Annotated in this window: 51 protein-coding genes (1 of these 51 running past the window's edge); 35 read left to right on the top strand and 16 right to left on the bottom strand. The window is 62.6% G+C overall.

Annotated elements, in window-relative coordinates; genetic code table 11:
• A protein-coding gene (locus NKJ94_RS09655) for a LysR family transcriptional regulator (protein ID WP_352524546.1) crosses the window boundary here: on the bottom strand, positions 1–257 show its beginning. Its footprint begins 649 nt before the window's first position; 257 of the gene's 906 nt are visible here — the first part of the coding sequence; its start codon is at positions 255–257; its stop codon lies off the left edge, out of view.
• 110 nt (positions 258–367) lie between these two features.
• Between NKJ94_RS09655 and NKJ94_RS09650 the strand changes: the two genes are divergently transcribed.
• From NKJ94_RS09650 to amaB, 8 genes are all read left to right on the top strand, one after another.
• Positions 368–1558 carry an acyl-CoA dehydrogenase gene (locus tag NKJ94_RS09650; protein ID WP_352524544.1) on the top strand — a complete coding sequence of 397 codons (1191 nt, stop codon included), beginning with the start codon at positions 368–370 and terminating at the stop codon, positions 1556–1558.
• Positions 1559–1668: 110 nt separating this feature from the next.
• On the top strand, positions 1669–5046 hold the full coding sequence (locus tag NKJ94_RS09645) for a transglutaminase family protein (protein WP_352524542.1): 3378 nt from the start codon (positions 1669–1671) through the stop codon (positions 5044–5046).
• Between the two features lie 6 nt (positions 5047–5052).
• Entirely contained in the window at positions 5053–7464 is a 2412-nt protein-coding gene (locus NKJ94_RS09640) for a circularly permuted type 2 ATP-grasp protein (protein WP_352524541.1), read from the top strand.
• 7 nt (positions 7465–7471) lie between these two features.
• A complete protein-coding gene (locus NKJ94_RS09635; protein WP_352524540.1) occupies positions 7472–8356 on the top strand; it encodes a transglutaminase family protein in 885 nt (294 codons plus the stop codon).
• Between the two features lie 111 nt (positions 8357–8467).
• Positions 8468–9589 carry a DNA topoisomerase IB gene (locus tag NKJ94_RS09630; RefSeq protein WP_352524539.1) on the top strand — a complete coding sequence of 374 codons (1122 nt, stop codon included), beginning with the start codon at positions 8468–8470 and terminating at the stop codon, positions 9587–9589.
• An 82-nt stretch (positions 9590–9671) separates the two neighbouring features.
• Positions 9672–10046, top strand: coding sequence for a YciI family protein (locus NKJ94_RS09625; protein ID WP_352524538.1), 375 nt, complete (start codon positions 9672–9674; stop codon positions 10044–10046).
• Positions 10043–11305, top strand: a complete 1263-nt coding sequence (locus NKJ94_RS09620) for an RNA polymerase sigma factor (protein WP_352524537.1) — start codon at positions 10043–10045, stop codon at positions 11303–11305. The genes NKJ94_RS09625 and NKJ94_RS09620 overlap by 4 nt, the downstream gene beginning before the upstream one ends.
• 242 nt (positions 11306–11547) lie before the next feature.
• Entirely contained in the window at positions 11548–13059 is a 1512-nt protein-coding gene (gene amaB / locus NKJ94_RS09615) for an L-piperidine-6-carboxylate dehydrogenase (protein WP_352524536.1), read from the top strand.
• Between the two features lie 54 nt (positions 13060–13113).
• Here the strand turns inward: amaB and NKJ94_RS09610 are convergent, their stop codons facing one another.
• Complete coding sequence (locus NKJ94_RS09610) at positions 13114–13977, bottom strand: hypothetical protein (RefSeq protein ID WP_352524535.1); 864 nt, start codon at positions 13975–13977, stop codon at positions 13114–13116.
• Positions 13978–14753: 776 nt separating this feature from the next.
• Here NKJ94_RS09610 and NKJ94_RS09605 point away from each other — a divergent pair.
• Positions 14754–15566 (top strand): hypothetical protein, encoded by an 813-nt coding sequence (locus NKJ94_RS09605; protein WP_352524534.1) that lies wholly within the window; start codon positions 14754–14756, stop codon positions 15564–15566.
• Positions 15559–16311: a metallophosphoesterase family protein gene (locus tag NKJ94_RS09600; protein ID WP_352524533.1), complete on the top strand. Its 753-nt coding sequence runs from the start codon at positions 15559–15561 to the stop codon at positions 16309–16311. Before NKJ94_RS09605 ends, NKJ94_RS09600 begins: the two co-directional genes overlap by 8 nt.
• 49 nt (positions 16312–16360) lie before the next feature.
• Here the strand turns inward: NKJ94_RS09600 and NKJ94_RS09595 are convergent, their stop codons facing one another.
• The 3 genes from NKJ94_RS09595 to NKJ94_RS09585 form a co-directional block, all read right to left on the bottom strand.
• Complete coding sequence (locus tag NKJ94_RS09595; protein WP_352524531.1) at positions 16361–16540, bottom strand: hypothetical protein; 180 nt, start codon at positions 16538–16540, stop codon at positions 16361–16363.
• Between the two features lie 92 nt (positions 16541–16632).
• Positions 16633–18246: a DHA2 family efflux MFS transporter permease subunit gene (locus NKJ94_RS09590; protein WP_352524530.1), complete on the bottom strand. Its 1614-nt coding sequence runs from the start codon at positions 18244–18246 to the stop codon at positions 16633–16635.
• Complete coding sequence (locus NKJ94_RS09585) at positions 18243–19418, bottom strand: HlyD family secretion protein (protein ID WP_352524529.1); 1176 nt, start codon at positions 19416–19418, stop codon at positions 18243–18245. The genes NKJ94_RS09590 and NKJ94_RS09585 overlap by 4 nt, the downstream gene beginning before the upstream one ends.
• A gap of 260 nt (positions 19419–19678) precedes the next feature.
• On the opposite strand from NKJ94_RS09585, the gene NKJ94_RS09580 reads away from it, so the two are divergent.
• Complete coding sequence (locus tag NKJ94_RS09580; RefSeq protein ID WP_352465792.1) at positions 19679–20110, top strand: hypothetical protein; 432 nt, start codon at positions 19679–19681, stop codon at positions 20108–20110.
• Positions 20111–20389: 279 nt separating this feature from the next.
• Here NKJ94_RS09580 and NKJ94_RS09575 read toward each other — a convergent pair whose 3' ends face one another.
• The 3 genes from NKJ94_RS09575 to NKJ94_RS09565 form a co-directional block, all read right to left on the bottom strand.
• Positions 20390–21580, bottom strand: coding sequence for an NADH-quinone oxidoreductase subunit D (locus tag NKJ94_RS09575; protein WP_352524528.1), 1191 nt, complete (start codon positions 21578–21580; stop codon positions 20390–20392).
• 43 nt (positions 21581–21623) lie between these two features.
• Complete coding sequence (locus NKJ94_RS09570) at positions 21624–22049, bottom strand: hypothetical protein (RefSeq protein ID WP_352524527.1); 426 nt, start codon at positions 22047–22049, stop codon at positions 21624–21626.
• A 149-nt stretch (positions 22050–22198) separates the two neighbouring features.
• A complete protein-coding gene (locus tag NKJ94_RS09565) occupies positions 22199–22873 on the bottom strand; it encodes a DUF2161 domain-containing phosphodiesterase (RefSeq protein WP_352524525.1) in 675 nt (224 codons plus the stop codon).
• Between the two features lie 254 nt (positions 22874–23127).
• On the opposite strand from NKJ94_RS09565, the gene NKJ94_RS09560 reads away from it, so the two are divergent.
• The 10 genes from NKJ94_RS09560 to apnL all read left to right on the top strand — a co-directional run bounded on the left by NKJ94_RS09560 (position 23128) and on the right by apnL (position 36168).
• Positions 23128–24153 carry an ABC transporter substrate-binding protein gene (locus NKJ94_RS09560; RefSeq protein WP_352524523.1) on the top strand — a complete coding sequence of 342 codons (1026 nt, stop codon included), beginning with the start codon at positions 23128–23130 and terminating at the stop codon, positions 24151–24153.
• Positions 24154–24233: 80 nt separating this feature from the next.
• Complete coding sequence (locus NKJ94_RS09555; RefSeq protein ID WP_352524522.1) at positions 24234–26717, top strand: ATP-binding cassette domain-containing protein; 2484 nt, start codon at positions 24234–24236, stop codon at positions 26715–26717.
• Complete coding sequence (locus tag NKJ94_RS09550) at positions 26714–27733, top strand: ABC transporter permease (RefSeq protein WP_352524521.1); 1020 nt, start codon at positions 26714–26716, stop codon at positions 27731–27733. Before NKJ94_RS09555 ends, NKJ94_RS09550 begins: the two co-directional genes overlap by 4 nt.
• Positions 27734–27839: 106 nt before the next feature.
• Positions 27840–28667 carry a phosphogluconate dehydrogenase C-terminal domain-containing protein gene (locus tag NKJ94_RS09545; RefSeq protein ID WP_352524519.1) on the top strand — a complete coding sequence of 276 codons (828 nt, stop codon included), beginning with the start codon at positions 27840–27842 and terminating at the stop codon, positions 28665–28667.
• Positions 28668–28933: 266 nt separating this feature from the next.
• Positions 28934–29875 (top strand): D-ribose ABC transporter substrate-binding protein, encoded by a 942-nt coding sequence (locus tag NKJ94_RS09540; protein WP_352524517.1) that lies wholly within the window; start codon positions 28934–28936, stop codon positions 29873–29875.
• A gap of 96 nt (positions 29876–29971) precedes the next feature.
• The gene (locus NKJ94_RS09535; RefSeq protein ID WP_352524516.1) at positions 29972–30625 is read left to right on the top strand and encodes a DUF2291 family protein; all 654 of its coding nucleotides are present in this window, start codon (positions 29972–29974) and stop codon (positions 30623–30625) included.
• Positions 30622–32166: a sugar ABC transporter ATP-binding protein gene (locus tag NKJ94_RS09530; RefSeq protein ID WP_352524515.1), complete on the top strand. Its 1545-nt coding sequence runs from the start codon at positions 30622–30624 to the stop codon at positions 32164–32166. Before NKJ94_RS09535 ends, NKJ94_RS09530 begins: the two co-directional genes overlap by 4 nt.
• Positions 32163–33227, top strand: coding sequence for an ABC transporter permease (locus NKJ94_RS09525; RefSeq protein WP_352524514.1), 1065 nt, complete (start codon positions 32163–32165; stop codon positions 33225–33227). The genes NKJ94_RS09530 and NKJ94_RS09525 overlap by 4 nt, the downstream gene beginning before the upstream one ends.
• A gap of 2 nt (positions 33228–33229) precedes the next feature.
• Complete coding sequence (locus NKJ94_RS09520; protein ID WP_352524513.1) at positions 33230–34264, top strand: Gfo/Idh/MocA family protein; 1035 nt, start codon at positions 33230–33232, stop codon at positions 34262–34264.
• Positions 34261–36168, top strand: a complete 1908-nt coding sequence (gene apnL / locus NKJ94_RS09515; protein WP_352524512.1) for a D-apionate lactonase — start codon at positions 34261–34263, stop codon at positions 36166–36168. Before NKJ94_RS09520 ends, apnL begins: the two co-directional genes overlap by 4 nt.
• Before the next feature lie 78 nt (positions 36169–36246).
• Here the strand turns inward: apnL and NKJ94_RS09510 are convergent, their stop codons facing one another.
• Complete coding sequence (locus NKJ94_RS09510; protein WP_352524510.1) at positions 36247–37455, bottom strand: GlxA family transcriptional regulator; 1209 nt, start codon at positions 37453–37455, stop codon at positions 36247–36249.
• Here NKJ94_RS09510 and NKJ94_RS09505 point away from each other — a divergent pair.
• Positions 37439–37660 carry a hypothetical protein gene (locus tag NKJ94_RS09505; RefSeq protein WP_352524509.1) on the top strand — a complete coding sequence of 74 codons (222 nt, stop codon included), beginning with the start codon at positions 37439–37441 and terminating at the stop codon, positions 37658–37660. The genes NKJ94_RS09510 and NKJ94_RS09505 overlap by 17 nt on opposite strands.
• Positions 37661–37730: 70 nt before the next feature.
• On the opposite strand, the gene NKJ94_RS09500 is transcribed toward NKJ94_RS09505, so the two are convergent.
• Positions 37731–38444 (bottom strand): transcriptional regulator NanR, encoded by a 714-nt coding sequence (locus NKJ94_RS09500; protein WP_352524507.1) that lies wholly within the window; start codon positions 38442–38444, stop codon positions 37731–37733.
• A gap of 184 nt (positions 38445–38628) precedes the next feature.
• Here NKJ94_RS09500 and oiaX point away from each other — a divergent pair, with 184 nt between their 5' ends.
• A complete protein-coding gene (gene oiaX / locus NKJ94_RS09495; protein ID WP_352524506.1) occupies positions 38629–39879 on the top strand; it encodes a 3-oxo-isoapionate-4-phosphate decarboxylase OiaX in 1251 nt (416 codons plus the stop codon).
• Positions 39880–39883: 4 nt separating this feature from the next.
• Positions 39884–41218: a four-carbon acid sugar kinase family protein gene (locus NKJ94_RS09490; protein ID WP_352524505.1), complete on the top strand. Its 1335-nt coding sequence runs from the start codon at positions 39884–39886 to the stop codon at positions 41216–41218.
• A gap of 96 nt (positions 41219–41314) precedes the next feature.
• On the opposite strand, the gene NKJ94_RS09485 is transcribed toward NKJ94_RS09490, so the two are convergent.
• The gene (locus NKJ94_RS09485; RefSeq protein ID WP_352524504.1) at positions 41315–41818 is read right to left on the bottom strand and encodes a hypothetical protein; all 504 of its coding nucleotides are present in this window, start codon (positions 41816–41818) and stop codon (positions 41315–41317) included.
• A 269-nt stretch (positions 41819–42087) separates the two neighbouring features.
• Here NKJ94_RS09485 and NKJ94_RS09480 point away from each other — a divergent pair, with 269 nt between their 5' ends.
• The 3 genes from NKJ94_RS09480 (at position 42088) to NKJ94_RS09470 (ending at position 45863) form a co-directional block, all read left to right on the top strand.
• Positions 42088–43602 (top strand): S10 family peptidase, encoded by a 1515-nt coding sequence (locus NKJ94_RS09480; protein ID WP_352524503.1) that lies wholly within the window; start codon positions 42088–42090, stop codon positions 43600–43602.
• A 237-nt stretch (positions 43603–43839) separates the two neighbouring features.
• Positions 43840–45192 (top strand): sensor histidine kinase, encoded by a 1353-nt coding sequence (locus NKJ94_RS09475; protein WP_352524697.1) that lies wholly within the window; start codon positions 43840–43842, stop codon positions 45190–45192.
• A complete protein-coding gene (locus NKJ94_RS09470) occupies positions 45189–45863 on the top strand; it encodes a LuxR C-terminal-related transcriptional regulator (RefSeq protein WP_352524501.1) in 675 nt (224 codons plus the stop codon). Before NKJ94_RS09475 ends, NKJ94_RS09470 begins: the two co-directional genes overlap by 4 nt.
• A 39-nt stretch (positions 45864–45902) precedes the next feature.
• On the opposite strand, the gene NKJ94_RS09465 is transcribed toward NKJ94_RS09470, so the two are convergent.
• On the bottom strand, positions 45903–46352 hold the full coding sequence (locus NKJ94_RS09465; RefSeq protein WP_352524500.1) for a hypothetical protein: 450 nt from the start codon (positions 46350–46352) through the stop codon (positions 45903–45905).
• A 907-nt stretch (positions 46353–47259) separates the two neighbouring features.
• Here NKJ94_RS09465 and NKJ94_RS09460 point away from each other — a divergent pair.
• From NKJ94_RS09460 to NKJ94_RS09440, 5 genes are all read left to right on the top strand, one after another.
• On the top strand, positions 47260–48264 hold the full coding sequence (locus tag NKJ94_RS09460; protein WP_352524498.1) for a LacI family DNA-binding transcriptional regulator: 1005 nt from the start codon (positions 47260–47262) through the stop codon (positions 48262–48264).
• Positions 48265–48337: 73 nt separating this feature from the next.
• On the top strand, positions 48338–49693 hold the full coding sequence (locus tag NKJ94_RS09455) for an ABC transporter substrate-binding protein (RefSeq protein ID WP_352524696.1): 1356 nt from the start codon (positions 48338–48340) through the stop codon (positions 49691–49693).
• Positions 49694–49712: 19 nt separating this feature from the next.
• On the top strand, positions 49713–50648 hold the full coding sequence (locus NKJ94_RS09450; protein WP_352524497.1) for a carbohydrate ABC transporter permease: 936 nt from the start codon (positions 49713–49715) through the stop codon (positions 50646–50648).
• A gap of 52 nt (positions 50649–50700) precedes the next feature.
• A complete protein-coding gene (locus NKJ94_RS09445; RefSeq protein ID WP_352524496.1) occupies positions 50701–51483 on the top strand; it encodes a carbohydrate ABC transporter permease in 783 nt (260 codons plus the stop codon).
• 24 nt (positions 51484–51507) lie between these two features.
• Positions 51508–52704: a glycoside hydrolase family 172 protein gene (locus tag NKJ94_RS09440; RefSeq protein WP_352524494.1), complete on the top strand. Its 1197-nt coding sequence runs from the start codon at positions 51508–51510 to the stop codon at positions 52702–52704.
• Positions 52705–52780: 76 nt separating this feature from the next.
• Here NKJ94_RS09440 and NKJ94_RS09435 read toward each other — a convergent pair whose 3' ends face one another.
• On the bottom strand, positions 52781–53152 hold the full coding sequence (locus NKJ94_RS09435) for a VOC family protein (protein WP_352524493.1): 372 nt from the start codon (positions 53150–53152) through the stop codon (positions 52781–52783).
• Positions 53153–53390: 238 nt separating this feature from the next.
• Between NKJ94_RS09435 and NKJ94_RS09430 the strand changes: the two genes are divergently transcribed.
• The 3 genes from NKJ94_RS09430 (at position 53391) to NKJ94_RS09420 (ending at position 54390) form a co-directional block, all read left to right on the top strand.
• The gene (locus tag NKJ94_RS09430) at positions 53391–53549 is read left to right on the top strand and encodes a hypothetical protein (protein ID WP_352524491.1); all 159 of its coding nucleotides are present in this window, start codon (positions 53391–53393) and stop codon (positions 53547–53549) included.
• Positions 53550–53578: 29 nt separating this feature from the next.
• Positions 53579–53713, top strand: a complete 135-nt coding sequence (locus tag NKJ94_RS09425; protein WP_352524490.1) for a hypothetical protein — start codon at positions 53579–53581, stop codon at positions 53711–53713.
• A 236-nt stretch (positions 53714–53949) separates the two neighbouring features.
• Positions 53950–54390, top strand: coding sequence for a DUF2267 domain-containing protein (locus NKJ94_RS09420; RefSeq protein ID WP_352524488.1), 441 nt, complete (start codon positions 53950–53952; stop codon positions 54388–54390).
• A gap of 12 nt (positions 54391–54402) precedes the next feature.
• Here NKJ94_RS09420 and NKJ94_RS09415 read toward each other — a convergent pair whose 3' ends face one another.
• From NKJ94_RS09415 to NKJ94_RS09405, 3 genes are all read right to left on the bottom strand, one after another.
• A complete protein-coding gene (locus NKJ94_RS09415; RefSeq protein WP_352524487.1) occupies positions 54403–55398 on the bottom strand; it encodes a LacI family DNA-binding transcriptional regulator in 996 nt (331 codons plus the stop codon).
• A 68-nt stretch (positions 55399–55466) separates the two neighbouring features.
• Entirely contained in the window at positions 55467–56801 is a 1335-nt protein-coding gene (locus NKJ94_RS09410) for a sulfatase family protein (protein ID WP_352524486.1), read from the bottom strand.
• Between the two features lie 22 nt (positions 56802–56823).
• Positions 56824–57585 (bottom strand): carbohydrate ABC transporter permease, encoded by a 762-nt coding sequence (locus NKJ94_RS09405; RefSeq protein ID WP_352524485.1) that lies wholly within the window; start codon positions 57583–57585, stop codon positions 56824–56826.
• Between the last annotated feature and the right edge of the window lie 86 nt (positions 57586–57671).

The following is a 57671-nucleotide window of genomic DNA, read 5'->3' as shown; positions in this document are numbered from 1 at the left end:
GCGTCGCGCAATTGGCCAAGCGCTGAGCGCACCGCCTCGGCATAGAGTTCGCCTGCCGCCGACAGCCGGACATTGCGGCTGTCGCGCTCGAACAGCCGGCGGCCGAACTGATCTTCCAACAGTTTGATCTGCCGGCTGACGGCGCCCTGGGTCAGATCGAGTTCCTGCGCGGCAGCGGTAAAGCTGCCCAGCCGGGCCACCGCCTCGAAGGCGGCAAGGGCGCTGATACCAGGTAGAAGGCGGCGCTGGACATTCATGATCCATTACTAACGGTCATTGGTCGGTGAAGCAATTTCGTTTGATTTTTTCGGGCCAGGAGCCGATAAGCCGCGCACTTGAAGATTTTTGTTTTTGAGGACCGAGAGCCATGGCCGCCGACAAGAACGCATTCGTCTGGGATGATCCTTTCCTGATCGAGGATCAGCTTTCGGAAGACGAGCGTATGGTGCGAGATGGCGCGGCGGCATTTGCCGCCGATAAGCTCGCTCCGAAGATCGAGGAAGCCTATCTCGAGGAAAAGACCGATGCCGGCATCTTCCGCGAGATGGGCGAAGCCGGGCTGCTCGGCATCACCATTCCGGAAGAATATGGTGGGCTCGGCGCCAATTATGTCACCTACGGGCTGGTGGCGCGCGAGGTCGAGCGCATCGATTCCGGCTATCGCTCGATGATGAGCGTGCAGTCGTCGCTGGTGATGTATCCGATCCATGCCTACGGCTCGGAAGAGCAGCGCAGGAAATACCTGCCGAAGCTGGCGTCGGGCGAATGGATCGGTTGTTTCGGCCTGACCGAGTCGGATGCCGGTTCCGACCCGGGCGGCATGAAGACGCGGGCCGAGAAGACCGCGAGCGGCTACAAGCTCTCCGGCTCGAAAATGTGGATTTCCAACGCGCCGATCGCCGACGTTTTCGTCGTCTGGGCAAAATCGGCCGCGCATGACAACGAGATTCGCGGCTTCGTGCTGGAAAATGGCATGAAGGGACTGTCGGCGCCGAAAATCGGCGGCAAGCTGTCGCTGCGCGCGTCGATCACCGGCGAAGTGGTGATGGAAGGCGTCGAGGTCGGCGAAGACTCCTTGCTGCCCAATGTCTCGGGCCTCAAAGGTCCGTTCGGCTGCCTCAACCGGGCGCGCTACGGCATTTCCTGGGGTGCAATGGGCGCGGCGGAGGATTGCTGGCACCGCGCCCGCCAATATGGCCTCGATCGCAAGCAGTTCGGCAAGCCGCTGGCCGGCACGCAGCTGTTCCAGAAGAAGCTCGCCGATATGCAGACCGAGATCGCGCTCGGCCTGCAGGGCAGCCTGCGGGTCGGGCGGCTGATGGATGAAGGCAAGATGGCGCCGGAGATGATCTCGATCGTCAAGCGCAACAATTGCGGCAAGGCGCTCGACATCGCCCGCCAGGCCCGCGACATGCATGGCGGCAATGGCATCCAGATCGGCTATCACGTCATGCGCCACGCCCAGAACCTTGAAACCGTCAACACCTATGAGGGTACGCATGACGTGCATGCGTTGATCCTCGGACGCGCGCAGACGGGGATACAGGCGTTTTTCTGAGCCGCTAGCCGTCGCTTAAATTAGGTGCACCGCAACATCTGCTTGGAGAATGCCCGCCATTTGTGTCAGGGTTCGGCGAGTTCTTATGAAAAGCCGACTTTCGAGGCCCTATGGCAATTCTGGCAGCCGTCTACCACCTGACCCATTACAAATATGACCGGCCGGTCGTCCTCGGCCCTCAAATCGTCAGGCTGCAGCCGGCGCCGCATTCCCGCACCAAGGTGCTCAGCCATTCGCTGAGGGTCGGGCCGGCAAACCACTTCGTCAATCTGCAGCAGGATCCCTACGGCAATTTCCTGGCCCGCTTCGTCTTCCCCGAGCCGGTGACGGAATTGAAGATCGAGGTCGATCTCGTTGCCGACATGACGGTCTACAATCCATTCGATTTCTTCGTCGAGCCGTCGGCCGAAACGTTCCCATTCGAATACCCCGAAGAGATCAGGGACGATCTCACCATCTACCGGACGCCCGAGCCGGCAGGGGTGCTGTTGCAGGCGTTCCTGAAGAGCATCGACCGCAGCCCGACCAACACCGTCAACTTTGTCGTCGACCTCAATGCCAGGCTGCAGCGCGAAATCGCCTACATCGTGCGCATGGAAACCGGCGTGTTCTCGCCCGAGGAAACGCTGGCCGCCGGCAAGGGATCGTGCCGGGATTCAAGCTGGCTCCTGGTGCAGATCCTGAGGAACCTCGGCATCGCCGCGCGTTTCGTCTCCGGCTACCTGATCCAGCTCAAACCCGACCTTGTCGCGCTTGACGGGCCGCCCGGCACCGCGACCGATTTCACTGACCTCCATGCCTGGTGCGAGGTCTATCTGCCGGGCGCCGGCTGGATCGGTTTCGACCCTACCTCCGGCCTGCTCACCGGCGAAAGCCATGTGCCGCTCGCGGCGACGCCGCATTTCCGCAATGCAGCACCCATTTCCGGCATGGCGAGCTTCGCCAATGTCGAGTTCGGCTTCGACATGCGGGTCGACCGCATCGCCGAGCACCCACGCATCACCAAGCCGTTCTCCGACGAAAGCTGGCAAGCACTGGACGCGCTGGGCGTCGAGGTCGATGCCGCGCTCCAGGCCGGCGACGTGCGGCTGACCATGGGCGGTGAGCCGACCTTCGTCTCGATCGACGATTTTGAGGCGGCCGAGTGGAACACGGCAGCCGTCGGGCCGACCAAGCGGGGAAAGGCCGATGCGCTGATCCGCCGACTGCGCGAGCGCTTCGCGCCCGGCGGCTTCCTGCACTACGGCCAGGGCAAGTGGTACCCCGGCGAAAGCCTGCCGCGCTGGACGTTCTCGCTCTACTGGCGCACCGATGGCGAGCCGGTGTGGAGCGACCCGTCGCTGATCGCGCATGAAAAGAGCGAAGCGGATGTCGGACCGAAGCAGGCCGAAAGCCTGCTGACGGCGATTGCCGATGAACTCGGCATCGACAAGACCATGGTCAGCGAAGCCTATGAGGATCCGGCCGAATGGCTGCTCAAGGAAGGCAAGCTGCCGAAGAATGTCGATCCGTCCAACTCGAAGCTGGAGGACCCGGAGGAGCGCAGCCGCATGGCGCGGGTGTTCGAACGCGGGCTGACCAAGCCGTCGGGCTATGTGCTGCCCGTCCAGCGCTGGAACAGCCAGGCGTCCGAACCGCGCTGGCGCTCGGAGAAATGGAAGACGCGGCGCGGCAGGCTGTTCCTGGTGCCGGGCGATTCTCCGGTCGGCTATCGCCTGCCGCTCGGCACGCTGCCCTACGTGCCGCCGGCGCAGTTTCCCTATATCGTGCCGGTCGATCCATCGCTGCCGCGCGGACCGCTGCCGGCGCGCGAGGCTATTTTGCCTGAGGCCGCTCCTTTGTCAGAGGCGGCACCGGCCGAACTGGAAGGCGCCGACGAAATGGCGCGCCGCCAGCAGGCGGTCTCCTTCACGGCCGCCACCGGCCAGCAGGATCGTGTCGAACAGGAGATCACTGAGATCGGCGGCGCCGTGCGCACCGCGCTTTCGGTCGAGCCGCGCGACGGCCGACTTTGCGTGTTCATGCCGCCGGTCGAGGCGCTGGAGGATTATCTCGAACTGGTCGCGGCGGCGGAGAACGCTGCAAAGGCGATCGGCCTGCCGGTACATATCGAGGGCTACGGCCCGCCGCACGATCCGCGCCTCAACGTCATCCGTGTGGCTCCGGATCCCGGTGTCATCGAGGTGAACATCCATCCAGCCGCGAATTGGCAGGATTGCGTGGCGACGACAACGGCGATCTACGAAGAGGCGCGGCAGACGCGGCTTGGCGCCGACAAATTCATGATCGACGGCCGCCACACCGGCACCGGCGGCGGCAATCATGTCGTCGTCGGCGGCGCCACACCCAATGACAGTCCGTTCCTGCGCCGGCCCGACCTGTTGAAGAGCCTGGTGCTGCAGTGGCAGCGGCATCCGTCGCTCTCTTATCTGTTCTCCGGCCTGTTCATCGGCCCGACCAGCCAGGCGCCGCGCTTCGACGAGGCGCGCCACGATTCGCTCTATGAGCTCGAAATCGCGATGGCGCAGGTGCCGCATCCGGACAAGGGCGCGGCACCCCTGCCGTGGCTGATCGACCGGCTGTTCCGCAACCTCCTGACCGACGTAACGGGAAATACCCACCGCTCGGAAATCTGCATCGACAAGCTGTTTTCACCCGATGGCCCGACCGGCCGGCTAGGGCTGGTCGAATTCCGCGGCTTCGAGATGCCGCCCAACGCACGCATGAGCCTGGCGCAGCAATTGCTCGTGCGCGCCATCATCGCCCGGGCCTGGAAGAACCCGCTCGACGGCCGTTTCGTGCGCTGGGGCACGTCCCTGCACGATCGTTTCATGCTGCCGCATTACGTCTGGGCTGACTTTCTCGACGTGCTCGACGACCTCAAGCTGAACGGTTTTGCCTTCCGTCCGAAATGGTTCGACGCCCAACTCGAATTCCGCTTCCCGTTCTGCGGCGAGGTCCAGCATGCCGGCATCAAGCTGGAGCTCAGGCAGGCACTGGAGCCGTGGCATGTGATGGGCGAGCAAGGGGCGATCGGCGGCACGGTGCGCTTCGTCGATTCCTCCGTCGAGCGGCTGCAGGTGAAGACCGAAGGGCTCAACCCGGAGCGTCACGCCATCGTCTGCAATGGCCGCCTGGTGCCGATGAAGGTGACCGACAACCGCGAAATCGCGGTGGCGGGCGTTCGCTTCAAGGCCTGGCAGCCGGCTTCGGGCCTGCATCCGGCGCTACCGGTCAACACGCCGCTGGTTTTCGACATCTATGACCGCTGGTCGGGCCGCGCGGTCGGCGGTTGCGTCTATCATGTCGCGCATCCCGGCGGGCGCAGCTACGACACGTTCCCGGTCAATGGCAACGAAGCGGAGGCGCGACGGCTCGCCCGCTTCGAGCCGCGTGGCCACACGCCGTCCAGCTATGTGCTGCGCAACGAAGAAGCCTCTGAAGATTTCCCGATGACCCTTGACCTTCGGCGGCCGCAAAGACTCTGATCAGCAATGGCGAAGGGGAATCACAAGAAGCTGCGCAGCAAGCCGCAGACCCACAATCTGCTGGCGCACTACCAGCCAATCGACGGCGCCGTCGACGAGATGGTCGATGCGTCGGGCAATCCGCGGCCGGCCTGGCGTCACTTCATCGAGGCACTGGAGGAACTAGGGCCGGAAAAGCTTGCCCAGCGCTTCGCCCGCGCCGACCAGTATCTGCGCGATGCCGGTGTCTATTACCGCGTCTATGACAAGGCCGGCGCCAATGAACGGGAATGGCCGCTGGCGCATGTGCCGCTGCTGATCGAGGAGCAGGAATGGGCTGACATCAGCGCCGGCCTGGTCCAGCGCGCCGATCTGTTCGAGGAGACCATCGCCGACATTTATGGGCCCAACCGGCTGGTCGAGAAAGACATTCTGCCGGCTGGATTGATCGCGGCCAGCCCGGAATATTTGCGGCCCGTCGTCGGCACCAGGCCGGCCAGCGGCCATTTCCTGCACTTCTGCGCGTTCGAGCTCGGCCGTGGTCCGGACGGCCGCTGGTGGGTGCTTGGCGATCGCACGCAGGCGCCGTCGGGCGCCGGCTTTGCACTGGAGAACCGCGTCGCCACCACGCGCGCGCTGTCCGACATCTATGGCGAGATGCATGTGCACCGCTTGGCCGGCTTTTTCCGTCGCTTCCGCGACGCGCTGAACGGCATGGCCAAGGAGACCGGCGGCCGTGTCGCCATCCTGACGCCGGGACCGCTGAACGAAACCTATTACGAACATGCCTATATCGCGCGCTATCTCGGCATCATGCTGCTCGAGGGCGAGGACCTGACCGTCTCAGGCGGCAGGCTGATGGTGCGCACGGTTTCGGGGCTGATGCCGGTGAGCGTGCTGTGGCGGCGGCTCGACGCCGCCTTCGCTGATCCGCTTGAATTGCGGCCGGATTCCCAGATCGGCACGCCGGGGCTGGTCGAAGCGATCCGGCAAGGGGCGGTTTCGGCCGTCAACGCGTTGGGCTCCGGCCTGATGGAGACACGCGCGCTGCTCGCCTTCCTGCCGAAGATTTCGCGCGCCCTGCGCAACGAGGAGCTGCTGCTGCCGACCGTCGCGACATGGTGGTGCGGGCAGGAGACCGAACGTCGGCATGTGCTCGCCAATATCGATCGCATGGTGATCGGCCCGGCGTTGTCGACACGGCTTGCCTTCGAGGACGACGGCTCGACCAAGCTCGGTTCGGCGCTGTCGGCCGAGGAGCGGGCCGAACTCGTTGCCCGGATCGAGCGGGACGGCGGCGACTTCGTCGGCCAGGAAGCAGTGACGCTTTCGACCACCCCGGTCTATGTCGGCGGCTGGCTGGAGCCGCGGCCGGCAAGCCTGCGCGTCTATCTGGCGCGGACGCCGGAAGGCTGGACGGTGATGCCCGGCGGTTTCGCCCGTGTCGGTTTTTCGCTCGACCCGACGGCGATCGCCATGCAGCGCGGCGGCCAGGCGGCGGATGTATGGGTGGTCAGCGACAGGCCGGTGGAGCGCGAGACGCTGCTGCCGCAGGAGCATGATAGCTTCACGCGCACCTTGCCGGGCAGCCTGCCCAGCCGCGCGGCGGAGAACCTGACATGGCTCGGCCGCTATATCGAGCGATCGGAAGACACGGTGCGCATTCTGCGCGCCTACCACGTGCGGCTGGCCGAGACATCCGATCCCGAGATGCCGCTGCTCGCCGACATCAGAGACTATCTCGCGCCCTTCGGCATCGACGTCGAGACGGCAATCCCATTGGGGCTGATCGGCACGCTGGACAGCGCGGTTTACAGCGCCGGGCAGATCCGCGACCGCTTCTCGCCCGATGGATGGCTGGCATTGAAGGATCTGTCGAAGACCATCCATCAATTTGCCGCGACAGTGGCGCCGGGCGACGACGCGACAAGGGCAATGACGGTCATCCTGCGCAAGCTGGCCGGGTTTTCCGGCCTGCTGCATGAGAACATGTACCGCTTCACCGGCTGGCGTTTCCTGGAAATCGGCCGCAGGCTGGAACGTGGCATCCAGATCGCCCGCACGCTCGCCCGGCTGACCAGAGCCCAGGCGCCGGAAGGCGCGCTCGACATGATGCTGGAGATCGGCGACAGCGTCATGACCCACCGTCGGCAATATCCGGTGCAGGCGGGACGGCGCACGGTGGTCGACCTTCTGGCGCTCGATCCGCTCAACCCGCGCTCAATCCTTTTCCAGCTCGAACGGCTGAAGGCCGAAATCGCGCTGCTGCCCGCTGTCGGCGGTGAAGGCCATATGTCGCCGGCGGCCAAGGAAATCTTGCAGCTCAACACGTCGATCGCTATCAAGGAGCCCTCGGACATGACGACCAAGGCCCTCGGCGATCTCGCCAATGAAATCGGCGGCCTCTACAACAGCCTCTCCAAAGCCTATTTCGGGTAGAGACGGCATGCTCTACGACATCAGGCTTCACCTGCGTTCCGACTATGATGCGGCGGCCGGCGGCGGCCGCCATCAGGTGCGCGTGTTGCCGCCGACCATCCCTGGCGTGCAGCGCGTCATCGCCGCTTCACTGTCTTTTGTGCCGGCGCCCAGCGAACGCTCCGACTTTTCCGACTTTTTCGGCAACAGTGTCACCTCGATCGCCTTTCGTGACGCGCATGATGCGCTCGATATCAGGATGAGCGCGCGTGTTTCAGTGTCGCGGCCGGAGCCCGGGCTTGACGTATCGCCGGACATACGCCGGCTGAGGGAAGAACTCGGCGCGGTGCACTCGCTGGCGCCGGCTTCGCCGCATCATTTTCTGGCCGCCAGCGATCATGCCGGCATCGACGCGGCAATCACTGCCTATGCGAAAGACAGTGCCGGCAGTTCGACGGTCGGCACGGCCATGGCTCTGTGCAACCGCATTCACCGCGATTTCACCTATGATGGCGAGGCGACCACCGTGCAGACGCGGGCCAGCGACGCCTTCGGCCTGAAGCGCGGCGTCTGCCAGGATTTTTCCCACATCATGATCGCCGGCCTGCGCGGCCTCGGCATTCCTGCAGGCTATGTCAGCGGGTTCCTGCGTACCATCCCGCCACGCGGAAAGCCGCGGCTCGAAGGCGCCGACGCCATGCATGCCTGGGTCAAGGTGTGGTGCGGGCGCGATACCTGCTGGCAGGAATTCGATCCGACCAACGGCATGCGGGCAAGCAACGACCATATCACGGTCGGCTATGGCCGCGACTACTCGGACGTGGCGCCGATCGTCGGCGTGCTGAAAACCACGGGCGGGCAGGTTGGCGAGCAGGCAGTCGACGTCATACCGGTCGTGCTCGAAAAGGCGTGACGACGCACTTCCTCGTTGCACGGCGTCGTCGATAGGCTGTCCTGGCAATCGAGAGGCGGTGGAACCCGCAGCCAGCAAGCGGCTTATCTACGGAAATTCCGTGGAGAGGACATGCTCGACAAATCCGGGTCGTCGTCTGGCCGATCGGCTGTGAGGAAAGCTGCACCAAAGAACGGGGTGCCGCGGAACGGAGCGCTGGAGAACGGCGCGCAAGCCTCGGCTGTTAGGGCCTCGCTCAACTATGTCAGCGACATCGAACCCGGTATTCATCGGCTGCGTTCAGGCAAGGGGTTCTCGTACAAGGGACCGGACGGGCGTGCCGTCGATAAGGATGCGCTGACACGCATCAAGGCGCTCGCCATTCCACCGGCCTGGACGGATGTGTGGATCTCGCCGGATGCCGACGGTCACATTCAGGCGACCGGCCGGGACCAGCGCGGGCGCAAGCAATACCGCTATCATCCGCACTGGGCCGAGGAGCGGGACGGGGTCAAATATTCGAGCCTCATCGCCTTCGCCGAAAGCCTGCCTGAACTGCGACGGCAGATCGATGTCGATTTGCGCCGTCACGGGCTGCCGCTGGAACGGGTCGTGGCGGCTATCGTCTGGTTGCTCGACAACACGATGATCCGCGTCGGCAATGCCGCCTATGCGCGCGACAACCAGAGTTTTGGTCTGACCACGCTGCGCGATCGCCATGTCGACATCAAGGGCTCGAGCCTGCGTTTCGCCTTCAAGGGCAAGTCAGGCAAGGAATGGAGATTGAAGCTCGTCGATCGACGGATCGCCAAGATCGTGCGTGGAGCGCAGGACCTGCCGGGCCAAAAGCTGTTCCAGTATCTCGACGAGGATGGAAACAGGCATCCGGTGCGCTCAGACGACGTCAACCGCTATATCAGGGAGAACGCCGGCGTGGATTTCAGCTCCAAGCATTTCAGAACCTGGGGCGGTACCATTCATGCCGCCTCGCTGTTTGCTCAAACCGAACGTCCTGAAAGCCAGGCGCAGCAGAAGAGGGCGATGAACAGCGTCATCGACAAGGTTGCCGAGCGGCTCGGCAATACGCGCACAGTCTGTCGCCAATGCTACATCCATCCGGAAGTCTTCCGCGCCTGGTCCGAAGGGCGGCTGCTTAGCGAAATGGCGGACGCGAACAAAGGCAAGCGCCCGATCGCCGGGCTCGACGACGAGGAGGCGCTGGTCCTGAGATGGCTGAAGGCGAGGGAAGGCTGACGCCGGACGGGCGATTTTTTTGTCGACGCCATGTCGGCATCGGTCCTACTGTTTCGTCCTTTGATAGAGAAAAGGACGACCCATGCTCTACGCGATCCTCTGCTATGCCTCCGAAGACGTTGTCTGCTCCTGGAGCAAGGAACAGGACGATGCTGTCATGGAAAAACTCCTGGGCGTACAGGAAAGATATGCCCAGGCGGGCCGGCTTGGCCCGGTGGCGCGGCTGCTGCCGACGACCGCCGCGACAACGCTGAGAAAGGTCAAGGGCGAAGCGGTCGTCATCGATGGTCCGTTTGCCGAAACCAAGGAACAGTTCCTCGGTTTCTACACGCTCGAATGCGCCGACCTCGATGAGGCTGTCGACTTCGCGCGCGAGCTTTCCGAGGTCAACCCGAGCGGCGGCTCTTACGAGATCCGGCCGGTCTCCCTCTTCAATCCCGCCAAGGTTTCTGCATGACCGAACTTGCCTGGATCAGCACGGCAATCAGCACCGCTCGCCCGCAGGCGATGGGGGCATTGCTGCGCTACTTCCGCGACCTCGACGCGGCGGAGGAAGCATTCCAGGACGCCTGCCTGAGGGCACTGAACAACTGGCCGAAAAACGGCCCGCCGCGCGATCCGGCAGCCTGGCTGATCTTCGTCGGCCGCAACAGCGGCATCGATGCGGTGCGCAAGCGCGCCAAGCAGGCGCCGCTGCCGGAGGAGGACCAGATCTCCGATCTCGAAGATGCCGAGAGCGACATCGCCGAGCGGCTGGACGGCGCGCATTACCGCGACGATATTTTGCGGCTGCTGTTCATCTGCTGTCATCCCGACCTGCCGGCCACTCAGCAGATCGCGGTGGCGCTGCGCATCGTTTCCGGCCTGACGGTCAAGCAGATCGCCCGCGCCTTTCTCGTCGGGGAAAGCGCGATGGAGCAGCGTATCACTCGAGCCAAGGCTCGCATCGCCGATGCCGGCGTGCCGTTCGAGACGCCGGGAGCGGTCGAGCGCTCCGAACGGCTCGCCGCCGTCGCTGCCATGGTCTACCTGATCTTCAACGAAGGCTACTCCAGCAACAGCGGCGAGGCATCCGCCCGTGCGCCGCTTTGCGAAGAAGCGATCCGGCTGGCCCGGCTGCTGCTCAGGCTGTTCCAGACCGAGCCGGAGATCATGGGACTGACGGCGCTTTTGTTGCTCCAGCATGCACGTGCGCCGGCTCGCTTCGACGAGAACGGCGAGATCGTGCTGCTCGAAGACCAGGACCGCAGCCTGTGGAGCCGCAAGATGATCGATGAGGGCCTGGCGCTGGTCGATAAGGCGTTGCGCCATCGCAAGCCCGGTCCCTACCAGGTACAAGCGGCGATCGCCGCCTTGCATGCTCGGGCGGAAAAGCCCGAGGAGACGGACTGGAACGAGATCGACCTGCTCTACGGGCTGCTCGAGCAGATGCAGCCGTCGCCGGTGGTGACCCTCAATCGCGCCGTCGCGGTCTCCAAGGTGCGTGGACCGGAAGCGGCACTTGCCATGATCGAGCCGCTGGAAGGAAGGCTTTCCGGCTATTTCCACTTCTTCGGCCTCAAGGGCGGCCTGCTGATGCAGCTTGGCCGCGGCGAGGAGGCGCGCGTCGCTTTCGACCGCGCCATCGCGCTTGCCAACACGGCCGCCGAGGCAGCGCATATCCGCATGCATATCGACCGGCTGATGAAAGAAGGCGCTAAGCAAACGGCGCATTGATCCGACGCCTCCGCCTGGTTCAACGGTCTGATCTTTGGCTTAGACCATGCCGGGGTGGCGATTTTTCCCTGAAACGAGTAATGCCACGCCATGACAGCGCCCGATGTGCCGACCGGCACAGAGACGGCATGGCGCAAGGCTTGGACCGAAGTGCTTTTGTTTTATGCATGTCGTTGTCCCAAAACCGCTGCGCACTTTTGGGCGACATGCATTATGAGCGGCGGGATATGAAAGGGATAAAAATGACGATTGCGAAGGAAACGGCCGGGCTTCTGGCGAAACTGGGCGTTGCCGAGGGCGCGCTTACGGGCGGCGATCTTATCGTGCGCAGCCCGGTGACCGGCGAGCAGATCGCCGCGCTGAAGACCATCTCGCCGGCCGATGCGGCAACGACCATCGACAATGCCCACGAAGCTTTCCTGGCGTGGCGGCAGGTGCCAGCTCCCAAGCGTGGAGAGCTGGTGCGGCTGCTCGGCGAAGAGTTGCGCACACACAAGGCCGAGCTTGGCCGGTTGGTATCGATCGAAGTTGGCAAGATCCCATCCGAGGGTCTTGGCGAAGTGCAGGAAATGCTCGACATCTGCGATTTCGCCGTCGGTCTTTCTCGGCAATTGTACGGCCTGACCATCGCCACCGAGCGTCCCGGCCATCGCATGATGGAAACCTGGCATCCGCTCGGCGTGGTCGGCGTCATTTCGGCCTTCAACTTTCCGGTGGCGGTATGGTCGTGGAACGCGGCACTTGCGCTGGTCTGCGGCGACGCGGTTGTGTGGAAGCCGTCTGAGAAGACGCCGCTGACGGCGCTCGCCTGCGAAGCGATCTTCAAGCGCGCGGCAAAGCGTTTCGGCGATGCGCCGGAAGGGCTGGCGCCGGTGCTGATCGGTGATCGCGCCGTCGGAGAGATCATGGTGGACCATCCGAAGGTGCCGCTGGTTTCGGCCACCGGCTCGACCCGCATGGGCCGGGATGTCGGTCCGCGTCTGGCGAAACGCTTCGCGCGTGCCGTGCTGGAGCTCGGCGGCAACAATGCCGGCATCGTCTGCCCGACGGCCGATCTCGACATGGCGCTGCGTGCCATCGCCTTCGGCGCCATGGGCACGGCCGGTCAGCGCTGCACGACGCTCAGGCGCCTGTTCGTGCATGACAGCGTCTATGATGCCTTGGTTCCGCGCCTGAAGAAAGCCTATGAGAGCGTCTCGGTCGGCAATCCGCTGGAGACCAGTGCTCTCGTCGGCCCGCTGATCGACAAGGCTGCCTACGAGAACATGCAGAAGGCGCTGGAGGAGGCGGCTTCGAATGGCGGCACGACAACCGGCGGAATGCGGGTCGAGAACGGCCAGCCTGAGGCTTACTACGTGCGTCCGGCGCTGGTCGAAATGCCGCGGCAGGTTTCGCCGGTGACGGAGGAGACCTTCGCGCCGATCCTTTATGTGATGAAATATTCTGACTTCGACGCCGTGCTCGACGAGCACAATGCGGTGGGAGCGGGGCTGTCGTCGTCGATCTTCACCCGCGACCTGCAGGAATCCGAGCGCTTTCTCGGCGTCGACGGCTCGGATTGCGGCATCGCCAACGTCAATATCGGCACATCCGGGGCCGAGATCGGTGGCGCCTTCGGTGGCGAGAAGGAAACCGGCGGCGGCCGCGAGAGCGGTTCCGATGCCTGGAAGGCCTATATGCGGCGCGCCACCAATACGGTGAACTATTCCAAGGCGCTGCCGCTTGCGCAGGGCGTGTCGTTCGACATCGACTAAGAAGGCCTTGTCGTGGCGGCGCCAAAGCCGCCACGACGACTTTCAAGTCAGCGTTCAGCCGTCCCCGCAAGATACAAAACAGTTATCGAAGGCTGCATCGATGATGGCGAGCTTGACCGCCTGGGCGGTCATGTATTCCTGGTAGAACTCGCTCGACAACCACATGACCGAATGACCGCGCTGGCCCAGCCAGCCGATGCTGCCGAGTTCCTCGGCATCGCGCAATTTGCGTGACAAATGGGTCCGGGAAAGCTTGAGCCAGTTCGCGAAATCTCCGATCGAGACGACACCGGTCGGAATCCGGTCCAGGCCGGCATGATCGGGATCGACGCCGGATATCAGCCAATCCATGACGATGCCGCCATTGTCGAGCCAGGTGAACAACGAAAAGGTCTGTCTCGGCTCCCGCACGGCATGCGACGAAAGCAGGCCGTCGGCCACCAGCGGCTGCAGTTTGGCGAGCACGTCCGGATGTGCGACGAATGCAGCCAGTCGAGATCCATTGTCCAGGCTGTCCAGCGTTTTCAGATGAGCCATGAACCAGCCGGCGACCGTCTCCAGAGTGCCCGCGGTTGGCTCAAAGGGGCGGATGCGCCCGTATTTGATCGGCAGATGCCGGATGAAACCGTAATGCAGCATCTCCTTCAGGAAGGCGTCGGCGGTGTTGCGGCTGGCTACCGAATGCTGGTGGATGTCGCCCATGAACCGTGCAGACGTAAGTCCCTTGCGATGATCGTCCGGCTCTCGATCGAAATACAAGGCAAGGCCGATATGGGCCATCAGCCAACGCTGTTGCGTGGCGAACACGGAAGCCAGCCGCGGGTTCGCTTCATAGGTCTCGAGCAGCGTCCGGGATTGAGCCTGGACATGGCGACGCAATGCCGAATGGCCGGCAATGTTTTCAGAATCCAGCGCCATCCCCGCCGAGCCCAACCAAACTTTGCAACCGGAAATACCGGTCACAATTTCAGCCTTCGCCGGTCGTGTCCAGAGCCGCCGAACCGGGATACAAGCTGAATTCCGCCCGGCTAACTAGCTGAATTCCCCGAGATGGTCGCCGATGACCCCGCTCTCGCGAGGCGCTGATCTCGCTGCAGAAGGCTGGCCTGCTCGAACCCACCAATGGGGCTTCGCCTGTCCAGCCCGTGCTCCCGTCGATGGCCAAGCGGAACCAACACAAGTTTTGCTCGTTGATGAGCGCCGATTGGACTGAGACAGTGAGGAACTACAATATGGAGAATGGCCTTTTCGCCACGCCGCCTGCAGCTTTCCGGCAAACAGAGTCGGTCTGGCTACGGGCGCTCAAGTGGCTGTTGCGCCGAGTGCGCAGCGCCTCCGACAGCTCGGGAACCATGTTGAAGCCAATCCTTTCCGGACCCGAGGATGATAGCGGGCCCACTCCGCCTCGACGCGCTTGAGGCCGATCGCGCTGCGATCTTGACGCCAAAAATGACCGCTCACATATCTTTTTAGGGCCGGCGCCGACGGCCATGCGGTGGATGACCGCTGCGGAGGCCGGACGCGGCGGCGTGTCCGCCTGACCCAGCGAGGGCGGCATCATGCCGCTGCCGTCCGTCGTTGCGCCGACCCGGACCCGGACACAGCCGGTTGCGGCGCAACGCCGGGAACCATCGGGCATGCTTGGCTATTAGATACAGGCGGCTGCTGGTCTGCCGGGCCAGGAGCCATTGCTTATGATCATCGATCCTCCACCGAAAAGTGCTATCCCGGCATCCGTTCCGTCGGTCGATCCAAAAGCCGCCCCGACGCCTCGCAATGCCGAAGCGGAGGTCTTTTATATCGAAGCGATCCGCGAACTTGTCGCGACCGGCATCCCCTTTCTAGTCGCCGGCACCTATGCCGTAAGCGCCTATACCGGGATCACCCGCCTGACCAAGGATCTCGACATTTTCTGCAAGGCCGGCGACTGCCCGCGCATCCTCGCCCATTTCAAGCGCATCGGCTACGCCGTCGTGGTCGAGGACGACCGGTGGCTCGGCAAAGTGTTCAAGGGCACGCATTTTTTCGACGTCATTTTCGTCTCGATGAACGGCACAATGCCTGTCGACGACCAGTGGCTGGAGCACGCACGTCAGGGCGAATTGCTGGGCAGCCAGGTGCGGATTATCGGTCCCACCGAGCTTATCTGGTCCAAATGTTTCATCCAGGACCGGGGCCGCCACGATGGCGCCGACATCTCGCACACCATCCTCAAGGCGCACGACCAGATCGACTGGCAAAGGCTGCTTTCCTACATGGAAGTTCATTGGGAAGTTCTGCTGATGCATCTCTTGAACTTCCGATGGATCTATCCGTCGGAGCGGGGCCGCGTGCCCGCCTGGCTGCTCGACGAGCTGCTTGACCGGCTGGCCAAGCAGCGCGAATTGCCACCTTCCCGGATGAAAATCTGCCGTGGGCGCATGCTTTCACGAACCGACTATGAGATCGACGTCAAGGACTGGGGCTTTGCCGACGTCGGCGGTGAAGGAGAACATAGCAATGGCTGACGAGCTCGAAACTGCTTCGCCGAAGGCGGAAAACGGCAGCGCACTCAAAGTCGCCGCCATTGGCGATCTGCATGTCGGCAAGGAGGACCGGGCCTCGTACCGCGATCTTTTCGGCGAGATGTCGCGTGAAGCCCAGGTTCTCGTGCTGACGGGCGACCTTACCAATCTCGGCAAGCCTCGGGAGGCCGAAATCCTTGCCGAGGAACTGCGTGCCTGCACGATCCCGGTCGTCGCCGTACTTGGCAATCACGACTATGAGTCAGGCGCCGTCGAGCAGGTCTCCGACATTCTGCGCCAGGCGGGCGTTCACCTGCTCGACGGCGAGGCGACAGAGATTCACGAGGTCGGGTTCGTTGGGGTCAAGGGTTTCGTTGGCGGTTTTGGGTCGCGCATGCTCGGCTCCTTCGGCGAACCGGCGATCAAGTCAATGGTGGCGGAAAGCGTGAACGAAGCGATGCGGCTTGAAAACGCGATGCGGCAGGTCCGCGCCAAACGCACGCTTGTCGTTCTGCACTACGCGCCTGTCGTCGAGACGGTCGTAGGCGAGCCGCTGGAGATCTTCCCGTTTCTCGGTTCATCGCGCCTGGCCGAGACAATAGACCGGTTCCAGGTCAGCGCGGTGGTGCATGGTCATGCGCATCGCGGCGCCTACGAGGGCCGCACGCCGGGCGGGGCGCCGGTCTATAACGTTGCCATGCATGTCGCCAAGCCGACCGGCCGTCCCTACGCCATGCTCGAAATCTGACAGGCGCCGCCACTGGCGCAAGCAATCGCCAGTACACACTGCAGAACGATCACAGCAATTGCCGGCGGAAAGACGTCCGCTTCGGTGGAATGTCGTTTTCATCCGGATTGGGAACGGGGTCCTCGTCGGGGAGCCTGTCGGGATCCGGCTCACGCACGGGCTTGGGATCGGGGATAGGAGGCGGCGGCACCGGGGTCGGTATCGGCTCGGGTGTGGGAATAGTGGCCATCGTAATCATCTCCTCTTGGCGCAGAACAACGCAATGGGCCAGCTGGTTCCCGCCTTCCTCGTTTTTGGAAACCACACCGTCTTGCCTGCGGGTCAGCCCATCTCCGGATTCGCCTGGCTGCTGCCCGACTTGCGCGACCGCAGCAGCAGCGCAATCGGAACGAACAGGGCGGTTGCCACCGCGCAGTAACGGAAGACATCGACATAGGCGAGCAGCGTGGCCTGGCGGGCGATCAACTGGCCGAGCCAGCCAATCGCCTGCTGCTTCGCCTCGACCATCGCCGAACCATGGGCGACGAAATGCTCGGTCGCCTGCCGAAGCACCTGCTGATAGGCGGGCGACGATTGCACGGTGTGGCCGACCAGATTCGATTGATGGATTTGGGAGCTTTGCGCAATAACGGTGTTGGACAGCGACACGCCGATGCTGCCGCCGATATTGCGTGCAACGTTGATCAGCGCCGATGCCTGGTTGGTCTGTTGCGGGGGCAGGCCGACATAGGCCGCGGTTGAAATGGGAATGAACAGGAACGGCAGCCCGACCATCAGGAAGACACGGGCAAAGGCAAAGAAGCGGAAGCTGGCGTCCGGGGTAAGTGAGGTCATGTGCCAAAGGGCGACTGCGACCACCGACATGCCCATCATGATCAGGTATTTGGGCTGCACGATGCTGCCTACAAATCCGGACACCGGCATCAAGATCAGCATGGCGATGCCGCCCGGCATCATCGAAAGGCCCGAGAGCGTCGCGGTGTAGGCAAATGTCGTCTGCTGCAGCTGCGGCACGATCTGGGTGGTGCTGAACAGGATAGCACCGACCGCCATCATAACCAGGAAGGCCGTGCCGAACTGGCGAGTGAACAATAGGCGCATGTCGACGACCGGATCGCTGCGGCTGATTTCCCATGGGATGAGCAGCAGGAACGCGATCGCGGAAATCACTGCGAAAGTCGTAATGAAATTCGAGGCGAACCAGTCGTAGCGTTGGCCTCGGTCGAGGAAGATCTCCAGGCATCCCAATGCCGTCGCCACCAGGATGAACCCGACCCCGTCGATCTTCAGGCCGCCTTTCAGCCGTTCCTTGCGTTCGCGTTCGAGTACGTCCGGTTCGACCAACAGCCATTGCACCAGTGCCAGCGACAGGATGCCGAACGGCACGTTGATGAAGAAGATCCAGTGCCAGGAGAAATGGTCCGTCAGCCAGCCGCCGATCGTCGGCCCGACCGTCGGCGCGACGATGACGGCAATGCCGTAAAGCGCGAAGGCTTGCGAGCGCTTTTCCGGCGGAAAGGTGTCGGCAAGGATCGATTGCTCGCTTGGCGCCATGCCGCCGCCGCCGAGGCCCTGAAGGATCCTGAACAGGATAAGCAGTTCCAGGTTGGGCGCCAGTCCGCACAGCAGCGAGGCGACGGTGAAGATCGCCACGCAGAGCATGTAGTAGCGCTTGCGGCCGACAACGCTTGCCAGCCAGCCGCTGACCGGGATGATCACCGAGTTGGCAACGAGATAGGTGGTAATGACCCAGGTGCTTTCGTCCATTCCGGCCGCCAGGCTCCCGGCGATGTTGCGCAGGGCGACATTGGCGATCGAGGTGTCCAGCACCAACATGAAAGTGGCGATGGAAACGACGACGGCGATGAGCCAGGGATTGTGCGTCCCGGCGGCAGACCGGCTTTCGCCGTGATTTCTGGCGGCTTCGCCGCTCATCGCACCTTGACCGTCGGCACCACCGACAGACCTGGGCCAAGAAGCATATCGGGCGGCTTGTCGAAGACGATCTTGACCGGTACGCGCTGCACCACCTTGACGTAGTTGCCGGTGGCGTTTTCGGCCGGCAGGAGGCTGAAGGCGGTGCCGCTGCCGGCCTGGATGCTGTCGACGCGGCCATGGAAGGACTTGTCCGGGTAGGCGTCGATGTCGATGTCGACCGGCTGTCCGGGCCGCATCAGGTCGAGCTGCGTCTCCTTGAAGTTGGCCTTCACCCAGACCTCGTCGGGAACGAACATCATCAATACCTGGCCGGGTTGGGCGTAGGTGCCGTCAGCGGCCGAAATGCTCGTTGCACGCCCGGCGACCGGTGCTGTGATGGTCGTGCGCGACAGCGTCGTGCGGGCTTGATCCTGGCTGGCCTTGGCCTGCTCAAGCTGCGCCTCGGCGCTCCTGGCCTGTGCCTGCAAGACCGAAACCTGGCTTTTTGCCGAGGCGACATTGGCCTCGGCGCTGTCCAGCGCGGCCTGGTCCTGACGCAGCGTCGATGCCGCCTGCTGCGCCTGCTGCTGCGTTGCCGTGCCCCTGGCCAGGAGTTCGCGATTGCGCTGATCCTCGGCCTTAGCGAAATCCAGCGCTGCCTTGGCCTGTGCAACCTGCCTCTGCGCGGCGTTCACCTTTGCGTTTTGAGCCTCGATCTGGGCGGTGACATTGACGATTTCGGCCTCGGCCGCGGCGACGCCGGCATCGGCCTGCTTCAGGTTTGCCTGATAATCGCTGTCATCGATGCGCAGGAGGACATCGCCCGCCTGCACGTGCTGATTGTCGGTAACCGCCAGCTCGGTGATGCGGCCGGCGATTTGGGCGCCGATCGTCACCGTGCGGGCGTCGATGAAGGCGTCGTCGGTCGATTCGTACTGGCCGGCGTTCAGCCACCAGATCACGACGCCTGCCGCGACGAGCAACAGCGCAAGCGCGACCGCTGCCGTCGCATAGGGATGGCGCTTGGGAAAGCCGAGCAGACCGGCCTTTCGTTGCGAGGCATCCCCGTCGGGCTTTTCCTGCCGGGGCCCTGCCGATCGCTCACGAGATTCTCGAACCCGGGCCGGTTGCTCCCGAGTTTCATTTACAGGCTCGACGTCTTGTTCGACGCTTTGAGGCTTCGTGTCCAACGGAATGGCTTTCAAGATTGATATTGCAGCCGCCGGAGCGGACGCAAAGCCAAACGGCAAGCTTCCGCAAAAGTTCCTGTCCGGAATGGGTTCGGTTAACGGGTCGACATCGAACCCACCGAGCGGCGCGGGCGCGTTGGAACTCGAGCACCGCTTCACCGTATGCTTCATGTTGCGGCGGTCCGGCCTTGTCAGCGCTCCACGGCGCGATAATTGCTCATAAAGGCGTGGGCAATTTCACCTGTCGACAGGAGCCGACCATGAAACATCAAACACTCGACCAACTGCATGCCGTCGCGGAAGTTGAGTCCTTCGCGGCGTATCCGGCGATGACTCGAAACCAGCGGATTGAACGTTGGGCAGAACTTCTCGAGCAAAACCCGACGCGATGCCTTGGAGCGCTTCCGGGCACCGAATATATGAACAGGGAAGCGCGTGACAGATCGCGTGGCGCTGGGACGCCGCTCACTGTCGCTTTCGAGGATCCGGTTCTGCGTGCCATGGGCCTGAATGACGATACCTATGGTGAGGCAAAGCGCTTCTTCGAACTGAGCGACCGGCAGTTGCACCAAATCGTCTGCCATTGCCATGTCGGTGCTACGATGCAAGCGCGATGGGCCGCTGCCAGGGTGCGCGGGATAGTCCGCGGCAACAGATTTGTTGCCTGGATGAAGGGGTTGATCGTGCATTGACGCGGTACGAGGAACGGCGGAACACGCGTTCTTTCCGCGCCGTGGAGAGCGCTTCCGAATCTGGAAGGGCTCGTGCGCCGTCGGGCCGCACAGATTGTGAAACTCCTCGACGCTTGGCTGCGCTTTGTCGCGGCCATGCGTCTGTTTGCGATGTGAGAATTTGAGCTGACCCGCGGCAATTGAGCCTTCATCCGACGGGCTTTCGAGCGCCGTTCAGGCATGCGCGATCTGGCTAAGGACGAAACAATCCTGCGATCGCGGAAGATTCTTCGATCCGCTCTAGCGGTCGATCTCTCCAAACACAATGTCGAGCGAGCCGATGATCGCGGCAACATCGGCGATCATATGGCCTCGGGACAGGAAATCCATCGCCTGCAGGTGGGCGAAGGAAGGTGCGCGGATCTTGCATCGGTAGGGAATGTTGCCTCCGTCCGATACGAGATAGACGCCGAACTCGCCTTTCGGCGCCTCGACGGCGGCATAGACTTCACCGCGCGGCACGCGAATGCCTTCGGTATAAAGTTTGAAGTGATGGATCGTCGCTTCCATCGAGCGCTTCATTGTAGCACGCGGCGGCGGCGTGATCTTGCTGTTCGGGATCGCGACCGGCCCCTGGCCTTCGGGCGAGCGCAACTTTTCCAGGCATTGCCGCATGATCCGGACCGACTGGCGCATTTCCTCCATGCGTACGAGATAGCGGTCGTAGCAGTCGCCATGCTTGCCGACCGGTATATCGAAATCCATCTCCGAGTAGCATTCGTATGGCTGCGCCTTGCGCAGATCCCATGAGGCGCCCGATCCGCGCACCATCACGCCGGAAAAGCCCCAGGCCCAGGCATCATCGAGGCCGATCACGCCGACATCGACATTGCGCTGCTTGAAAATGCGGTTGTCGGTCAACAGCCCTTCGAGATTGTCGCAGACCTTGAGGAACGGATCGCAGAAATTCCAGATGTCGTCGAGGAGCTCCGGCGGCAGATCCTGATGCACGCCGCCGACCCTGAAATAATTCGCGTGCATGCGGGCGCCGGACGCGCGCTCATAAAAGACCATCAGCTTCTCGCGCTCGGCGAAACCCCAGAGCGGCGGCGTCAGCGCGCCGATGTCCATGGCCTGCGTGGTGACGTTGAGGAGGTGCGACAGGAGCCGGCCTATCTCGCAGAAAAGCACGCGGATGAGCTGCCCGCGTTTCGGAACCGATATTTCGAGGAGCTTCTCGGCGGCGAGACAGAATGCGTGCTCCTGGTTCATCGGCGCGACGTAGTCGAGCCGGTCGAAATAGGGCAGGGCCTGCAGGTAGTTCTTGTACTCGATGAGCTTTTCGGTGCCGCGATGCAGCAAGCCAATGTGAGGATCGGCGCGCTCCACGATTTCGCCGTCGAGTTCGAGCACCAGCCGCAGGACGCCGTGAGCAGAGGGATGTTGCGGCCCGAAATTAATGGTGAAGTTGCGAACCGCAGCCTCGGCCATGACAGTCCTCCGCAATTAGGCGGGTTTGTCCGCGTTCAGCCGCTCATGTCGTCGTCTGGATGATCAGCGTCAGCGTGCCGTCGCCGTCGATATTGGCCGCCACGACCTGCGTGGAATTAAGGCCGTTCGCCGCCAGTGCTGATGCTGCCTGCGGTGATGCGTCGATCGAACTTTGCAGGATACGCAAATCCTCGGCGCTGGTCTGGGTGACCACAGCCTCCGCCTGTGCCTTGATTTCAGGAGGCAGATCCTCCATCGCCACGATCGTCACAGCGGTGAAATTCTGGGCGGAGAAGGCTTGGTCCGGTGTAGCCTGGTCGGGCGTGGCCCCTTCGGGCGTGGCTTGCTCGGGCAGGGTTTGCGGGGCCGTCGGCGGGACAGGGGCAAGCTCTGGTCCCACGGATTGCGCGTAGACCGGCGAGGCAAGGGCCAGTGCCGAAAGTGTGGCAATTGTCGTCGATAGGCGCATGACCTTTCCTTCCGTTTTGCTCAGGGGATGATCATTTCGGTGACGACACAACCATCGTGCCGAAATATGGTTCCGTCACGGAGATGGCCGTCTTGCCGAAAAGCCGTGATTGTCGCGGAAGCAGAGCGCGAAATCCGGCGTTGGCTGTCTCAGGCGGCGGCGTGGCTGCGATGCGGCTGCGGCCAGCGCTGCAATGCTTCGCGGCCCAGATCGGTCAATTCGTAGACCCCGCGGTCGGCGCGCGCGAACCAGCGATACACGTTGTGCAGCAGGATCTTGGGCGCGTTCGGCAGGTTGGGCTTCAAGTCACGCGGCCGTTGTGGGCCATCGGCGAGTGCTGCGGCGCACGCGAGCGCCTGCTGGCGATAGGCGGTCATGATCGGCGCACGCGAGCCGCCGCCGGCGACAGGATCGCCCTGCCGGCGCCGATGTTCGTCGACCAGCTTCGAGCGACGCCGGGGATCCCGACGCGGAGCCAATGCCGTCGGGCTGAGCAGCACCTGAACCTCGCCGTTCGCGTGCACGCCAAGCAGGCCAAAGCCGAGGCGACGGCAGAGATTCCGGTACCTCACATCGCTCTCACGGCCCTTGCCGCGGACCGACATGCGGGCTGCGAGCCAGACCTCGTCGCTCGCCGCCATACGGTCGACGCCCTGGAGCACGAGCTCGAGATTGAACTTCAGTTTCAGCTCGCAGATGACGACGATCGGTGGAGAGTCGGCGCTCAGCGCCAGCAGATCGCAGCCGCCGATCTCGCCCTTGACCATAAATCCCAAGCCTTCGAGGAAGGTCTTGACCGGGCTGTAGAGTGAGGTCTCGAGCATTGGCCTTCGTCCGTTGCGAATCATCCTGCCCTATTGGCGGTTCAGCGCGATGATCGCTCTTTGCCGTTGAACAGGAGGTAAACGACGGCCAAACCTAAGCGATTGCTGCGGCTCGCCGGTGGGGCAGAGCCGCGCCACGGGCGCTTGCCAATTTGGTATGCTGGTATAATATGTACCTGAGATAGCGTGCTCCACGTAGCTGCGCTGTGCTCGACATGACAGACTGAGCCGATCGTGTTTTTGGGAGGAATACCATGAGATTTGCAACTGTGGCGGCGCTTGCCGGCGCCGCGCTGGCCAGCGCGGCGGTGCTGCCGGCAATGGCGTCTCCGGACGCGCCGGTCATCGCGCTCGCCAACGCCTATTACGGCAACACCTGGCGCCACCAGATGGTCGAGGCTTTCGAAGCCTCGGCCAAGGAGGCGAAGGCGGCCGGTCAGATCGCCGACTACATCATCATGAATGGCGACGGCTCCGTGGCGCAGCAAAACAGCCAGATCGCCGAGCTGATCCTCAAGAAGGTCGATGTGCTGGCCGTCGACGCAGCCTCGGAAACCGCAGTCAACGGCGTCATCCAGAAGGCCTGCGCCGCCGGCATTATCGTCATTTCCTTCGATTCGGTCGCGTCGGCGCCCTGCAACTACCAGCTCAATTTCGACTTCAAGGGCTACAAGGCAGCCCAGGCCGAGGCCGTCATCAAGATGCTCGGCGGCAAGGGCAACATCCTGCAGGTACGTGGCGTGAAAGGCTCCGCGCCGGATAACGACATGTACAATTCGCAGCAGTCGGTGCTGGCGAAATACCCCGAAATCAAGGTGCTTGCGACGGTCTACGGCCAAGCGACCGCCTCGGTCGCGCAAGCGGCGATCGCCAACGTGCTGCCCAGCCTGCCGCATGTCGACGCGGTGCTGGCACAAGGCGGCAGCGACGACGTCGGCATCGCCCAGGCCTTCGTCCAGTATGGCGGCGAATATGAAGGCAAGATGCCGATCATCGAGGGCGGCGGCGGCACCGACTTCGTCAAATGGTGGGCCGAAGAAAACGCCAAGAACGGCTACAAGACCGTCTCGATGAACACCACGCCGGGCATTGGCGGCGCAGCGTTCTGGCTCGGCCTGTCGCTTCTGAAGGGAGCCGAAGCGCCCAAGCTGATGATCATGCCGGTGGCGACGGTCGACGCCGGCAACCTCAAGGACTACGCGAAGCTGCCGGGCGGCCAGATCATCAGCCCGAGCTATTCGCTGGACTGGGTCAAGGAAAATCTCCTGACCAAGAAATGAGGCGGCCACGCTTCACTTCGGCCGGGCGCCGCCTCGACGGATCACGCCCGGCAACCGCTATCGAAGAAACAGAGACGAGAATGTCCCATCTTGCCCTTGCCGACCCGGGAGATGCCGCGTTTGCGGGGCAGGTGATGCCTGTCCGGCAAAGCGTGGTTTCGCTCAGGCAGATAAGCAAGAGCTTCGGACCGACACTCGCAAATGCGGACATCGATCTCTCCGTCTCGGCCGGGGACGTGATCGGGCTGGTCGGCGGTAACGGTGCTGGAAAATCGACGCTGATGCGCATCCTGTGCGGTGCCATGTGGCCGACGCTGGGCTCGATCTCGTTCGGCGGCGAAGTGGTGAGTTTCAGCGACTACGACACGGGAGAGGCGCAAAAGCGTGGCATCCGCATGGTGCACCAGGAACTGTCGCTGTGCGCCAACCTGTCTGTCGCCGAGAACTTCTTCCTGGAAACACCTGCGGATGCGGCGAGCCGGCCTGGCTGGAGAACGCTTTACAAGGCTCGGGCCCGTTCGGCGCTCGACGCGGTCTTTCCAGGGAACGGCATCGATGCAGATGCCGAAATCGGCCATCTCTCCATTGCCGAACGGCAAATGGTGGAGATTGCGCGCGCGGCGGCAACGCCCGGCGTGAGGCTCATTGTCCTCGACGAGCCGACATCTTCCCTCGACCTCGATCGTTCGAGGCAGCTCAGGGCTTTCATCCGTGAGCGAGCGAAATCGGGGTTGGCGTTCATCTTCATCAGCCACAAGCTTCAGGAAATCATCGACATCGCCACGCAGATCGTGGTGCTGCGCAACGGCCGCACTGCTTGGCATGGCCCTGTCGCGGATGCGTCGATCGGAAAGCTGGTGCAGCTTATGGGCGGCGACGCCAATCCGGTCCATCAGCACGCCGTCGCAGCCGCTTCCAGCGCGGATGTGCTGGTGCAACTCTCCGGTACGCTGACGTCCGAACTTGGCCGCGACATCGACATTGTTCGCGGCGAGATCGTCGGCCTGGCCGGTCTCGAGGGCAGCGGCCAGAAGGAGCTGCTGCACGCGATCTTCAAACCGGATCGCAAACAGGGCGCGGCAGTCATAAGACATGCCGACGCCGGTTTCATAGCAGGAGACCGCCAGAAGGAAGGCGTGTTTCCCTTGTGGAGCGTGCTGTCGAACATCAGCATCGGCGCCCTTGCCCGCCGCCCGGTGTTGGGCCTTGTTTCCGATCGCGTCAACCACGATGCGGCCGTTAGCGCAGCCGGCCGGCTGCGGCTCGATGACAGACGTTTCAATTCGAACATCACGGAGCTAAGCGGCGGCAATCAGCAAAAGGCGCTGGTTGCGCGGGCACTGGTCGCCGAGACGCCGATCATCCTTCTCGATGACCCGACGCGCGGCGTCGATATCGCCACCAAGCAAGATTTCTACCGGCTCTGTAACGAGATTGCGCGCAGCGGACGGACGCTGGTCTGGCACACGACTGAGGACGCCGAACTGCTGGCCTGCGATCGCGTGCTGGTCTTTGCCTGCGGACGGATCGTTCGGGAGCTGGCCGGCGATGCGATCACCGAGAAAGCCATCGTCGGCGCGTCCTTCGCCCAGCCAGCGGACCGGCTCGCCGGCACTCTCCGAGGGGATGGGCCTGCGGCCAGATTTGCCCGGCGGCTGATGAATGCGGCGCCTTTTATCGGCCTTGCCGTCGTGCTGGCCGTCATGATCTGGGCCAATCCGGCGGTCGCCTCGGTTTTCGGCCTAGACCTGCTTCTGTTGCCGGCGCTGTCGCTGGTGCTGGTGACGGCGGCGCAGATGTTCGTTGTCGGAGGCAGCGAAATCGACCTCGGCGTCGGTGCCTTCGCCGGCCTTGTCAGCGTGCTCAGCGCCACGCTGCTCTATGACCGGCCATGGCTTGGCGCCCTGGCGCTGATGGCGGCAGTCGCCGCCTATGCCGGACTTGGCGGCTTGATCCAGGCGCGAAAGATTCCGGCGATCGTCGTTACGCTCGGCGCATCGTTCATCTGGATGGGCCTTGGCTATTCGCTGCAGCCGACGCCCGGCGGCGCCAGTCCCGAATGGCTGTCGGCCCTCGTCAACTGGTCACTGGGGTCCGTGCCAACATCCATCATCCTCATCGGCATCGTTGCGCTGATCGCGTTCGTTATTGACCGATTGCCGCTCGGCGTGGTGCTGCGCGGCTTCGGCAACAATCCGACCGCCATGATTCGCTCCGGCTGGTCGCCGACGTGCTATGCTTTGGTGCGCTATCTGGTGTCGGGGCTGTTCGCCGCAGCCGCCGGCCTGTCGCTGACCGCGATCAACACGGCGAGCGACATCAATTCCGGCAACTCGTTCACGCTGCTCAGCGTCGCGGCCGTGGTCATGGGCGGCTGTGCCTTGCTGGGTGGTGTCATCTCGCCGCTCGGTGCCGTTGTCAGTGCCGTCACCCTGTCGCTGATCGGGGCGCTGCTCGGCACGCTGAACGTCAGCAGCGATTTCAATGCCGCGACGCAAGGACTGATCCTCATAGCACTGCTGACGCTGCGCAGCCTGACGGCCGACCGCAGGAGCGAACAATGAATGCGCTGAACGCGTTCAGCATCTGGGCGCAGAGGAACCGCTGGATCTGGTCGGCGATTGGCGTGCTTTTGTTGTGGCTCGTACTGTCGGCGGTCACCAACCGGTTCAGCCTGTTCAGCCTGTCGGGCATCCTGCTTTCGGCCTCCTTCCTGACGGTCGCCGGTATCGGCCAGATGTTCGTGGTGACGACCGGGCGCGGCAATATCGATCTGTCGGTCGCCTCGGTGATTACGCTCAGCGCCTTCGTCGCGCTGCTCACCATCAAAGGCCAGGACGCCAATCTTGCCATTGGCGTCCTTGTCGCAATCGTGCTTGGCCTCGCGGTCGGTGCGCTCAACGCGCTGCTCGTCGTCAGGCTGGGCATACCAGCGATCATCGCCACACTGGCGACCGGCTATGTGCTGGCGACAGCGACGCTGCTGTCCAACCGGGCGATAACAGGATTCGCCGTCAGCCCGACGCTCAAACATCTGGCCACGGGCCGCGTCGCGGGCGTGCCGATCATGACCGTCATCGCAATCCTGGGGGTGGCGGCCGCGTCCTTCGTGCTGCGCTACACGGTGTTCGGGCAGCTGTTGTCGGCGGTCGGCCAGAACCGGACCGCGGCGCGGCTGGCGGCCATCCGCAACGGTCCGGTGATCGCATCGGCGTTCATCATCTCATCGGTGCTGGCGGCGCTCGATGGCCTGCTGCTCGGGGCCTATATCGGCGGCGCCTTCCTCGAGATGGGCCAGCCTTATCTGCTGCAGTCGATCGCCGCGGTGGTGCTGGGCGGGACGCTCATCTTCGGCGGCTCGGCGACCGCGATCGGCACCCTGTTTGCCAGCATTCTTCTGATCCTGATCGTCACCACCATGCAGATCATCGGCCTGCCTCCCGGTGCCCAGGACATCGTCCAGGGCATCGTCGTCATCTTCGTGCTCGCCCTTGCCGGGCGGCAGGCGTTGGCGAGGCGACCCTCCGTCGAACCCGCAAGCAACGACGACGGAGCGCTGGCCAGGGATGGGCCAAGCTGAGCGGCGGCTCCCGCCTGTCTAATCCGCCAACCGGCGGCAGTGTGCATACAAGGTCAATAGGATGACGATCGGCAGAGCCGTCGTTGGAAATCAGGAGTAACGGACAATGACAACGATTGCGCTGTTTGGTGCCGGCGGCAAAATGGGTTACCGCCTGTCGACCAATTTTCGCGGATCTCCCTATACGATACGCCATGTCGAGGTCAGCGACGCCGGTCGCGAGCGGCTGAAATCGGATCTCGGCATCGACGCGGTCAGTGCCGATGAGGCGCTTGATGGCGCCGATGTGGTGATCCTGGCGGTGCCGGACACGCATATCGGCAAGGTCGCGGCGAGCATCGAGAGCAAGCTTGCCGCCGGCACCATGGTCGTCGTGCTCGACGCCGCAGCACCTTTCGCCGGCCACCTGCCGAAGCGGCCGGACCTGACCTATTTCGTCACCCACCCGTGCCATCCGCCGATCTTCAACGACGAGACCGACATGGCGGCCAAGAAGGACTATTTCGGCGGCGTCAAGGCCAAGCAACACATGGTCAGCGCCTTGATGCAGGGACCCGAGGAAGATTTCGCCAAGGGTGAAGCAATCGCCAAGATCATCTGGGCCCCGGTCATGCGCTCGCATCGCGTCACGGTCGATCAGATGGCACTGCTCGAGCCCGGCCTTTCGGAAACGGTATGCGCTTCACTGCTCGTCGTTATGAAAGAGGCCGTCGACGAAGTCGTGGCGCGCGGGGTCGACAGGCAGGCGGCGCTCGACTTCCTGCTTGGCCATATGAACGTGCTTGGCGCCGTCATCTTCGGCGAGACCAAAGGCGTGTTCTCCGACGCCTGCAACAAGGCGATAGAGTTCGGCAAGCCGGTGCTGATGCGCGATGACTGGAAGCGGGTGTTCGAGCCGGAGGAGATTGCTGCGAGCATTCAGCGCATCACTTGAGGGTGCCGACGCGTCTTCCGGGACATGTCACCTGAAATTGTCATTGACTCATCATACCAGTTGGCTTAGCTGTTCGATGGCTCGGACCATCAAGCTTCGCAGCAAGCTCAGGGCCTGGACGAGTGGAGGATAGCGGGGAAGCGATCCGTCGAGGTGAAGCCGGCAAAAGGCTTATGAATCTGACGCGATCCGCGATCTGCGCTGGCCAACGAATTGAATGCATACAGCCTTGGGATCAAGGCACGGGTTTTCAACGGGAGGAATACATGAAACTGACACGCAGAATGACGCTTGCGGCTTTTGCCGGCATGCTGGCGCTTGGCACCGCCGCACCCGCCTACGCGGCGGATCTGATCGCCATCATCACGCCCTCGCACGACAATCCGTTCTTCAAGGCGGAAGCCGTCGGTGCGGAAGCCAAGGCCAAGGAACTCGGTTACGAAGCGCTGGTGCTCGTCCATGACGACGACGCCAACAAGCAGTCCGAGCTGATCGACACGGCGATCGGCCGCGGCGCCAAGGCGATCATCCTTGACAATGCCGGCGCCGACGCCACCGTCGCTGCCGTGCAGAAGGCCAAGGATGCGGGTGTTCCCTCATTCCTGATCGATCGCGAGATCAATGCCACCGGCGTCGCCGTGGCGCAGATCGTCTCCAACAATTATCAGGGCGCCCAGCTCGGCGCGCAAGAATTCGTCAAGCTGATGGGCGAGAAGGGCAATTTCGTCGAGCTCGTCGGCAAGGAATCCGACACCAATGCCGGCATCCGCTCCAAGGGTTACCACGACGTCATCGACGACTATCCGGACCTGAAGATGGTGGCGCAGCAGTCGGCCAATTGGAGCCAGACCGAGGCCTACTCCAAGATGGAATCGATCCTCCAGGCCAATCCGGACATCAAGGGCGTGATCTCCGGCAACGACACGATGGCGATGGGCGCCTATGCAGCACTTGCCGCTGCCGGTCGCAAGGACGTCATCGTCGTCGGCTTCGACGGGTCGAACGACGTGCGCGACTCGATCACCTCCGGCGGCATCAAGGCGACGGTCCTGCAGCCGGCCTTCGCGCAGGCGCAGATGGCGGTCGAGCAGGCCAACGACTTCATCAAGAACAAGAAGTCTCCACCTGAGGAAAAGCAGCTGATGGACTGCGTCCTGGTCAATGGCGACAATGCCGCCAAGCTGGAGACGTTCGCGCTCACCAACTGAGCCGGCGTAACATCAAGCAGCAAGGGACGAGCCTTCGGTTCGTCCCTTGCTTCCATTTCCCTGGGTGCTCCTGACCGCCATGCCGAACGAGCCGACATGTTCAACAAGCTGACCCGGCCGATCCTTGTCGCGTCGTTCCTTGCAGCAATAGTCAGCCTGACCGCCTGCAAGATCCTGCCGACGCCGTCAGGCGATACCAGCGGCAATGCCACGGGCTTCAATCCCGACAAGATGGTCGAGGACATCTGGGCGGCGAAAGTGATACCCTATCTGCAGCAGAAGGCCGGGCCGTTTCCCGAGGTTCATGCTTTGGCGAAGACCGATCCCGCCGCTGCCGGTGCCAAATACGGCAATCCGAATAAGCAGGCGAATTCGCCATGGACCTTCGCCGTCCGGCTCGAGGGCAAGGTCGTTGCAGCCAATACACAGTCACGCGCGGCGACGATGGACGTCGATGCCGACGGCGACGGCAAGGCGGATGCGCGGGTGCAGATCGGCCCCGCCATGCGTGGGACCGCGCTGCGCGACAGCCTCGACTTCATTCAATTCAACGATTTCACCAACCAGATCGACTTCGCCCAATTCGGCAAGGCCTTCAACGCCTACGCGGACAAGACCGTGCTTTCCAAGCTGCCGCGCGAGGCACTCGAGGGCCGAAGCGTCAAGATCCTCGGCGCCTATACGCCAGGCAGTGGCCAGGACCTGCCGCTGGTGACGCCGGCGGAGGCAGAGATCGGGCCGAAGCCATGACCGGCGATCAAGACGTCATCCTGAAGCTGGAGGATGTCTCGAAAGTGTATTCGGGCACCGTCGCGGTCAAACGTGCGAATTTTGAGGTGCGCAAGGGCGCGGTCAACGTGCTGGTCGGCGAAAACGGAGCCGGCAAATCGACGCTGATGAAGATCATCGCCGGTGTCGAGCAGCCGACCCTCGGGCGCATTCTGCTGGACGGTGAAGAGGTCTCCTTCTCCTCATCCGGGGACGCGGTGAACCGCGGCATCGGCATGGTGTTCCAGGAGCTCAACCTGTTCGGCAACCTGACTGTCGCCGAAAACATTTTCGCGACCCGCGAAATCACCAACCGCTTCCGCAAGATCGACCGCCGGGAGCAGGAGCGCCGCGCGGCGGAATTCCTGGAACGCCTGGAAGCCGGCATCCGGCCGGACATGCTGGTCGAGGATCTGCGCATCGGCCAGCAGCAGCTGGTCGAGATCGCCAAAGCGGTTTCGCTCGATGCGCGCATCCTGATCATGGATGAACCGACCTCGGCGCTCAGCGCGGCGGAGGTCGAGATCCTGTTCAAGGTGATTGCCGACCTCAAGGCGCGCGGCGTCGCAATCGTCTACATCTCGCACCGGCTCGAGGAACTGATCCGCATCGGCGACACCATCACCGTGCTGCGCGATGGGCGTATCACCGGCCAGGCGGAGATGAAAGACGTCAACACGCAGTGGATCGTGCGGCAGATGATCGGCTCCGACGCCAAGGACTTCGCCAAAGCCGATGGCCATGTGCCGGGCGAAGAGATATTCCGCGCCGAGGACATTTGCCTGCCGCGCGCCACCGGCGGACTTGCGGTCGACCATGTCTCGCTTTCGCTGCGCGCCGGCGAGATTCTCGGCATCTACGGCCTGATGGGAGCCGGACGCAGCGAGCTGTTCGACTGCATCATGGGCCGCCACGGCCATTCGACCGGAACGATATTCATCACCGGCAAGAAGGTGCACGAGCGGGACACGACGCGGCGCATCCGGCGCGGCCTGGCGCTGATCCCCGAAGACCGCCAGCGCGAAGGGCTGGTGTCGATCCTCTCCGTCGCCAGCAATCTGACGCTGGCAAGCCTGTCCCGGTTCGTGCGTCTATTCCACATTCGCGGTGCCGCCGAAAGACAGGCGGTGGCCCAGACGGTACGCGAACTGGCGATCAAGGTCGCCGACCCGGCGCAGGAAGTCTCGTCGCTATCGGGCGGCAACCAGCAGAAGGTGGTCATCGGCAAGGCGCTGCTCACCGGGCCGAAGGTGCTGCTGATGGATGAGCCCAGCCGTGGCATCGACGTCGGCGCCAAGGCCGACGTTTTCCGCACCATGCGCAAGCTGTCGCGCGACGGCTTGGGGATCCTGTTTGCCACCTCGGATCTTGATGAGGTGATGGCGTTGTCCGACCGGATCGCGGTGATGAGCAATGGAAAATTGACCGGCATGTTCGATCGCGCCGAGGCGACTGAGGCGGCCCTTGTCGCTGCCTCGGCGCTCGGCCACGGACCGGTCCCGCATGGAGAGCAAGGCGCATGACTGACATTCCGGCCAAGGCGGCGGTCACCCCCATGTCGAGCGGCTCGGTCCTGTTGACGCTGATGAAGGCGAGGACGTTCATCGCGCTGATCGCGGTGCTGTTATTCTTCTCGATCGCTGCACCCAATTTTCTGTCGGCCGCCAACCTTATCCTGATGTCGAAGCACGTTGCGCTGAATGCATTTCTGGCAATGGGCATGACCTTCGTCATCATCACCGGCGGCATCGACCTGTCGGTCGGCTCGATCGTTGGGCTGTGCGGCATGGTGGCCGGCTATCTCGTGCTGAACGGCATCGACCTGCAGGTCGGCTATACCATCTATTTCAACGTCTTCGAGATCGCGCTGATCACGCTTGCCGTCGGCATATTGATCGGCGCCGTCAACGGCTTGCTGATCACCAGGCTTAACGTTGCGCCGTTCATCGCCACGCTCGGCGTGCTCTATGTCGCGCGCGGCCTGGCGCTGCTGTCGTCGGACGGGCGCACCTTCCCCAATCTCATTGGCAAGCCGGAGCTCGGCACCACCGGATTCGGCTTTCTCGGCGCCGGCCGGTTGCTCGGCCTGCCGGTCGCATTGTGGATTTTGCTCGTTGTTGCGCTAGGGGCGGCCTATCTCGCCAAATACACCCCGCTCGGCCGTCACATCTTCGCGGTCGGCGGCAACGAACGGGCGGCGCGAATTTCGGGCGTCCGCGTCAACATGGTGAAGATGTTCGTCTACATGTTCTCTGGCTTCTGCGCCGCGATCGTCGGGCTGATCATCTCGTCCGAGCTGATGGCGTCGCATCCGGCGACCGGCGAGAGCTTCGAGCTGAACGCCATTGCCGCGGCGGTGCTCGGCGGCACCTCGATGTCGGGCGGCCGCGGCACGATCGGCGGCACCATTGTCGGTGCCTTCGTCATCGGCATCCTTTCCGACGGGCTGGTGATGATGGGGGTGAGCTCGTTCTGGCAGATGGTGATCAAGGGCCTCGTTATCATCGTCGCCGTCGTCGTCGACCAGGCGCAACGCCGACTGCAGAGCCGTGTCACGCTGATGCAGATGGCAAAGGCAGGCTGACCGTGGCGGAGCTGCGTGGAGCGCTGATCGGCTGCGGCTTCTTCGCCGTCAATCAGATGCATGCCTGGGGCGACATAGAGGGAGCCTCGATCGCCGCCATCTGCGACCGCGATCCGGACCGGCTGCGGATCGTCGGCGACCAGTTCGGGGTCGCGCGGCGCTATACCGACGCGGCTGCTTTGTTTGCCGGCGAAAGGCTGGATTTCGTCGACATCGCCACCACCGCACCAAGCCACAGAACGCTCGTGGAGATGGCGGCGCAGCACGGCGTGCCGGTAATCTGCCAAAAACCGTTCGCGCCGACGCTTGCCGACGCCAAGGCGATGGTGAAGGCATGCGCCGACGCCGGCGTGCCGTTGATGGTGCATGAGAATTTTCGTTGGCAGTCGCCGATCCAGGCGGTGCGCGCCGTGCTCGACAGCGGCGAAATCGGCACGCCCTTCTTCGGACGGATTTCGTTCCGCTCTGCCTATGACGTGTTTTCGGGCCAGCCCTATCTGGCGACCGGAAGGCGCTTCATCATCGAGGATCTCGGCATCCACATCCTCGACATCGCCCGCTTTCTGCTGGGCGACGTCTCGACGGTCACTGCGCGAACGGCGCGCATCAATCCCAATATCGCCGGTGAGGACGTCGCGACGATGCTGATGGACCATGCGAGCGGCGCGACCTCCGTGGTCGACTGCAGCTACGCGAGCAAGCTCGCGACAGAGCCGTTTCCGGAGACGCTGATCGAGATCGACGGCAGCGATGGCACGATCCGGCTGGCGCAAGGCTACCAGCTCGCCGTCACCGGCAGGAGCGGGACAGTCGTCAGCGACGTCTCGCCACCGCTGCTGGCCTGGGCATCGCGACCATGGCACAACATCCAGGAAAGCGTCGTCGCAATCCAGCGGCATTGGGTCGATTGCTTGACCAACGGAACCGAGCCCGCGACCTCGGGCGCGGACAATCTCAAGACATTGGCGCTGGTAGAGGCGGCGTATGCCGGCGCCGCAAGCCGGGAGCCGGTGCAACTCGACGCCTTGCTGAAATGACAGCCGACGCCTTCCTCCTCTATGGCACACGTGCCGTTGAAGCCGAACCGGTCAGGCTGCGCGCCGGCGCGCTGACGGCGGACTTCGTCAACGGCAATCTGCGCACCATTCGGCATGGCGGCACCGAAGTTCTGCGCGCCATCGCCTACATCGTCAGGGATCGCGACTGGGGCACCTACGAGCCGACACTGGCCGACCTTACCATCGAGCAGGATGCCGAGGCTTTTTCCGTCAGCTATTCGGCAAGTTGCCAAGCACCGGACGGCAGCCGGCTTGGCTTCCGCGCGACCATCAAGGGCTCCGCCGATGGCCAGTTGGTCTTCGACGTGAGCGCTCTTCCCGACAGCGATTTCGAAACCAATCGCTGTGGCTTCTGCATTCTGCATCCGATAGCCGGCCTGGCCGGCAGCCCGGTCACGATCGAGCATACCGACGGCAGTGTGAACGCGACGCGGCTTCCGGAGCTGATCGATCCCTGGCAACCTTTCAAGGCTTTACGGGCGATCACCCATGAGGTCCGGCCGGGCGTCACCGCCGAATGCCGGACGGAAGGCGACACGTTCGAGATGGAGGACCAGCGCAACTGGTCGGATGCGTCGTACAAGACCTATGTCCGGCCGCTCGCGCTGCCATGGCCCTATGTGCTGCCTGCCGGCAAGACCTTCCGCCAGACCATCAGCTTGCGGATAGAGGGTCGCGGGAAAGTGCCAGCTGCTGCGGCAACCGCCGAACCAATTCGCGTCACGCTCGGCCAAGCCGGACCGGCGCTGCCGGATATCGGCGTGATCATCTATCCGGATGAGGTCGAGGCCGCGCTGGGCAAGCTGCCGATGCTGTCCGAGCTTGGTCCGCAGCAATTGATGTTCCACTACGACCCGACGCGTGGCCATGGGCTCGACGCCTTGAGGGCTTACGCCCAGCTCGCCGCCGCCTATCCGGTCCGGACAACGCTCGAATGTGTCATTGCCTGCGATGGCGATCTCGACGCCGAGCTCTCAGGCGCCGCCGACGGGGTGCGCAAGGCCGGTCTCAAGCTCTCGGCCATTGCCGTCTCGCCCTCGGTCGACCGGCAGTCGACGCCGCCGGGCAGCGCATGGCCGCAATGCCCGCCGCTCGAAGACGTTTATGCCGCGGCGCGGCGTGCCTTTCCCGACATCCGCCTCGGCGGCGGCATGGTCAGCTATTTCACCGAGCTCAACCGCAAGCGCGTTCCTGCGGACCTCCTCGATTTCGTCACCCACTGTACATGCCCGATCGTGCACGCCGCCGACGATCTCAGCGTCATGCAATCGCTGGAGGCGCTGCCTTTCATCACAGCCTCGGTGAGGGCGATCTTCGGGCCAAAACCCTATCGGATCGGGCCGTCGACCATTGCCATGCGCCAGAATCCCTATGGCGGTGCGACCAAGGCCAATCCCGACAGTCAGCGCATCGCCATGGCCGACCGCGATCCTCGCCATGCCGGGCTGTTCGGAGCCGCATGGACGATCGGCTACGCCGCCAGCGTCGCTCCGGCGGGGCTCGAAATGCTCACGCTCTGCAGCTTCACCGGGCCGTTCGGCGTGTTGGCCTCGTCGGGTGAACCGGTCGAGGAAGGTACAGCTCGGCTGATTTTCCACGCGGTGAAAGGACTTTGCGAGTTGGCCGGCCATGCGCATGTGGCGGCGACAACGACCGATGAGACGCGGGTGCTGGCAGTGGCCGGCCGCTCCCAGACAGGCAAGATCATCATCTGGCTGGCGAACCTTACCCCTGATGACGTTCCGGTCGATGTTTCCGGGCTCGGCTCCGATCAGGGTCCTCTGAAGCTCTGGGATGGACGAATGTCACGCCAGATTCAGCGAGACACGTCGGGCCGCGACCGTCTTGCGATGACGCCCTACGCAATCGTCCGGATCGGCTGAAGTCATTTGCCAGGGTTCATGAGTCGCCGCAGTTCCGCAGCGGTTGCCCGTAGCCGCAGCACTTCCGCTGCCGACTTGTCACCGGATTTGCTTTCGAAACTCGCCTGGTGCCATTCCAGTGGTCTTGGAAAAAAGACGGCTGAACGAAGCGACGTCCTGATATCCCACCCGATAGCAAATTTCTGAAACGCTCAGTTTCGTTTCCTCAAGCATCGATTTTGCCAACTCCAGCCGCCTTTCCTGGATCCATTTTCCCGGCGTTGTCTGGAGCTCGTCGAAAAATCTGCGAGACAGGGTTCGCGAAGACATCGCCAATTCGGTTGCGAGAAATTTCAAATCGATTTCTGGCATCTTGTCTTTCGAGAGCTCGCGCAGCTTGTTCTCGAATGGGCTGGCCTCGTTCGAAATTTCGTCGAGAGGAAATTCGTAGGGACTCTGGAATTTGCGCGGCGGAGGAAGAACTAGAAGTTTTCGAATGATCCGCTCCTCCTTTGAGAAGCCCAGATCGATCAGCAAAGCCCTGGCGAGTTCGAGTCCGGAAAACCCGCCTCCGCATGTGTAAAGGCGGTCCTGGCGAATGATCAGGCGGGAAGAGTCCCATCGCACTTGCGGAAACCGGCGGCTTGCCTCGGTTTTCAGCCACCAGGATATCGTCGCGCGTTTGCCGTCCAATAATCCCGAATTGGCGAGCAGATAACATGCGCCGCAATGTGCGGCGATGATTGCGTCCTGCTGCTGCGCGAGCGCTATTAGCGGTTTTGAATGTTCACTCTCCTCGTCGAGCGAGCGCAGAAGCTCCGGAATCTCGACACCCGGCATCGCAATGAGAATCAGGACATCCATTTTTCGGGATGGTTGAGCCTTTGTCGGGAAGGAAATTCCGGTGCTTGATGTTGACGGCGCGCCCCTTGAAACGAACTCACATGAAAGAACCTGTGAACGGCAGACGTCATTCACAAGCTGAAACATTTCCACGAGCGTGGAGACGACGGCCGAATAGAAATTCGACGGCAGCCAGATCACAACGTGGAGGCTCCTGACAGCCATTGCGGTACTCCCGGTGTCGTTCTCGTCGGATGGCAAGTCTAGCATAGTCTTTGTCAAAATTGCCAATTCCAGAAAAAGCGCGGCGCCTCCAGGATGGCCGTATACGGGCTTGCTGACGGCGGCATCGCCTTTACGACGCTGTTCGTAGCTGCCGCTTCCGGAGTGGCGCCGACGCCTTGTTCGTGGGGCGCTGGCGTCGACCTCCCTGCAGATCGGCGCTGCATTGGGTCTCGCCGCCATTCTTGCGGTGGCCAAAGTCGGTTTGGGTGGGGTCGGTTTGGGCGGGCAGGCCGGCGTCGCACCGGATGTCGTCAACGGGCTGCGCGTCGCCGGTTGGTTCGCGGCGGCGGCGGCTCTCCTCGGGGCGGTTCTTGCGCTGACGCTGAAGCAGCGGAATACGGTGTTGCCTCGGGATGTTGCCGCTTGCCCCGAAGCTGCATCCTAATCTTTGGTCAGTCAGAAAAACCGATGAACAGGGTCCCGGCCGCTAAGCCGGTCGGGACTGCGCTTCTTTTTCAGTTGCCGGAATTCATCACGTAAAGCGCACGCGAGCGTTCGAGGTGCTTGATCATCGCCTTCTCGGCGCCATCCGCATCCTTGGCTTCGATGCGTCCGATGATCTCTTCGTGCTCGGTCAGCGTGAACTTTTCCTTGCCGGTCCAGATCAGCATTTCGGTGTGGTACTCCTTTAGCCAGCCAAGCATTGCCTCGCTGACCGCGACATAGATCGGGTTGCCGGATATTGCCGCGATCTGGGTGTGGAACTTCATGTCGGCGGATATGAAGGCTTCCGAGTCGCCGCGAAAGCTGCGCTGCTCGGCGACGGTTGCCCGCAGCCGCTGCACATCCTCGGCGGTGGCCTTTTCAGCGGCTTCCTTGACCATGCCGCGCTCGAAGAAGATACGCGCGTTCTTGAGGTGCTCCAGCGTGTCCTTCGATGACGACAGGATGATCTTGGCCGCGCCGTCGACCTGCTTGATGATCGACTTGGCGGTCAGCTGCAGCACCTTGGCCCGCTCGCCATGCGAGATCGCGACCAGCCCCATATTGCTCAACGCCTGCATCGCCTCGCGGATGGCCGGCCTGCCGACCTCGAAGCGCTCCATCAATTCGCGCTCCGACGGCATGTCGTCGCCCGGCAGCAATTCGCCGCTGGTGATCAGGCGCTTCAGTCTCAAGAATACTTCGTCGGAAAGCTTGCGCCGGACGATCGGCTCCGAACGGTTCATCGTCGCGAATCACTCCTATGACCGGCCTCTATCTAGCATTTCCGCCGCGAATTCCGGTACGCCTGTCGCCCCCTCGCCCTTACCTGCCAGGCCGGATAGGGCTTGCAATGCTTATGTACTCATTATACCAGATTTCGAGGGCCAAGGAACCTTTTTCGAACTCACCCCGGCAGGCCGCGCGAATATGATTGTTCTTACTTATCGCATCGAAACGCCAGGCAATATCGAGGCGCTGGCGGCCAAGATCGCAAGCGACCAGTCGACCGGAACCTTCGTCGCGCTGGCCGGCGAGACCGAAGAGCTCAAGGCCAGGGTCGCGGCGCGCGTCCTAGCGATACGGCATCTGCCGGACGCGGACCGGCCGTCACTTCCAGAAGCAAGCAATGGCCCGTTCAAACGCGCCGACGTCGACATTGGCTTTCCGCAGGACGCCATCGGCACCGACCTGTCGGCGCTGATGACCATCGCCATCGGCGGCACCTTTTCGATCAAGGGCCTGTCCGGCATCCGTGTCGTCGACATGAAGCTACCCGAGGAGTACCGCAGCGCGCATCCAGGCCCGCAATTCGGCGTCACGGGCAGCCGCAGGCTGACCGGTGTCACCGATCGTCCGATTATCGGGACCATCGTCAAGCCGGCGCTGGGGCTCCGCCCGCACGAGACGGCCGCAATGGTGGAAGAGCTGATTGCCGCCGGCGTCGATTTCATCAAGGACGACGAGAAGCTGATGAGCCCGGCCTATTCGCCGCTGTCGGAGCGGGTGAAGGCAATCATGCCGCTGATCCTCGACCAGGAGCAGAAGACCGGCAAGAAGGTCATGTATGCCTTCGGCATCTCACATGCCGATCCCGACGAGATGATGCGCAACCACGATCTGGTGGTAAAGGCCGGCGGCAATTGCGCGGTGGTCAACATCAATTCCGTGGGCTTCGGCGGCATGGCCTTTCTAAGAAAACGCTCGAAGCTGGTGCTCCACGCCCACCGCAATGGCTGGGACATTCTCACCCGCCATCCCGGCCTCGGCATGGATTTCAAGGTCTGGCAGCAGTTCTGGCGGCTGCTCGGCGTCGACCAGTTCCAGATCAACGGCATCGCCTCGAAATACTGGGAACCGGACTGGTCCTTCGTCGAATCGTTCAAGGCGGTGACCACGCCGATCTTTTCGCCGGCCGATTGCGCATTGCCGGTCGCCGGCTCCGGCCAGTGGGGCGGGCAAGCGCCTGAAACCTTCCAGCGGACCGGCCGGACGGTCGATCTTCTCTATCTCTGCGGCGGCGGCATCGTCAGCCACCCGGACGGGCCGGGCGCCGGCGTCCGCGCCGTGCAGCAAGCCTGGCAGGCGGCGGTCCAAGACATTCCGTTGGCGGATTATGCCTTGAGCCATGTCGAGCTGGCGCAGTCGATCGAGAAGTTCGGCGACGGCAAGGCGGCCTGACGCCATGCAGAGCCTGCTTCTGAGCTATTATGGCGACGACCTCACCGGCTCGACCGACGTGATGGAGGCGCTCGAGCTCGGCGGGGTGCCGACCGTGCTGTTCATGCGCCAGCCCGACGAGGCGCTGCTTTCGCAGTTTGCGCATTGCCGCGCCATCGGGCTGGCCGGCACCAGCAGAAGCGAGACGCCGCAGTGGATGGACACGCATCTGCGCAACGCCTTCGCCTGGCTGAAAACCCTTACCGCCGAGATCTGCCACTATAAGGTCTGCTCGACCTTCGATTCCAGCCCGGCGATCGGCAGCATCGGCAGGGCGATCGAGATCGGCCGCTCGGTTTTCCGGCAAGATAGCGTGCCGCTGGTCGTCGGCGCGCCGCAGCTCAAGCGCTACACCGCATTCGGCCATCTGTTCGCGGCCTATCGCGACAAATATTTCCGTATCGATCGCCATCCCGTGATGAGCCGTCATCCGACCACGCCGATGGATGAGTCCGATCTGCTGATCCATCTGTCGCGTCAGACAGACCTCGCCTCTGGGCTGGTCGACCTGGCGACGCTGCAAGCGGCGTCGCGGTCCGAAGCATTCGACCGGCTTGTGGAGAATGGCACAGACATCGTGCTTGTCGATGTCGACAGCCTGGAAACCCAGGCGCTTGCCGGCAAGGAGATATGGCGCGCTCGCAAGCCGGGCGGTTATTTCGTCGTCGGCTCTTCGGGCATCGAATATGCCTTGCTGGCTGAATGGGCATCGAACCGGATCGTGGATGCCAACCCCGCGTTTTCGCCGCCGGGCGCTGCCGACAGGATCGCCGTGGTCTCGGGGAGCTGCTCGCCGACGACGGAACGACAGATCCGGCATGCTCTGGCCGATGGCTTCGACGGGATCGAGCTCGACCCGGTCGAACTGGTTTCTGAGGCTTCCGACGACGCTATTGCGCGCGCGGTTGCAACCGGCCGCTCCAGTCTGGCAGCCGGGCGCAGCGTCATCCTCTACACCGCGCTCGGACCCGCGGCCGACCGCGGTGCTGAAATCGATCTCTGGGAAGGCGCCCGCCATAAGCTTGGCCGCGGCCTTGGCGAGCTTCTCCGCGAACTGACGCTCGAGCAGAGACTGCAGCGCGTGGTTATCGCCGGCGGCGACACGTCGAGCCATGCACTTGGCCAGATGGGCGTCGATGCGCTGACGGTGCGAATGCCGCTACCGGCATCGCCGGGCTCGCCGCTTTGTCTCGCGCATTCGCGCATAAAGGCGATTGACGGGCTGGAAATTGCCCTCAAAGGTGGGCAGGTCGGAACCGACCGCTATTTCTGCGCTATTCGCGATGGGGTCGGCGGTTGAGAGCATGGATCTAGGTAAGTCGTTTGGTCCTCAAATCGGAGCTCGGCAAAATCCATTAGCCGGCAAAGCAACCAGCAGCGGCGTGCTTGATCCGGGTCACCTCGTACGGGCCATCGCCCTGACTGGATGGCGCTGACGGGCATAGGCGACGCAGGCGTCCACCGTGCTGACACAGAGCGCATCGCGGTTGTTCGGCAGGTTGTTGTCGCCGGCGTAGGCGATCTCGGCAACATGGCCGTCAATCATTCGAATTTGCGTGTTGCAATAGCCGCCGGGGGCGACGTTGACGGAACCTCCGAGCGCCGGGACGGGGCCAATGGCCACGGTCGGAACCACAATGTTGAGATTGCCGCGTTGAACGACGCGCTGATAGGTCCAGATCTGGCCGGATCTGCCAACATCGGCGGTGGCGGTCGGAAAGCCGGCGCACATTCGAACGTCCGCTTCGCTGAGGCCGACCATCTCCTTGCGGGCGGCCGCCGCCGTGGCGTCTTCCTTCGCACTGCTCGACGTGTCGTCCGGCATGACGCAGGAGGACAGGATGGCGGCGCTTGCCGATAGAACGAGAAGGGCAAGCTTTCGGATGTGGAAAGATGTCATACCAACTTCGGATTGCACGGGAGCCCCAATGCCAACCTAGGAAGTGAGCCAATCGAGTCAACCGGCAGAAATTCACGAAGTCGTTGGCACGCTATGCCACCGCGTATCTGCTGCAAGGGGTTGACGCTGCCGCCGTGACCCTCGCGCCCTATCTTCCGCCTGGGCTTTCCCACCCCCGACCCCTTTTGTCAGATGTACTGGCGCACGGTGCTGTGACTTTGGTTCGGCCGACGGTGTGCTAGTTTCCAGCCAGTTGCTCCGGAGACGTCATGCCTATCAAGCTGCAAGAAATCGCCCTCGCTCTTCTGCTGTTGGTCGCCGGCGCTGGGTCCGGTCATGCCGAGACGGCCCAGCGGCCGCCTGCGGGCGGGGTTCTCTCGCTCCTGCCGCCGCCGCAGACTTCCGATCATTCGATCGTCATTGCCGGACGCACGCTCGATTACGAGGCCAAGGCCGGCACGTTGTCATTGCCGTCCGGCACAGGCGATATCACCGCCGAGATTTTCTACGTCGCCTATGCCCTGCACCCCGGAAAAGAAACGGGACCGGATCCGCGGCGCTCGATCACCTTCGTGTTCAATGGCGGTCCGGGAGCGGCCTCCGCCTATCTGCATCTCGGCGCACTCGGTCCGCGGGTCCTGGCGACGGCGGCCGATGGAAGTTTCCTGCCGCCGCCACAGAGGCTGTTCGATAACCCCGACACTTGGCTCGACATGACCGACCTGGTCTTTGTCGACCCTGTCGGAACCGGTTACAGCCGCGAAGCGCCCGGCACGGAAGCACACAGCTTCTGGGGCGTCAGTCAGGACGCCGCCTCGATAGGCGCGTTCATCCGGCTCTATCTGGCGCAGACGAACCGCACGGCATCGCCGGTGTTTCTTGCCGGCGAAAGCTATGGCGGCTTTCGGGCGGCATTGCTCGCCAGGAAGCTTCAGGAAGACACCGGCATCAGCCCGAGCGGCGTCGTGCTGATCTCGCCGGCACTCGAATTCACGCTGGTGCGCCCCGATGAGTTCCAGCCGCTCCACTGGGCGCTTGAGCTGCCGTCGCTGGCGGCGGTGCGCCTGCACAGCGAAGGCGTTTCCGGCCCGGCTCTGCAGGAGCGGCTGGCGGAAGTCGAACGCTATGCGCTCGGTGACTATCTGGCGGCGCTTGCCGGCGGGTTGGAGCAAGGTGGACACCTGGCGAGCCAGCGCGTCGCCACAGTCACCGGTCTGCCGCTCGATCTTGTCCAGCGCCACTTTGCACGCATTCCCATAGGGCTCTTCGCCAAGGAGTTTGCACGGGCAAAAGGCAATGTTCTCAGCGCCTATGACGGTACCATCGAGACGGCGGACGTGGCGCCAGAGAGCCTGGGAGTCGACGGTCCAGATCCGGTGCTCGACCGAAGCGTGCCGGCGCTCACCTCCGCCTTTGTCGGCTATGTGCGCGACGAGTTGAACTTCCGCACCGATATCAGCTACCGGCTTCTCAACCACGAAATCAGCGGCAATTGGGACTACGGAACGAGCCCGACGCGTCAGGGCTATGCCGGCGTCATGGACGACCTGCAACAGGCGCGGGCACTGAACCCCAGCCTTGGTGTGCTGATCGTCAACGGCTACAGCGACCTGGTGACGCCCTACATGACCTCGCGCTACCTGCTTGGTCAAATTCCTTCGCTTGCCGGCGCAAAGCCCATTCGCAGCGAGGTGCTGGAAGGCGGGCATATGATGTATCTGAGGCCAGATGGCCGGGCAGCGCTGAAGCAGGCCGCGTCCGAACTTTATCGGACGACGCAATGAGGCGGTCTGTGCAAAAAACGCCGGATGCGCTTTTCGTCCGGTCCGCAAGCCCTAGTTCCTTCGCGATTGATCGGTTACAGATCCAGGATGGCGTCTTTCAGCGACGTTCGACAACGGATTAGCCGGCTCTCCAGAATCGCGCCACTGGCGCGGCGTGCTGCCGAGCGGGCCATTCGGAACACCAAGCCACACAGGCTGACAAGCCTTGTCGACCGCTGGAATGCGCTGTCGCTGGCAATGCAATTCCTGCTCGCGGGCGGTCTATTCTCCCTGTCGGCCATGGTGGTGGTGGGGATTTCCGTCACGAGCCACATAGAAGCCGTGGTCACGCAGAATTCGGCTTCCGCTACTGCTCTTTACGTGGACAGCGTCATCGCGCCACTGCTTCCGGATATGCGCAAGAGCGAAGTCTTAGATGAGAGCGTTGCCCATGCGCTCGATGAAACGCTGGGGCAAGGCGCACTCGGCACAAGGCTCGAATCCTTCAAGCTCTGGCGTCGCGACGGAACCATCCTGTATTCGACCGACAAGACATTGATCGGCAAGCGCTTTGAACCCAGCGACAATCTCCGGGCGGCATTCGCAGGCCAAATGGTTTCGGAATTCGACAAGCTCGACGATCCGGATAGCCAGGCCGAAAGAGCCAGCGGCCTGCATCTCCTCGAGATCTACAACCCGGTGCTTCAGCCATGGTCGGGGGAAGTGGTGGCCGTTTCGGAATTCTACGAGGTCGCCACTGATTTCGAAAGAAACCTGCATCAGGCACTCATTCGAACCTGGCTGGACGTTGCCGCCGTCACAGCGGCTTTCTTCCTTGGGCTCTCGGCAATCGTGTTCCGCGGCAGCCGCACGATTAGCTCGCAGAGCCGCTCGTTGAAGCAGCGCATTGCCGAACTCTCCGATCTGCTTGCTCAAAACAGACTGTTGAGGCTGCGGGTGCAGCGTGCCTCGCAGCGCGCCACCGCACTCAACGAACGCTATCTCAGGCGCATCGGTGCGGATTTGCACGACGGGCCCGCGCAACTGGTTGCTCTCGCGGCGCTGGGAATCGACAGCCCCGTCATTGCCGATCCCGCGACGCCGCCAGCCGAACGTGCACAGGAATTGCTAACCATCAAAGCACATCTGGACGATGCCATGCGCGAGATCAGGAGCATCAGCAAGGGCCTTGTCCTGCCGCATATCGAGCATGCAGAATTGGCCGAAATTCTCGAGCTTGCCGTGCAGGCGCACGAAGAACGAACCGGAGCCAAAGTGGCGCTATCGATGACCGGCGGCCATGCGACATTGTCGCCGGCGGCCAAGATCTGCATCTTCCGCTTCGTCCAGGAGGGGCTGAACAACGGATTTCGCCATGCCGGAGGTGAAGGTCAGTCGGTCGAGAAACATTTCGACGGCGAGCGCGTTTGTATCGAAGTGTCCGACGCCGGCCCCGGCTTTGACCCGCAAATCGTGCGTCCCGAGAGGCTGGGGCTCGTTGGGCTGCGCGAGCGGGTGGAAAGCCTAGGGGGCCAGTTTACCGTGACTTCCTCACAAAGTGGCACAGTCGTAAGAATGGCCCTCAACATCATTGAAATGGGGCAGACATGACCGCAGCCATCAAGCTCGCTATCGTCGACGATCACCCGCTATTCAGGGAAGGCGTTGTTCGCACGCTCGATCAGATCGGCGGGTTCGAGATCGTCGGCGAAGGAGACAGCAGAGACGATGCCTTGCGGATAGTCGAAGACCGGCAGCCCGACATTCTGCTGATGGACATCTCGGTGCCTGGGGGTGGCCTTGGCGTGATCGGACCGGCCCTGGAGCGGCATCCGGCACTGAAAATCGTGATGCTGACCGTTTCGGAAGAAAACCAGCACGTAATGACGGCGTTGCAGAGCGGGGCAAGGGGCTATGTTCTGAAAGGGGTCGGGTCGAGGACGTTGGCTGCGATCCTGCGCACGGTAGCGTCGGGCGAACGATATGTCTGTCCACAATTGTCGGCGCGCCTGTTGGCCGATCTCTCGGCTCTATCAAATGAGCCGGCGAAAGCTGACGGACTTGCCGAACTCACCAGCCGCGAAAGGGAGATCCTGACGCTGGTTGCTGCGGGACTGAGCAACAAGCGGATCGGGCTTCGGCTGAACCTGCATGAGAAAACGATAAAGCACCACATGACGCGAATCCTGGCCAAGCTCAACGTCAGCAACAGGACCGAAGCCGCGATGACCTTGCGCGACGCGACTGAGCGCCGGCATCCGTCTGTTCGCGATCATGCTTGAGCTAAAATTGCCGCACGGCACGGCTATGTGAACTGGCCGTCAATCGATCATTTCGAGCAACCTGTCCCGGTCAGAACGCGTCGCCAGGCGCCGAATGATGGTGCGGCCTTTGGCATCCCGCATTTCATATTGGCCGCTGTCGATGCGTTCGCTGAGGCCGTTCGAATGCACCACGCCGACGCTCGGCCCACGCACCTCGACCCGGTCTCCTGTGGTCGCGTTGATGAAGAGTTTTGGCTTGCTGTCGGGGTTTGCCACAGGGGCCAGATCAGGGGGATTGTCCTCCTGCGACTTTGCTTTGCCCTTGCCCGCATTGCTATTCGAGTTTGAATTGCCGGAGTTTCCACCCGGATTGCCGGAATTGCCGTTCCCGTTCCCGTTGCCATTTCCGTTCCCACCATCTTTGGCACAGGCAGTTTGCGGGCCGAGCGTCGGCGACGGTCCATCGAACACGATGCGATAGGGGCTCACGACGAGAATGAAGGTCAACGGGATTGCAGAAATGCCGACACGACGTCCTCGTGAAGATCCGGTCCTTCGTCTCCGGGTCGTCATCGATGAAGTTGCCAGTCGCATATTGGAAATCCCCTTAACCGTACGGCTATGTCGTACTGCCTCCTGTTCGCATTCGTGTCATGCCTAAAACAATGGTTTGCATCCGGGACGTCAAGACCCACCAGTCCCACGATGGTAACTGGTGGGTCTCGCTAGCGCAGGAAGGGACTATTTACTGCGCAAGTCTTTTGCCTTCCTTTGGTTGCGTCTCGGCGATAGCGCCGACTTCCCACCGTCAGCCAACAATAAATCCAATGGCCGCGATCCCGAAACACAGGCCAAATAACGGAAAAAGCAACCAACGCGCCTGGTGAACGCTCGGGTCCATAGCGGCCTCCTGTAACAGTCGGCATCGCAACGGGGTCATCGGAGCTCGGTTCCTGAAACTCTCGCATTTGGGGCTTTTGCGATAGCAGCCTCGGACCAAAGTTTGGCTGTGCAGGTCCTTGGTCGACAGGCCTACAGACTGAAGTCCTATACCAGGAGCAATGGACCCAGCCCTGCGTTCGGCGGCCTTTGTATCCACCGGGCGGCTGCGATCCACCGGTCCCTTCGAATGCTTTGCGTTCCTGGCTCTATGGCAGCAGCGATGTTGGTCCACTGCCATATCGTTGAAACGTCACCAGTACAGACCCATATGCGAGTTGCGTCGGATGTCTCCTCCCATTGCGTCCGGCGCGTTCCCTCTGGAGGTTATAGACCTTCACGCTTGGCCGGGCTTAACAGTCCGGCCTTTTTCTATTGGTCATTGTGCAGCCTATCCGCCTGACGGCTCCTTTTTGCGAGGCCCACCCTAAAAATCGATTTGCAAATGCATTCATGTGCTCATAACCTGTCATTAATGAGCACGATTTCCAAAGTTGCCACGCGAGCGGGCGTATCGCGCACGACAGTGTCGCATGTCATCAATCATGCCGACCGGGTGTCGAAATCGCTGCGTGAACGCGTCCAAGCGGCGATCGACGAACTCGGCTACACGCCGAACCCACAGGCGCAAAGCCTGCGCACCGGCCGCACCAACATCGTCGCGATGCTGATCCCGGACATCCGCAACCCGTTCTATCCGGAGCTGGTGAAAACGGCGCAGTCGACGCTCGAAGTGGTCGGCCTCGACATGCTGATCTTCAACACCGACGTGCCGGGCGGACATTCACAGGTTCACGGGCGCGAGTATTTGCGCCAGATCGGGCGCAAGCGGGTCGACGGCGTCATTGTCGCCGACTTCGCGCTGCATGGCATGCACAGCGAACTGCTCGGGCTCGATCTGCCCGCCGTCTTCATCGGCCATCTCCCCAACCATGCTGTCGACAGCGTCCAGCTGGATGATTTCGGCGGCGGCTATCTGATGGGCGAGTATCTGGCGAAGAGGGGCCACCGTCGCGTCGCCCATGTCACCGGGCCATCCTTTTTCAAGGAGGCGATGGCGCGCGCCGCCGGCTTCGAAAAAGGGCTCGCCGACAATGGCGCGCCAATCGCCGCCGATCTGCGGTTCGAGGGAAGCTATCTTGCCCCGTCAGGACGGGAGGCGGTCACTTGGCTCCTGGAGAAGCACGGCGGAAACCTGCCGTCGGCGATGTTCTTCGCCAACTATCTGATGGCCTCTGGCGCGCTGACTGAATTCTATGACCATGGGGTCAATATCCCTCAGGACATGGCCGTCGCGGTCTTCGATGACCTGCCTCAGCTCGAATATGTCAGGCCGAAGCTGACCCGTGTCGGCAACAGCCCGACAATGCTCGCCAAGCGCGCCACGGAAATGCTGCTCGAACGCCTGGGCGGCAAAGTCGAGGGCGCGCCACGCACCGAAGTGATCCCATGCGCGTTGAGCCCATCCGACAGCGCATGACGCCAAATGCCGGCAGAGGGAACGGAGGTCCCTTCGCCAACGTTCGACCGAAGAACACCAAAGGGAGGAAATGATGACTGACAAAACGACCCGCAACCGGCTGTCAGCCGGCCTCAACCGCCGTCGGCTGATCCAGGGCGGCGCCACTTTCGCCGCCGCCGGCCTCACAGGCTTCCCGTTCATCAACAGGATGGCCGTGCGCGCCCAGGAAGCGCCGTTGAAATTCTGGCAGTTCTATGCGCCTGGCGGAGACGTGAAACCGCAGGTCCAGTGGTTCCAGAAGCTGGTGGCCGACTGGAACGACGGTCACGACCAGAAGGTTGATCTCGAATATGTCGTCAACAGCGAATACATCTCCGGCTCCAAGCTGGCGACGGCCTTCGCGTCGGGCGAGGGGCCGGACATCTTCCTCATCAGTCCCGGCGATTTCCTGCGTTATTACAATGGCGGCGTGCTGGCCGACCTGACGCCGCATATCGAGGACGCCGCCAAGGCCGATTTTCCGGAAAGCGTCATCGCCAACCGCATGGTCGACGGCAAGATCTACGGGGTGCCGATGGAGGTCGAGCCGATGGCCTTCTACTATTCGATCAAAGCGTTCGAGGAAGCAAAGCTCAACGAGAACGACGTGCCGAAGACTTGGGACGAGCTGTTGGCGGTTGCCAAGAAGCTGACGACGCCCAACCGCTATGGCGTGCTGTTCGAAACGACGCCCGGCTACTATCAGAACTTCACCTGGTATCCGTTCCTGTGGCAGGGCGGCGGCGAATTCCAGGGCAAGGACGGTAAGAGCGCCTTCGATTCGCCGGCCACCGTCCAGGCGCTGAAGCTCTGGCAGGATGCCATCAATACCGGCGTGGCGCCCCGTCAGGTGGTCGGCGGCGGTTTCGACATCGTCGCCAATCTCGGGGCGGGGCTGTGCGCCATGCAGAACTGCGGCATCTGGGGCATTTCGGCGATGGACAACAACGCCAAGGATGTGCCCTACGGCATCTTCAAATTGCCGACGCCGGCCAATGGCAAATACGTCACCGTCGGCGGCGGCTGGGCTTTCGTCGCCAATGCCGGGGGCAAGAACCCGGATGCTTCCGCCCAGTTCTGCGCCTGGGCGCTGGCCTCGATGGATCAGGCCTCGGTCGACCGTGTCGTCAACTGGTGCACGGTCGCCAAGAGCGACATGCCGCCGCGAAACAGCGCGCTGAAGGCCGGCGCCGATGTCTTCAGCACGGGTAAGTTTGGCACCTTCGCCAAGGAGATCCACCCGGGAACGCGTGCCGAACCGCGGATTCCGCCTGAAGCCTACAAGATCATCTCCGATGCCATCCAGTCGGCACAGCTTGGCGGGGTCGATGCCCAGCAGGCGGCGACGGCGGCCAGTCAGCAACTCGACGCGTTCCTCGCGTCCTATTCCGGCGCGCCGATTCTTTAGGCCGCTTTCCAGTATGCGCATGGACCAGATGAAATCGCCGGCCGCGAGCGCCAAATCCGCTCGCGGCCTTACCGCCAAGCAAAGGGAGCGCTACGCCGCATGGCTGTTCGTCCTGCCCGATGCGCTCGGCCTGCTGGTGTTCGTCGGCGTGCCGATGCTGCTTTCGCTCGCTGTCGGGTTCTTCGAGGTCAACGGCTTCGGCGGCTATAGATTCGTCGGGTTCGGCAATTACAGGCGCATGTGGGGCGACCCGTTGTTCTGGTCGTCCGTGAAGGTGACCGTGGCCTATGCCGTGATGCTGGTGCCGGCACTCTACGTCGCCGGGCTGGGGCTGGCGCTTCTGGTCCAGAAGACCAACCGCTTCAACGCGGTCATGCGCTCGATGTTCTTTGCTCCGCAGATGGTCAGCCTGGTCGTAGTGGCGCTCGTGTGGCAGCTCATGCTGGTCGAGAAGGTCGGCATCGTCAGCCGGCTGGCGCCGCTCGTCGGCCTCAGCGGAATTTCGCTGCTCGGCGATCCAAATCTCGCGCTGTTCACCCTGGTGCTGGTCAGCGTCTGGTTCCTTATGGGCTTCTATATGCTGATCTTCCTCGGCGGGCTCCAGGACATCCCGGCAGAGTATTACGAGGCAGCAAAAATCGACGGCGCTGGGCCAGCGACAAGCTTCTGGTACATTACCTTGCCACTGCTCAAGCCAACCAGCTTCTTCGTCCTCCTGGTCTCGCTGGTCGCGGCTGTCGCCGGTGGCCAGGTCTTCGACCTGATCTATGTGATGACCAAGGGCGGGCCGGTCAATTCGACCTCGGTGCTGATCATCTACATCTACAAGCAGGCGTTCCAGTTCGGGGCCTTCGGCTATGCGTCGGCAATGGCATCGCTGCTGGTGCTGGCGCTGATGCTGGTCACGGTCTTCTTCTTCATACTGACGCGCGGCGGGCGTTTCGAGCATGACTGACAGCCGAACTCCTTCCGCGCGTTCGCAGATACAAGCGGCGAGGTTCGCCTGGATGCTGGCGACCGCGGCGCTTGGCCTGATGACCGTGTTCCCGCTCGTCTGGATGCTGGTCATCGCGCTCAAGCCAGCGAGCGACGTCTTCACCCCGAGCCTCATTCCGGAACGGCCGACGCTCGGCAATTTCCTCTATGTGCTGACCGAGGTGCCGTTCCTGCGCTATCTCTTCAACTCGTTCTTCGTATCGGCGACGGTGACCGTCGCGGCGCTGTTCTTCCATTCGATGGCCGGCTATTCGCTCGCACGGCTGCATTTTCCGGGCCGCGACACGCTGTTCCTCGCCATGTTCTCGACCTTTCTGGTGTCGCTGCCGGTGATCATCGTGCCGCTGTTCATCTTGACGCGGATGCTGCACATGCTGGACAGCTATGCCGGGTTGATCATTCCGGCGATCTTCAACGCATTCGGCATCTTCCTGCTCAGACAATACTACCTGTCCCTGCCGAGGGAACTGGAAGAAGCGGCGATCATGGACGGCGCCAGCTATTGGCGCATCTATTGGAGCATCATCCTGCCGCTCAGCCGGCCGATCCTGTCGGCATTGGCGATCCTGTTCTTCCTCGCCAACTGGAACGCTTTCCTGTGGCCGCTGACGATCACATCGGACCTCGATCTCTGGGTGGTGCAGGTTGCCATCGCAAACTTCAAGAGCCAGTACGCCGCCGCCTGGAATTACGTCATGGCCGCCTCGACCATCGTCGCCGTGCCGATGCTGGTCCTTTTCGTGATCTTCCAGCGCCAGATCATGGAATCCATCAAGACAAGCGGCCTGAAATAACTGCTGAAGCAAGAGGAGAACCACATGGACAACGCCGGCCTGTCGCCGCTTCGCGGGCTCGCCAAATTGCGCGACGCCAAAACCCGCCGGTTTTCAAGCTACGACCGCACCGGCGGCAATGACGACCGGCTGCATATAGAACCCGGCCAGACGGTGGTGATTGCCGAGCATGACGGTGCCGGCATCGTCACGCATATCTGGGCGACACTCGCCTGTAAGAGCGAGGACTTCCTGCGCAAGATCGTGCTGCGCGCTTACTGGGATGGCGAGGAACATCCAAGCATCGAAACGCCGATCGGTGACTTCTTCGGCATGGGGCATGCCCGCACCCGCAATTTTGCCAGCCTGCCGGTGCAGGCAAGCCCCGAGGACGGCAAGGCCTTCAACTGCTATTTTCCGATGCCGTTTGCCAGCCAGATGCGGTTCATCGTCACCAACGAAGCCGAGGACGACCTGCTTTTCTATTACTATGTCGATCTCGAACTGCATGAAAAACTAGAGGAGGGCCTGGGTCGCTTCCATGCCCAGTACAGGCAGGAGCGACCTGATGGCATCGACGAGACGGGGCTCGCCAACGAGCAGATCCTGTTTGGCGGTGAAAACACCGACGGGAAGGGCAACTACGCCATCCTGGAGGCGGAAGGTCACGGCCACTATGTCGGCGTGCTCTATTCGGTGTATTCGCGCCGCCGCTCCGCTCTATGGGACTGGTACGGCGAGGGCGACGACATGATCTTCGTCGACGGCGAGCCAGGCATTTCGGTCCCGGATACGGTGCGCAAGCCCGATCCGCGTATCGGGCCGAAGGCCGAACTGATCGGCGATCGTGGCGAGACCAGCCCCGACGCCAACGATGCCTGGCCGCCGACTCTACACGGCACCGGCACGGAGGATTATTTCAACACGGCATGGTGCCCGACACAGGACTACAGCGCGCCCTATCACGGCATCATCGCTGCCGGCGGGCCGAACTGGACCGAGCCGGTAACGCTCTATCGCTGGCACATAGAAGACCCGGTCATCTTTCACAAACGCATCCGGGTGACCATCGAGCACGGTCACGCCAATCGCCGCGCGGACGACATCTCGTCGGTCGCCTTCTGGTATCAGGCCGAACCGCACAAGCCGTTCGGAGCACTTGCCGATGTCAAGGACCGCATCCCCACCTTTCGCGCGCCTTATCACAATTGGAATGCCGCCTTCGACGAGAAGAGGCGTTAAAGCGGGATGCGTTCAAATTGAACCGCGCATCCCGCGCTATCTGCGTCGGGGCACGATCCTGCCGTAGCTCGCCGCCTCAGCTACGAGGTGGAAGTTGCTGGACAGACCATGTGTTGCCGTCGGGATCCTTAAAGAAGACAAATTTGCCCCAAGGAAAATCCTTGATATCGCTGACCTCGATACTTTGAGCGGCGAGGTGCCGGTGCGCCTTATCGATATCGGGCACGACCAGTTGCAGTCCCCTTATGGAGCCTGGGGTGCTGTCGACGATACCCTTGCCCATGGCAATCGAACAGGCCGAACCGGGCGGCGTCAATTGCACGAAACGTAGCTCGTCGCTTACCGTGTGATCATGATCGAGATGAAAGCCGACCTTCCCAACATAAAAGGCGATTGCATTGTCGACATCCGTTACGGGTACCGGGACCAGTTCCAGCTTCCAATCCATGTCAGGCCTTTCGCAGCTTAGTAGCCAGGCGATGCAGAGCACCGTTGGCCGCACTCCCATCCCGCTATCTTCTCGATGCCATTGTCAGCCCGGGCCAGTCAGCCAGTCAAGAGATGCCCGGGTTCCGCCAATGTGACGACTGGCCTTGATTGCCAGCTGACGTGGCGTTCGGAACCGATAAGCGCAAGCTCAGTTAGACGGGAAACAGACGCATTTCGGATCAGCAAGGACGACTTTCATGCCGGATATCGGAACGCAGATCGCCGGATACAATGAACGCGCGCCGTTGACGCTCGAAGAGCTGCGTCGCCTGGAAGAGACGCTCGCCGAAGCTGGCGAGATCCTCGGCAGCGAAGCCGAGGCGCCAAGCAGGGCCTGTGGTGAACGCGCCGCCTAAAGCAGTCCGGATCGGGATCGGCGCCCCCATTGTTTGGGAACGCGGCGGCGCTTGGCATCGAGATGAAGCAGGCGATCGAACTCGCCATCGACGAGCAGAACGCGAACGGCGGCATCGCGGGCCTTGCCGTCATGGCAAGGGCATCGCCTATCGCGAGCCCGTAAGGTGGGATGAAAAAAGGGCGACAATCTGGCCGCTGTGACTGCACTCAACGTGGTCGAAAACGGCCGCTTCCGACAGATCGCCGAAATCCGGCAGATGCAGAGCGTCGAGCAGACCTGACGCAAAAGGCTCCCCGACCGAACCGGCTTTCATCGCTTTGCCGGGCAATTTTCACAGGACTACGAAACAATTGCCTCCGGTCGCCGTTTCGCCCGCAGAACCTTTCGAGGAGGCGACGATGAGCGCAACCGGCTTGGACGTTTTTGACAAAACGCTTCAAATAACAAACATCTGGCTCGACGAGATCATGGCGGATATTGGTCCGGACCGACACGTCGCCTGGCATACATTGGGCGCCGTTCTGCGAACCCTTCGGGACAGGCTGCAGATCGGACTGGCCGCCAAATTGGGAGCGGAATTGCCGCTGCTCGTGCGCGGCGCCTACTATGATCGCTATCGGCCCGCCGACATGCCCGACAAGACACGCTCGCTGGAGGAGTTCCTGCAACACATCGCCGAGGAATTGAAATCGACCCGTCCTGTCGATCCCGAGGATGCGGCACGCTCGGTGTTGCGTGTGCTTGCACGCCATATCGACCTTGGCCAGTCGGCAAAGGTGCGGGATGCGCTGCCAAAAGAAATCCAGGCGCTCTGGCCTGAAAGCGTTGGCGTCAAGTAGCGGCGGTCCCGCTCATGCGGATGCGCGACGGACCAGCTGCCACGAAACGTTAAAAAGGGTGGGCGTTGCGCCCGGCACTGCCGATATCAGTGAGATCAGATGATCGGCAAGACGCTCGTAGTGGGTGGTCTCGGGGCCGACCGTGGTCAATGCCGGATGACTGAATTCACCCTCGTCGATATTGCCGCAGCCGATGACTGCAATGTCGCCGGGCACGGATAGGCCGGCCTCCTCGAATGCGTGCAGGGCGGTCACGGCTGCAAGATCGGATTCGACAAAAAGCGCGGTCGGCCGATCCTTGCGGGCGGCCAGCGCCGTGGCATTGGCAAAGGCAGCCTTGCGCGCTTCTGCACCGCCGATCACTAGGTCGGCTCGCAGCGGAAGGCCGCGTGCTTGCAGGAAGCTGCGATAGGCGGCGAGACGGCTTCCGTCCACCGCTTGCTCATGCAGCATATAGGCGATGCAGCGATGGCCGGCTTGATAGAGGTAGTCGAGTGCCTCGAAGACGGCCTTGCCGGTATGCTGACGCACAACCGAGAAGCCTGCCGGCTCGATGGTCGGGTGGAAGATCACGGCCGGCCGGCCCGCGACCGCCAGGCGTGCGGCTAAAAGCATCACCTCGGGCTCTGAGAGATGTTGCCAGTCGGCGATAACGCCGTCTGCCAGCCCGCTCTCGACCTCGCGCACGATCCTGTCCGTTCGCTCTATGTTGTCACCCGCAGTGATAATTGTCGAAAATCCCCTCAGCGCCGCCGCCGATTGGATATCCTGCGCGATCCGGTCGCTGAACGGCACGCCGAGACGAGGCAGTACAAGGCAGATTCGCTCGGCCTGCTGGCGGCGCAGCTGCCGCGCGGTGCGGTTTTGCACGTAGTTGAGCTCAGCGACGGCCTCGAGGATACGCTGCCGCGCCTCCTTGCCGACGAATTTCAGGCGCGCGCTGTCGCCGCTGAGCAGGTAAGACACGGCAGCGGTCGATACATTGGCGCGCCGGGCAACATCGGCCATGGTCGGCGCTTTCCTCCGATTGACGTTTCTCTCGTGCATCGTTGGGTCAGCAGCGCGAGGCGACATGCTCAGCTGTCGCTCATCCGGATTTCATTCCAATTTCCGTGCCCGGCGGGAAGGATCTCGGGCCTTGCCTCGCCGGCCTCCTCCATAAGGGCAACGATGCGGCCCCGCAGCCATGCACGCGTCTCTGTGTGATCGGGCGAAGCTATGAGATTGGTCAGTTCGTTCGGATCGCTATCGAGGTCGTAGAGCCTCGCCTCGACATAGAAATCGCTGCCGGAATCCCGCCAGCCGTCTTTTCCCGGCGCCTCGACCTCGTATTTCCACCGTCTGGTGCGCAAGGCGCGGCCGACATGGTGCTCGCTGATTTGAATGAAGATCTCGTCGCGCGGCGGCCGTTCACCCCGTAGCGCGTCGAGCAGCGAGACGCCCTGCATTGAATTGGACACTTTCAGGCCGGCCGCGGCGAGCAGGGTCGGCGCGAGATCGACGAGGCTGACCAGCCCGTCATATATGCCGACGCGCTCGAAGCCGGGTCCATGAAAAAGTGTCGGTACGCGGATCGACGCCTCGTGACAGGAGCGCTTGTATTCGTTGTTGCGGGTTTTGAAGTGGCATCCATGGTCGGAGGTGAAAAGGATAATCGTGTCGTCAAGCCGGCCAAGACTGTAGAGCGCCTCGATCAGCCGTCCAAACGCCTCGTCAAGGCGTGCGACCATACCCAGATAGCCGGGAAAATGCTCGGCTGTCGTGCCGCCAAGCGCTGCGAGATCGCCGGGGATGGCGAGCTTTCTGCGGATCCTCTCCTCGTATCCGAGCGGAGCAGGGTAGTTGTCCGTCTGGTTCTGGTGATGCGGCTCGAGGAAGGACAGGAACAGGAAGAACGGCTCGTCTTCTTTAGAGGTGACGTAGCGGATCGCTGCGTCGGTAAGAGCATCGACGCGGTATCCCGGCAGCTTCACCGCCCTGCCGTCATTGTCGTGGACGACGGTGTCGAAGGGGCCGGAGGTAAACTCCAGGATATTGGAGGCGAGCCAGTAGCGGTAGCCACCGCGCTCTTCCTGGGTCACCGGCTCGGCGGAGCCCAGGTGCCATTTGCCAATGTAGGCGGTGTCGTAGCCTGCCGCGGCGAAATGATGCGCCAGCGTGCGCTCGCTCGTCGGCAGTGGAATATCGTTGCGGTAGCAGCCGGTTGTGGTCGGGTACCGCCCCGTCTGGAAGACGGAGCGGGCGGGTCCGCAAACGGGCTGGCACGTAAACGAATTCGCCACGAACGTGCCGGTCCCGGCGAGGCGGTCGAAATTCGGCGTAAGCTCGAGCGGGTTGCCGTGGGCGCCGACGGTGTCCCAACGCTGCTGGTCGGTGAAGAAGACGATCACGTTCGGTCGGCGGGACATCATGGGATGCAATGGCTCCGAATGGTTATTTCATGCCTGCCAGCATCACGCTGCGGACGAAGTAGCGCTGCGTGAAGAGGAACAGCAGCAGGCTCGGGATGAAGAGAATGACCCCGCCCGTCGCCGTCAGGTTCCACTGGGTGAAGAATTCCTGGTTGAAAAGCGTCAGCCCCGTCGTGATAGGCCGCATCTCGGTGGTGTTGACGGCGACCAGCGGCCAGAGAAATTCGTTCCACTGGAACACGAAGGTGAGGAGGGCCAGCGTCGCCAGCGCCGGACGGACCTGCGGCAGCACGATGCGCCAGTAAAGGCCGAGCTCCGAGCAGCCGTCCATCCGCGCGGCGTCAAGCAACTCGTCGGGAATCGGACGGATGAACTGCCGCATCAGGAAGATTCCGTAGGCGCTCATGGCAAATGGGAGGATAAGGCCCTGATAGGTGTTGAGCCATCCCATCCGCGCGGTGAGCACATAAAGCGGGATCATGCGGATGAAGAACGGGATCATCAATGTCGACAGCACCGCGACAAACATGACGCGCTTGCCGGCGAATTCCATCTTGGCGAAGACGTAGCCGATCAATGGGTCGAAGATCAGATGGAGGACGGTAATCCCGCCGGCGATGATGAAGCTGTTGAGCGTGAAACGCGCGAACGGCGCCTTCTGCCAGATGTCGATGTAATTCGTGAATTGCCACGTCTCGGGGATCAGAATCGGAATGCCGCTGAAGACATCGGCATCGCTCTGCAGCGACAGCGAAAGCATATAGAGGACTGATGTGATCGACAAGAGCCTTTTTGATAAATCTGCGCTATTCTCCTGTCGCGCACGGACGACCGCGTGGCGAAGAGCAGGGTCCGAGGTGAGAGCCCTGC

This window comes from Mesorhizobium sp. M0060, assembly GCF_040323155.1.
GTDB lineage: Bacteria > Pseudomonadota > Alphaproteobacteria > Rhizobiales > Rhizobiaceae > Mesorhizobium.
Note: the sequence above shows the minus strand (reverse complement) of the source record. Positions and strands in the feature narration are given on the sequence as shown.

Coding starts and splice junctions, on each gene's coding strand:
- apnL (WP_352524512.1), top strand. CDS start 34,261: ATGACAGCCGACGCCTTCCTCCTCTATGGCACACGTGCCGTTGAAGCC.
- NKJ94_RS09535 (WP_352524516.1), top strand. CDS start 29,972: ATGTTCAACAAGCTGACCCGGCCGATCCTTGTCGCGTCGTTCCTTGCA.
- oiaX (WP_352524506.1), top strand. CDS start 38,629: ATGATTGTTCTTACTTATCGCATCGAAACGCCAGGCAATATCGAGGCG.
- NKJ94_RS09635 (WP_352524540.1), top strand. CDS start 7,472: ATGCTCTACGACATCAGGCTTCACCTGCGTTCCGACTATGATGCGGCG.
- NKJ94_RS09625 (WP_352524538.1), top strand. CDS start 9,672: ATGCTCTACGCGATCCTCTGCTATGCCTCCGAAGACGTTGTCTGCTCC.
- NKJ94_RS09530 (WP_352524515.1), top strand. CDS start 30,622: ATGACCGGCGATCAAGACGTCATCCTGAAGCTGGAGGATGTCTCGAAA.
- NKJ94_RS09640 (WP_352524541.1), top strand. CDS start 5,053: ATGGCGAAGGGGAATCACAAGAAGCTGCGCAGCAAGCCGCAGACCCAC.
- NKJ94_RS09590 (WP_352524530.1), bottom strand. CDS start 18,246: ATGAGCGGCGAAGCCGCCAGAAATCACGGCGAAAGCCGGTCTGCCGCC.
- NKJ94_RS09540 (WP_352524517.1), top strand. CDS start 28,934: ATGAAACTGACACGCAGAATGACGCTTGCGGCTTTTGCCGGCATGCTG.
- NKJ94_RS09475 (WP_352524697.1), top strand. CDS start 43,840: ATGCAATTCCTGCTCGCGGGCGGTCTATTCTCCCTGTCGGCCATGGTG.
- NKJ94_RS09610 (WP_352524535.1), bottom strand. CDS start 13,977: ATGGCGCTGGATTCTGAAAACATTGCCGGCCATTCGGCATTGCGTCGC.
- NKJ94_RS09645 (WP_352524542.1), top strand. CDS start 1,669: ATGGCAATTCTGGCAGCCGTCTACCACCTGACCCATTACAAATATGAC.
- NKJ94_RS09460 (WP_352524498.1), top strand. CDS start 47,260: ATGAGCACGATTTCCAAAGTTGCCACGCGAGCGGGCGTATCGCGCACG.
- NKJ94_RS09455 (WP_352524696.1), top strand. CDS start 48,338: ATGACTGACAAAACGACCCGCAACCGGCTGTCAGCCGGCCTCAACCGC.
- NKJ94_RS09440 (WP_352524494.1), top strand. CDS start 51,508: ATGGACAACGCCGGCCTGTCGCCGCTTCGCGGGCTCGCCAAATTGCGC.
- NKJ94_RS09620 (WP_352524537.1), top strand. CDS start 10,043: ATGACCGAACTTGCCTGGATCAGCACGGCAATCAGCACCGCTCGCCCG.
- NKJ94_RS09490 (WP_352524505.1), top strand. CDS start 39,884: ATGCAGAGCCTGCTTCTGAGCTATTATGGCGACGACCTCACCGGCTCG.
- NKJ94_RS09545 (WP_352524519.1), top strand. CDS start 27,840: ATGACAACGATTGCGCTGTTTGGTGCCGGCGGCAAAATGGGTTACCGC.
- NKJ94_RS09630 (WP_352524539.1), top strand. CDS start 8,468: ATGCTCGACAAATCCGGGTCGTCGTCTGGCCGATCGGCTGTGAGGAAA.
- NKJ94_RS09510 (WP_352524510.1), bottom strand. CDS start 37,455: ATGGCGGCGAGACCCAATGCAGCGCCGATCTGCAGGGAGGTCGACGCC.
- NKJ94_RS09555 (WP_352524522.1), top strand. CDS start 24,234: ATGTCCCATCTTGCCCTTGCCGACCCGGGAGATGCCGCGTTTGCGGGG.
- NKJ94_RS09470 (WP_352524501.1), top strand. CDS start 45,189: ATGACCGCAGCCATCAAGCTCGCTATCGTCGACGATCACCCGCTATTC.
- NKJ94_RS09595 (WP_352524531.1), bottom strand. CDS start 16,540: ATGGCCACTATTCCCACACCCGAGCCGATACCGACCCCGGTGCCGCCG.
- NKJ94_RS09600 (WP_352524533.1), top strand. CDS start 15,559: ATGGCTGACGAGCTCGAAACTGCTTCGCCGAAGGCGGAAAACGGCAGC.
- NKJ94_RS09445 (WP_352524496.1), top strand. CDS start 50,701: ATGCTGGCGACCGCGGCGCTTGGCCTGATGACCGTGTTCCCGCTCGTC.
- NKJ94_RS09430 (WP_352524491.1), top strand. CDS start 53,391: ATGCCGGATATCGGAACGCAGATCGCCGGATACAATGAACGCGCGCCG.
- NKJ94_RS09410 (WP_352524486.1), bottom strand. CDS start 56,801: ATGATGTCCCGCCGACCGAACGTGATCGTCTTCTTCACCGACCAGCAG.
- NKJ94_RS09485 (WP_352524504.1), bottom strand. CDS start 41,818: ATGACATCTTTCCACATCCGAAAGCTTGCCCTTCTCGTTCTATCGGCA.
- NKJ94_RS09435 (WP_352524493.1), bottom strand. CDS start 53,152: ATGGATTGGAAGCTGGAACTGGTCCCGGTACCCGTAACGGATGTCGAC.
- NKJ94_RS09450 (WP_352524497.1), top strand. CDS start 49,713: ATGGACCAGATGAAATCGCCGGCCGCGAGCGCCAAATCCGCTCGCGGC.
- NKJ94_RS09550 (WP_352524521.1), top strand. CDS start 26,714: ATGAATGCGCTGAACGCGTTCAGCATCTGGGCGCAGAGGAACCGCTGG.
- NKJ94_RS09570 (WP_352524527.1), bottom strand. CDS start 22,049: ATGCGCCTATCGACGACAATTGCCACACTTTCGGCACTGGCCCTTGCC.
- amaB (WP_352524536.1), top strand. CDS start 11,548: ATGACGATTGCGAAGGAAACGGCCGGGCTTCTGGCGAAACTGGGCGTT.
- NKJ94_RS09575 (WP_352524528.1), bottom strand. CDS start 21,580: ATGGCCGAGGCTGCGGTTCGCAACTTCACCATTAATTTCGGGCCGCAA.
- NKJ94_RS09565 (WP_352524525.1), bottom strand. CDS start 22,873: ATGCTCGAGACCTCACTCTACAGCCCGGTCAAGACCTTCCTCGAAGGC.
- NKJ94_RS09415 (WP_352524487.1), bottom strand. CDS start 55,398: ATGGCCGATGTTGCCCGGCGCGCCAATGTATCGACCGCTGCCGTGTCT.
- NKJ94_RS09525 (WP_352524514.1), top strand. CDS start 32,163: ATGACTGACATTCCGGCCAAGGCGGCGGTCACCCCCATGTCGAGCGGC.
- NKJ94_RS09480 (WP_352524503.1), top strand. CDS start 42,088: ATGCCTATCAAGCTGCAAGAAATCGCCCTCGCTCTTCTGCTGTTGGTC.
- NKJ94_RS09500 (WP_352524507.1), bottom strand. CDS start 38,444: ATGAACCGTTCGGAGCCGATCGTCCGGCGCAAGCTTTCCGACGAAGTA.
- NKJ94_RS09650 (WP_352524544.1), top strand. CDS start 368: ATGGCCGCCGACAAGAACGCATTCGTCTGGGATGATCCTTTCCTGATC.
- NKJ94_RS09580 (WP_352465792.1), top strand. CDS start 19,679: ATGAAACATCAAACACTCGACCAACTGCATGCCGTCGCGGAAGTTGAG.
- NKJ94_RS09560 (WP_352524523.1), top strand. CDS start 23,128: ATGAGATTTGCAACTGTGGCGGCGCTTGCCGGCGCCGCGCTGGCCAGC.
- NKJ94_RS09420 (WP_352524488.1), top strand. CDS start 53,950: ATGAGCGCAACCGGCTTGGACGTTTTTGACAAAACGCTTCAAATAACA.
- NKJ94_RS09605 (WP_352524534.1), top strand. CDS start 14,754: ATGATCATCGATCCTCCACCGAAAAGTGCTATCCCGGCATCCGTTCCG.